This window comes from Paenibacillus sp. GYB003 (assembly GCF_036577625.1).
Lineage (GTDB): Bacteria > Bacillota > Bacilli > Paenibacillales > NBRC-103111 > Paenibacillus_AB.
Genome location: NZ_JARBDC010000055.1, coordinates 1 through 57,671, shown reverse-complemented (window position 1 = coordinate 57,671; position 57,671 = coordinate 1). Strand labels below are relative to the sequence as shown.

General features: G+C 55.2%; 51 protein-coding genes and 1 riboswitch (1 of these 52 running past the window's edge). All 51 genes read right to left on the bottom strand.

Annotated elements, in window-relative coordinates; translation table 11 throughout:
• On the bottom strand, positions 1 to 1,644 hold the 5' portion of the coding sequence (locus PV407_RS18520) for a hypothetical protein (protein ID WP_332091435.1). 546 nt of this gene lie to the left of the window's left edge; 1,644 of the gene's 2,190 nt are visible here — the first part of the coding sequence; its start codon is at positions 1,642 to 1,644; its stop codon lies off the left edge, out of view.
• Between the two features lie 163 nt (positions 1,645 to 1,807).
• Positions 1,808 to 4,822, bottom strand: coding sequence for an S-layer homology domain-containing protein (locus PV407_RS18515; protein ID WP_332091434.1), 3,015 nt, complete (start codon positions 4,820 to 4,822; stop codon positions 1,808 to 1,810).
• 457 nt (positions 4,823 to 5,279) lie between these two features.
• Positions 5,280 to 10,667, bottom strand: a complete 5,388-nt coding sequence (locus PV407_RS18510) for an S-layer homology domain-containing protein (protein ID WP_332091433.1) — start codon at positions 10,665 to 10,667, stop codon at positions 5,280 to 5,282.
• Between the two features lie 242 nt (positions 10,668 to 10,909).
• Positions 10,910 to 11,995 carry an MraY family glycosyltransferase gene (locus PV407_RS18505; protein ID WP_332091432.1) on the bottom strand — a complete coding sequence of 362 codons (1,086 nt, stop codon included), beginning with the start codon at positions 11,993 to 11,995 and terminating at the stop codon, positions 10,910 to 10,912.
• A gap of 230 nt (positions 11,996 to 12,225) precedes the next feature.
• Complete coding sequence (gene csaB, locus PV407_RS18500) at positions 12,226 to 13,332, bottom strand: polysaccharide pyruvyl transferase CsaB (RefSeq protein ID WP_332091431.1); 1,107 nt, start codon at positions 13,330 to 13,332, stop codon at positions 12,226 to 12,228.
• On the bottom strand, positions 13,317 to 15,353 hold the full coding sequence (locus PV407_RS18495) for a DUF5693 family protein (protein ID WP_332091430.1): 2,037 nt from the start codon (positions 15,351 to 15,353) through the stop codon (positions 13,317 to 13,319). Before PV407_RS18495 ends, csaB begins: the two co-directional genes overlap by 16 nt.
• A 115-nt stretch (positions 15,354 to 15,468) precedes the next feature.
• Positions 15,469 to 17,181 carry a phospho-sugar mutase gene (locus PV407_RS18490; protein WP_332091429.1) on the bottom strand — a complete coding sequence of 571 codons (1,713 nt, stop codon included), beginning with the start codon at positions 17,179 to 17,181 and terminating at the stop codon, positions 15,469 to 15,471.
• A 49-nt stretch (positions 17,182 to 17,230) separates the two neighbouring features.
• Positions 17,231 to 17,656, bottom strand: coding sequence for a 3-hydroxyacyl-ACP dehydratase FabZ (fabZ, locus tag PV407_RS18485; RefSeq protein ID WP_332091428.1), 426 nt, complete (start codon positions 17,654 to 17,656; stop codon positions 17,231 to 17,233).
• A gap of 154 nt (positions 17,657 to 17,810) precedes the next feature.
• Positions 17,811 to 18,341: a CDP-alcohol phosphatidyltransferase family protein gene (locus PV407_RS18480; protein ID WP_332091427.1), complete on the bottom strand. Its 531-nt coding sequence runs from the start codon at positions 18,339 to 18,341 to the stop codon at positions 17,811 to 17,813.
• A 177-nt stretch (positions 18,342 to 18,518) separates the two neighbouring features.
• Complete coding sequence (locus tag PV407_RS18475; RefSeq protein WP_332091426.1) at positions 18,519 to 18,797, bottom strand: DNA-directed RNA polymerase subunit beta; 279 nt, start codon at positions 18,795 to 18,797, stop codon at positions 18,519 to 18,521.
• Between the two features lie 24 nt (positions 18,798 to 18,821).
• Positions 18,822 to 19,694 carry a flagellar hook-basal body protein gene (locus tag PV407_RS18470; RefSeq protein WP_332091425.1) on the bottom strand — a complete coding sequence of 291 codons (873 nt, stop codon included), beginning with the start codon at positions 19,692 to 19,694 and terminating at the stop codon, positions 18,822 to 18,824.
• A gap of 11 nt (positions 19,695 to 19,705) precedes the next feature.
• On the bottom strand, positions 19,706 to 20,602 hold the full coding sequence (locus PV407_RS18465) for a flagellar hook-basal body protein (protein WP_332091424.1): 897 nt from the start codon (positions 20,600 to 20,602) through the stop codon (positions 19,706 to 19,708).
• Between the two features lie 70 nt (positions 20,603 to 20,672).
• Positions 20,673 to 21,674 carry a rod shape-determining protein gene (locus tag PV407_RS18460; protein ID WP_332091423.1) on the bottom strand — a complete coding sequence of 334 codons (1,002 nt, stop codon included), beginning with the start codon at positions 21,672 to 21,674 and terminating at the stop codon, positions 20,673 to 20,675.
• Between the two features lie 245 nt (positions 21,675 to 21,919).
• Entirely contained in the window at positions 21,920 to 22,207 is a 288-nt protein-coding gene (gene spoIIID, locus PV407_RS18455; RefSeq protein WP_120749516.1) for a sporulation transcriptional regulator SpoIIID, read from the bottom strand.
• Between the two features lie 243 nt (positions 22,208 to 22,450).
• A complete protein-coding gene (locus PV407_RS18450; RefSeq protein WP_332091422.1) occupies positions 22,451 to 23,176 on the bottom strand; it encodes a M23 family metallopeptidase in 726 nt (241 codons plus the stop codon).
• 112 nt (positions 23,177 to 23,288) lie between these two features.
• Complete coding sequence (gene spoIID / locus PV407_RS18445) at positions 23,289 to 24,320, bottom strand: stage II sporulation protein D (protein WP_332091421.1); 1,032 nt, start codon at positions 24,318 to 24,320, stop codon at positions 23,289 to 23,291.
• Positions 24,321 to 24,486: 166 nt separating this feature from the next.
• Positions 24,487 to 25,812 (bottom strand): UDP-N-acetylglucosamine 1-carboxyvinyltransferase, encoded by a 1,326-nt coding sequence (gene murA, locus PV407_RS18440; RefSeq protein ID WP_332091420.1) that lies wholly within the window; start codon positions 25,810 to 25,812, stop codon positions 24,487 to 24,489.
• Between the two features lie 387 nt (positions 25,813 to 26,199).
• The gene (locus PV407_RS18435) at positions 26,200 to 26,451 is read right to left on the bottom strand and encodes a DUF1146 family protein (RefSeq protein ID WP_332091419.1); all 252 of its coding nucleotides are present in this window, start codon (positions 26,449 to 26,451) and stop codon (positions 26,200 to 26,202) included.
• Positions 26,452 to 26,495: 44 nt separating this feature from the next.
• Positions 26,496 to 29,273 (bottom strand): S8 family serine peptidase, encoded by a 2,778-nt coding sequence (locus tag PV407_RS18430; RefSeq protein WP_332091418.1) that lies wholly within the window; start codon positions 29,271 to 29,273, stop codon positions 26,496 to 26,498.
• Positions 29,274 to 29,476: 203 nt separating this feature from the next.
• Positions 29,477 to 31,018 (bottom strand): NADH-quinone oxidoreductase subunit N, encoded by a 1,542-nt coding sequence (locus PV407_RS18425; RefSeq protein WP_332091417.1) that lies wholly within the window; start codon positions 31,016 to 31,018, stop codon positions 29,477 to 29,479.
• A 4-nt stretch (positions 31,019 to 31,022) separates the two neighbouring features.
• Positions 31,023 to 32,657: a complex I subunit 4 family protein gene (locus tag PV407_RS18420; protein WP_332091416.1), complete on the bottom strand. Its 1,635-nt coding sequence runs from the start codon at positions 32,655 to 32,657 to the stop codon at positions 31,023 to 31,025.
• Positions 32,647 to 34,530 (bottom strand): NADH-quinone oxidoreductase subunit L, encoded by a 1,884-nt coding sequence (gene nuoL / locus PV407_RS18415; protein WP_332091415.1) that lies wholly within the window; start codon positions 34,528 to 34,530, stop codon positions 32,647 to 32,649. The genes PV407_RS18420 and nuoL overlap by 11 nt, the downstream gene beginning before the upstream one ends.
• Positions 34,531 to 34,545: 15 nt before the next feature.
• Positions 34,546 to 34,857 (bottom strand): NADH-quinone oxidoreductase subunit NuoK, encoded by a 312-nt coding sequence (nuoK, locus tag PV407_RS18410; protein ID WP_332091414.1) that lies wholly within the window; start codon positions 34,855 to 34,857, stop codon positions 34,546 to 34,548.
• A gap of 1 nt (position 34,858) precedes the next feature.
• Positions 34,859 to 35,383: an NADH-quinone oxidoreductase subunit J gene (locus PV407_RS18405; RefSeq protein WP_332091413.1), complete on the bottom strand. Its 525-nt coding sequence runs from the start codon at positions 35,381 to 35,383 to the stop codon at positions 34,859 to 34,861.
• On the bottom strand, positions 35,373 to 35,831 hold the full coding sequence (gene nuoI, locus PV407_RS18400; protein WP_332091412.1) for an NADH-quinone oxidoreductase subunit NuoI: 459 nt from the start codon (positions 35,829 to 35,831) through the stop codon (positions 35,373 to 35,375). Before nuoI ends, PV407_RS18405 begins: the two co-directional genes overlap by 11 nt.
• A 27-nt stretch (positions 35,832 to 35,858) precedes the next feature.
• Positions 35,859 to 36,866 (bottom strand): NADH-quinone oxidoreductase subunit NuoH, encoded by a 1,008-nt coding sequence (nuoH, locus tag PV407_RS18395; protein ID WP_332091411.1) that lies wholly within the window; start codon positions 36,864 to 36,866, stop codon positions 35,859 to 35,861.
• Positions 36,866 to 37,966: an NADH-quinone oxidoreductase subunit D gene (locus PV407_RS18390; RefSeq protein ID WP_332091410.1), complete on the bottom strand. Its 1,101-nt coding sequence runs from the start codon at positions 37,964 to 37,966 to the stop codon at positions 36,866 to 36,868. Before PV407_RS18390 ends, nuoH begins: the two co-directional genes overlap by 1 nt.
• 3 nt (positions 37,967 to 37,969) lie before the next feature.
• Positions 37,970 to 38,866, bottom strand: coding sequence for an NADH-quinone oxidoreductase subunit C (locus tag PV407_RS18385; RefSeq protein ID WP_332091409.1), 897 nt, complete (start codon positions 38,864 to 38,866; stop codon positions 37,970 to 37,972).
• A complete protein-coding gene (locus PV407_RS18380; RefSeq protein WP_332091408.1) occupies positions 38,863 to 39,381 on the bottom strand; it encodes a NuoB/complex I 20 kDa subunit family protein in 519 nt (172 codons plus the stop codon). The genes PV407_RS18385 and PV407_RS18380 overlap by 4 nt, the downstream gene beginning before the upstream one ends.
• Positions 39,366 to 39,737, bottom strand: a complete 372-nt coding sequence (locus PV407_RS18375; protein WP_332091407.1) for an NADH-quinone oxidoreductase subunit A — start codon at positions 39,735 to 39,737, stop codon at positions 39,366 to 39,368. Before PV407_RS18375 ends, PV407_RS18380 begins: the two co-directional genes overlap by 16 nt.
• A 359-nt stretch (positions 39,738 to 40,096) precedes the next feature.
• Positions 40,097 to 40,498 (bottom strand): F0F1 ATP synthase subunit epsilon, encoded by a 402-nt coding sequence (locus PV407_RS18370; protein ID WP_332091406.1) that lies wholly within the window; start codon positions 40,496 to 40,498, stop codon positions 40,097 to 40,099.
• 144 nt (positions 40,499 to 40,642) lie between these two features.
• Positions 40,643 to 42,052: a F0F1 ATP synthase subunit beta gene (atpD, locus tag PV407_RS18365; RefSeq protein WP_332091405.1), complete on the bottom strand. Its 1,410-nt coding sequence runs from the start codon at positions 42,050 to 42,052 to the stop codon at positions 40,643 to 40,645.
• Between the two features lie 130 nt (positions 42,053 to 42,182).
• Positions 42,183 to 43,040 carry an ATP synthase F1 subunit gamma gene (gene atpG, locus PV407_RS18360; protein ID WP_332091404.1) on the bottom strand — a complete coding sequence of 286 codons (858 nt, stop codon included), beginning with the start codon at positions 43,038 to 43,040 and terminating at the stop codon, positions 42,183 to 42,185.
• A gap of 185 nt (positions 43,041 to 43,225) precedes the next feature.
• Positions 43,226 to 44,740: a F0F1 ATP synthase subunit alpha gene (gene atpA / locus PV407_RS18355; protein WP_332091403.1), complete on the bottom strand. Its 1,515-nt coding sequence runs from the start codon at positions 44,738 to 44,740 to the stop codon at positions 43,226 to 43,228.
• A 24-nt stretch (positions 44,741 to 44,764) separates the two neighbouring features.
• Positions 44,765 to 45,307 carry a F0F1 ATP synthase subunit delta gene (locus PV407_RS18350; protein WP_332091402.1) on the bottom strand — a complete coding sequence of 181 codons (543 nt, stop codon included), beginning with the start codon at positions 45,305 to 45,307 and terminating at the stop codon, positions 44,765 to 44,767.
• A complete protein-coding gene (gene atpF / locus PV407_RS18345; protein WP_332091401.1) occupies positions 45,304 to 45,789 on the bottom strand; it encodes a F0F1 ATP synthase subunit B in 486 nt (161 codons plus the stop codon). The genes PV407_RS18350 and atpF overlap by 4 nt, the downstream gene beginning before the upstream one ends.
• Positions 45,790 to 45,896: 107 nt before the next feature.
• Complete coding sequence (gene atpE / locus PV407_RS18340) at positions 45,897 to 46,112, bottom strand: F0F1 ATP synthase subunit C (protein ID WP_139603779.1); 216 nt, start codon at positions 46,110 to 46,112, stop codon at positions 45,897 to 45,899.
• 104 nt (positions 46,113 to 46,216) lie between these two features.
• Positions 46,217 to 46,951 carry a F0F1 ATP synthase subunit A gene (atpB, locus tag PV407_RS18335; RefSeq protein ID WP_332091400.1) on the bottom strand — a complete coding sequence of 245 codons (735 nt, stop codon included), beginning with the start codon at positions 46,949 to 46,951 and terminating at the stop codon, positions 46,217 to 46,219.
• A 35-nt stretch (positions 46,952 to 46,986) separates the two neighbouring features.
• Positions 46,987 to 47,325, bottom strand: a complete 339-nt coding sequence (locus tag PV407_RS18330; protein WP_332091398.1) for an ATP synthase subunit I — start codon at positions 47,323 to 47,325, stop codon at positions 46,987 to 46,989.
• 35 nt (positions 47,326 to 47,360) lie between these two features.
• Positions 47,361 to 47,591, bottom strand: coding sequence for an AtpZ/AtpI family protein (locus PV407_RS18325; RefSeq protein ID WP_332091396.1), 231 nt, complete (start codon positions 47,589 to 47,591; stop codon positions 47,361 to 47,363).
• A 180-nt stretch (positions 47,592 to 47,771) separates the two neighbouring features.
• Complete coding sequence (wecB, locus tag PV407_RS18320; protein WP_332091394.1) at positions 47,772 to 48,914, bottom strand: non-hydrolyzing UDP-N-acetylglucosamine 2-epimerase; 1,143 nt, start codon at positions 48,912 to 48,914, stop codon at positions 47,772 to 47,774.
• 32 nt (positions 48,915 to 48,946) lie between these two features.
• Positions 48,947 to 49,576 (bottom strand): uracil phosphoribosyltransferase, encoded by a 630-nt coding sequence (gene upp, locus PV407_RS18315; protein ID WP_332091393.1) that lies wholly within the window; start codon positions 49,574 to 49,576, stop codon positions 48,947 to 48,949.
• A 200-nt stretch (positions 49,577 to 49,776) separates the two neighbouring features.
• Positions 49,777 to 51,024: a serine hydroxymethyltransferase gene (gene glyA / locus PV407_RS18310; protein WP_332091392.1), complete on the bottom strand. Its 1,248-nt coding sequence runs from the start codon at positions 51,022 to 51,024 to the stop codon at positions 49,777 to 49,779.
• 102 nt (positions 51,025 to 51,126) lie between these two features.
• The gene (locus tag PV407_RS18305) at positions 51,127 to 51,810 is read right to left on the bottom strand and encodes a TIGR01440 family protein (protein WP_332091391.1); all 684 of its coding nucleotides are present in this window, start codon (positions 51,808 to 51,810) and stop codon (positions 51,127 to 51,129) included.
• A 47-nt stretch (positions 51,811 to 51,857) separates the two neighbouring features.
• On the bottom strand, positions 51,858 to 52,316 hold the full coding sequence (rpiB, locus tag PV407_RS18300; protein WP_332091390.1) for a ribose 5-phosphate isomerase B: 459 nt from the start codon (positions 52,314 to 52,316) through the stop codon (positions 51,858 to 51,860).
• A gap of 93 nt (positions 52,317 to 52,409) precedes the next feature.
• Positions 52,410 to 52,490, bottom strand: a riboswitch (ZMP/ZTP riboswitch).
• 78 nt (positions 52,491 to 52,568) lie between these two features.
• On the bottom strand, positions 52,569 to 53,159 hold the full coding sequence (locus PV407_RS18295) for a low molecular weight protein arginine phosphatase (RefSeq protein WP_332091389.1): 591 nt from the start codon (positions 53,157 to 53,159) through the stop codon (positions 52,569 to 52,571).
• Between the two features lie 101 nt (positions 53,160 to 53,260).
• Positions 53,261 to 53,821: a manganese efflux pump MntP gene (locus PV407_RS18290; RefSeq protein WP_332091388.1), complete on the bottom strand. Its 561-nt coding sequence runs from the start codon at positions 53,819 to 53,821 to the stop codon at positions 53,261 to 53,263.
• A gap of 73 nt (positions 53,822 to 53,894) precedes the next feature.
• Positions 53,895 to 54,968 (bottom strand): L-threonylcarbamoyladenylate synthase, encoded by a 1,074-nt coding sequence (locus PV407_RS18285; protein ID WP_442951679.1) that lies wholly within the window; start codon positions 54,966 to 54,968, stop codon positions 53,895 to 53,897.
• Positions 54,969 to 55,149: 181 nt separating this feature from the next.
• The gene (gene spoIIR, locus PV407_RS18280) at positions 55,150 to 55,818 is read right to left on the bottom strand and encodes a stage II sporulation protein R (RefSeq protein WP_332091386.1); all 669 of its coding nucleotides are present in this window, start codon (positions 55,816 to 55,818) and stop codon (positions 55,150 to 55,152) included.
• Between the two features lie 74 nt (positions 55,819 to 55,892).
• The gene (gene prmC, locus PV407_RS18275; protein ID WP_332091475.1) at positions 55,893 to 56,759 is read right to left on the bottom strand and encodes a peptide chain release factor N(5)-glutamine methyltransferase; all 867 of its coding nucleotides are present in this window, start codon (positions 56,757 to 56,759) and stop codon (positions 55,893 to 55,895) included.
• A gap of 128 nt (positions 56,760 to 56,887) precedes the next feature.
• A partial coding sequence (gene prfA / locus PV407_RS18270) for a peptide chain release factor 1 (RefSeq protein WP_332091385.1) occupies positions 56,888 to 57,671 on the bottom strand: 784 nt, incomplete at its 5' end.

Below are 57,671 nucleotides of genomic sequence, written 5' to 3'. Positions count from 1 at the left end.
ATTCGATCTTACTTTAGGCAAAGTGGCATATAAGTTCAAAAGTGCTTTCCCGGAAGGACTGATTTTTTTCTTAATTTCGGAAATCGTAGCCGGATAAACATTGCCGTCGGACGCCTTAAATTGAGCGACTAATTTTGAAATATCGTTTGAGCGTTTCTCCAAATTGGTTAATTCAACTTGCGCAACAAGTAAGTCAGAGCTTTTCCCTGAAAATTGATGAATGGAATGAATCTTATAGTCCCCTGAACGTCCGATACCTCCAATTTGAAAGTGATCTCCAGCTGCAACTAATGGTATGCTATCCACATCTGCATTTACCTTGAAAGCTACGAGATCCGTCACTGTGTTGTTTGTACTTCCGCTATTGTTGTTTCCACTGCCACTTTCGGAAGATGCCGGTTTTTCCTGTAATACGATTTTCATATTGGAATATTCGTACGTGTAAGGGATACGCGCAAGCAATTGCAAACGAACTTCGCTTTCGGGTTGAAGTCCGATTACATTGTCAGATCGAATCACTTTAAAATCGATCTTTACGGATTCATCCAATTCAATGTAGCCTATAAGATTCGGAATCGGCAACGCTTTAGATTCTTTGGAACTTAATGCAACTGTTGCAGACATTAGATCTTCGTTTTCCCACGGGACCCTTTGAATAGTTTCCAATTTCGCTATGTAAGTTCCGTCTTCGTTCGAGAATGACTGTTCTTTCTCAGTTGATGAGAGGTCTTCCGTTGCATTTGGAATCTTTAATTCCGCCACGGCAGTATTAACTGAAGTCGATTCGCCGGTAGTTGTATTTTCCGTTATTACCAGTTCCCAATTTTGATCCGAAATGGAACGCGGCAGTTTACCCGTCAGTTTGATTTCTTTCGTCATAAGCGGATCGATTGTCGTCGTATTCGTTATGCCATTTGCAGTAAGTGGATAAAGCAAACCATCTGAAGTACGAATCATGTAATTCATAGTCGGAAGCTTTAAGCTGCGACTATCCGTATTTTGCAATTCAAGCGTAATTGTCGGTAAAAAGTTTTCTTCGTTGCTGCTAATAGTCGACTTTTTAATATAGCTTTGTACCGAAGTTTTTGCGATTTTGATGTTGGCTTTTGAGCCAACCGGAGCCACTGTACTGTAGTCGGCTGGAATTTGTAAAGTACCTAGCGTTTTCTGATAATCGGCCGATGAAAAGTCCCACTTAATGATTTTGAATTGAAGATCACTTAGCTGAACCGAAGAAGTCACGTTTGCATAAAACTTGATTTCTTGCGTTCCGCCTGCGGGAATAACGTTCTTATCTTTATCCTGCGGCATTACATTGATTGTAAAATTAGCCCCGGACGTCGACTGCATCCGAACCCAATAATCGATAAATTGGAGGTCGCCCGATCCGCCATTGACTATTTTAACGGTAAATGTCACCGTATTCGTTTCGGCCCCGACGGATAATCTCGCATCCTTGAGTTCAAAATAACTTTTGTCGTTTACCCATACGGAACCAACCGACGGAATATCAAATACGGAAACGGCGGAAGCGCTTTGCGAACTGTCGGCATATGCTGTATGTAATGGAACGGTGCCGGCCATCAAAGAAAAAAGCATAACCGATTGAACGGATAGTTTCTTGAATTTCGATTTTTTTGCCATGAACATCCTCCTCTGAGAATCTCTATAGTAATAGACGCTGGAAAACAGATTTTGTTTCAGCGAACTTTAGATTTCTTGGAGGTAGTTTAGCATTGTTTTGTGACGTTTATGTGAAAATAAAAAGAAAGCCCGAAGGCTTTCTTTTTATTTGCTACCGTGCAGATTAGCGAATACGTACGAAAGTCGACTTCACTTGACCAGCGGCATAAGCTTTAAGCGTAAACGTATCACCGGCAACCAAAGGACTGCTGAACGTCAGTGCCCCGGTATTACCATTCACACTTACTTTACTATTGCCTTCAACCTCGTAGTATACACCTGTTACATTGGAATAATTGTTGATATTGGTAGTTGCATACTCAATACCGTATTGATCGAACAATTTCAGGTTCATGAACTGATAAGCATTAACATAGCCATTTGCAGTAGTAGCAGTAGGCGTTGCGATGCTATCGTTGGTTACTCGTTGGATAGCAGGAGCATCCGCTTTGACTTCAGCGTCAAAAGATGCTGTTTGAAGCTCACCCTTCATATCCTTGTAAACTACGTTAATCTTGGATGTTCCTGGTTTGTTACCAAGGATATATCCTGTGCTTCCGCTCATACCCCACTGAACTACATTGTATACGCTGGACGATACACTTACGATACGGTCGTCCGGAAGCTTAACTACGTTTCCTGCCGAGTCTTTTGCAGTAACAGCAATTTTCTTCTTCATCACGCTAGTCGTCGGATTTTTTTGATCTGCCGACAAGATGGAGCTATCGATAGCAGCAAACAAGTTGGTCGGGTTGCTTACGGAATAGGAAAGAGTTTCGTTATCTTTGTCGATAAAGCTATACGATTTAGTCAAGCTGGAAATCGTAGTCCACTTGCCTTCATTATTAAGTTTTTGCAAGGACAATTTGAGATCGATTTTTTGTCCAGCAGCACCACCGCCACCCAAGAACGTCATCGTTTGATTGAAGTCTCTGATGTTAGCGCCCGAAATCGTAAAGTTTTGACCAACGCCGTAATCGACAGCAGTTACTCCGTCAGTTTTTGCCCTTACTTTCATGCCGCCGCTACCAGTAACTTCAGCATAAACTTGATAGTTCACCGAATTTTCAGCAGTCATTTGATCAAGCTGATCGCCATTTTGATCAACTACGACAACCTTCAAATCCGAATTGCCGCCGAGGGTCTTCGGTGCGCTGTCAGTTACGACTTTGAATTTGTCCGGAATACGCGACTTGGTAATTGGTTGATTCAAAGTGATGTAACTATTGTTTCCTGTCGTCGAATCCAGGTAAGCGGTCAAGTATGCATAGCTTCCGGCTTTTCCGGTAACTTCCCAGATATGAATTTGACCTTTGTGGTCTCCAGTCGTATCGATAGAAGCTCTGGAAAGGTCTGCACCCTTAGCATCCTTAACATTCGTACCTTGAATATTGATTCGCGGCAAGTTTTGGCTGTCCACGATGTCGTCTGCGCTCAGTTGGTTTCCGTCTGCGTCATAAGCGATGATCGGAACATAAATGTCCTTGAGATCTCCCTCTGCAAATTGAGAGGACGGAGTACCAAATTGAATCTTCGTCGCCAACTTGGCAGATGTAATGCTGATTTTGGTCGTAGCGTTTGCTCCGCCGATTTGAGCCGTGATCGTGTAGTCCTCAGACTTCTCGACACGCTTCACAAGAGCAATTTTGAGTTCACCGAAACCAGTGTTAGAAAAGTCTCCAAATTCAGGTGTACCCAGGCTTTGCGTATATGGCGTCGAGAACACGTTTTGGTTGTAGTTATTAGTGCTATCGTAAGCAAGCGGGTTGCCATATTGATCGAATAATGTTACAGGAATGGTAACAAAGTCACCAATAGCGGACAAGCTCTTCTTGCCGGACGGATATTTTACTTCGCCCAATTCCATCTTAGTTACGAAAGGTTCCGAACCCAGTTTAAAGTTTTGTTGAATCGATACACGGGAATCGTTCTCGTAAATGTATACCGGCACAACAGTCAATCCAGGTTGCGGAGTACCGCCGCTCATGGTCGTTGTATCGATGGTTACGACAAAAGTCCCGGTGTTATCTTTTGTTACAGAGCTAGAGAAGCCTGGCGTGTTAACCGTGAAATTGCCTGCGTTCAAGGATGCATTTTCGCCATATTGGTTAACAGCTTTGAATTGAACTCGAGCTTTGCTGTGTTTGGCAATCGTATCGCTAGCTGTAGAGAATTCAAGTTTTTTAACAACTTCCTTCTCTGCCGTAAAGGTGCCAGTTGCCGTACCGATTTCATCAGCAGCAAGGCCGCCAAGGGTAACTGTGTATTCACCCTCGATAAGCTTAACATCTTTCAATGTCAAAGTCGCTGTTTTCTTGTCGTCGGACCACTTTGTTGCAGACGCGTCAAGCGCAATGTCCTGTGTTCCGCGTTTCAAAGAGAAAGTCGCCTTGGTTGTATCTACATCGCGGTCGAGCGTAACTTCAACCTTTTGTACGCCGGCAGCTTTAGCGGATTTAATCGAAGCTTTAGCCGGTTTGTTTTGCTCGTCGAGGACGCCTTTAGCGGCATAAGTAGCTTCTACCAGCTCGGAGCGGATAGCAGGCTTCGTGAAGTCCGCTTTTTCGCCGAGGAGGCCGTTAGCGATAGCCGTTGCAACATAGCCTTTAGCCCAATCCGAAACGTTACCATTAACGGTACCGCTGTTGTTAGGTTGCAGGCCGAGTGCGCGAACAGCTACGGTAGCCAGTTGCTCGAGAGTAACATCGCCGGCCGGATTGAATACGCCGTCGGCTACGCCGTCCATCAACATCGGAGTAGCTTTCGTCACCGCTTGAATGAATCCAGCGGACCAACGGTCGGAAGCGACGTCCGTATAGCTCGTTCCGGATACTTCTTTCAGGTCTTTCAATTTCGCGAGGATTTTGGCCAATTGCTCGCGGGACATGTTAGCATCGAGTTCGGATCCGTTACCAGTTCCGTCTTTATCGAAAATGCCGGCTGCGATCAGCGCGTCCAATTTTTGTTGGGTCGTCAGGTTGGCGTCAGCTGCGAAAGCAACGGATGCGAAAACGGACGACACCATAGCTGTTGCTACGAGTACAGACAAGCTTTTCTTCATAACCTTTGTTTCTCCTCCTCGATTATCATCATACGATGTTTGAGTGTGTAATTTAGATGGCAGGCCCTTGTTACTCATCGGCCAATTCACCTCCTTTCCAGAGTTTGAGCGCCACTTCCTATTTGGACTCTGCAACGTTTGTCACAGAAACTAGTAAACTGTCGAAGTAGAAAACTAGCCACTTTAACATTATACAATGGTACTTTCGCAGCGTAAAGAATAATTTGTGAAAAAGTACCACTGCAGGCTTCGTTTCCTTATGTTCTTGGAATGCGTCGTTTGCGGATTCACCTAATTAAACGCACTGTTTCGAAAAAAGTTGCGACATTTCGAAAAAAGTTTTCTATGTCTGTTGGCGGCACTCTGTAGGAGGTCTCAACACCCTCGTGTAGCAAGTCCGTATATCGTTTTGCCACAAACTCAGTATACCTGCATCTATCATTTTCGTCATTACGCAGTATTTTCCATGTCCGATCGGTTCGTTCTGAAAAAAAACAGCTGCCGGACGCGGCCGGCAGCTGTTTCGGTCGAAACGTTATTTTGGAATCTTTTTCTGGTTTTTCAAAACGCGGATGGCCACTGCCGCCGCCTCGGCGCGGGTAAACGTCTCGAGCGGGTCGAAGCGAACCGTCGGTTTCGTTTGCCCTTGCAGCAGGACGTTTTCTTTGCCCTCGATCAATCCCGCCTTCGTAACGGCTTCGACGGCCGTTCTGGCGTAAATGTCGATGCTGTCGGCATCGGTAAACGATTTTTGCAAACCGGCCAACACTTTATCCATGTTCGAGTCGGACGAAAGCTTCAGATCGGCGGCTCTGGCGATCATAATCGCCGCATCCTGTCTCGTTATATCGTTGTCCGGCATAAACCGTCCGCCTGCAGCTCCCCGAACGATGCCGGCCTTGGCGGCCGTTTCGATGTACTTATAGTCATACAACCTTGTCAGCAAATTGACGCGCTGTACGTCGGTAAACGTCGGAACTTCGGTATAATTGAGCGGCAAATCGAAAATTTTGACGAGCATCGTCGCAAACTCGCCGCGCTTGATCGATTCGTTCGGCACGAAGCTCGAGCTTTCTTTGTTCAGCATATATCCTTTGGAGTACAGGATGTCGAGATCGTTACGCGCCCACGGGTGCCCGGTGACGTCGTCGAAGCTCTTGTCCATGTATACGACCTGGTAATAGCCGAACGTATCGAACGGAACGGTAATCGTATTTTTGCCCGTATCGACTACGCCGCCGAGGTTTCTCCATCTGCCTTGGACGATGCCCGTATAATCTTCGTAAATATCGAAGTGATAGACGCTTAAATATTTCCATGCATCGTCCCGGATGCTGGAGTCGTACTTCAAAGTAAGCGTTCCGCGCTCGGTCGGGACGACCATGTCTTCCCTCGTCCGCAAATAGAACTCTTCTTTGTCGTAAGGCAGGCGACCGCTGCCGCTCAGCGCTTTGATCATATCGGTCTCGTTTTTCTTGATCGTTCCCGCATCGATCCAGAACAAATTGCTCGCCGGACGGAAACGACCCGTCGTTTCGGCCAGCATCAGCTTTCCGACACCGTCGATAACCGGATTCGGATTGCCGATTTGGCCGTCGGATGCCGACGGATGCTTGATTTTGTCGACCCGCCCGTCCGTACGATTGGCAATGCCGTATAAAATTTTACGATCCGAAGTCAAATACTGGTTGATGGCTCCCGGCTCGTTTCGCATAAAGTTGGTCCCTTTCGGGAACTTGAGCGATAACTGTCCGTCAAACACGGTCGTTGTGGACTGAAGCGGAGCTTTGTATTGCGCGCCCTCGATCGCGGTATCCGTATTGTACAGGATGAACGAGCCGTTTGTTTTTTGCGTGCCGCGGACTACCGTAAATTTCACCGTATTTTTGCCGGCCTTCAGGCCGGTCACTTCGTGGAAGAAATGATTTTTCTTTACGCCGTTTTCCGTCACTTCGCGAACGATCGCTTCGTCTTTGCCGAATAATACGGAGGAGGCGTTCTCGGCCTCGATCTCGATCTCGACATAGTTGCTGTTAATGTTCGCCTGATCCTCGTTCTTCTCGTTCTTGACCAGCTTCGGCGATTTGATGATATACGGCAGCGGCTCCCGATTGATCGTAATCACTTTCGTGACCGTTATGCCGGACGCGTTTGCAATCGAAAACTCGAATATCGTATCGCCGCTCGCTAGAAGCGGTATCGAATTCGTTCTAAACTGGCCCGAGCTGATGGAATTGAAATAACTCGGGTTGTTGCTTTGCGGATCCAAGTTTCCGAAATTGCCGCCGTAACGGCGATCGTATTTGACGACCGGCACGCCGTTCGCGTCTTTCGTGCGGACGGTCAGCTTAATTTCGGACGCATTGGCGAATTGTCCGGAAAACGCCACGGACGTTTCGCTCGTTGCATACGTATCCGGCTTCGTTGCAGGTATAAATTTTTTCGCGTCCGAAGTTTCGACCGGAGTCACCGAAATAAATTCGGGGGCGTCGGTGCTGAACACAAATATTTCGTACGATGCGGTCGTGACCAAAATCGAATTAATATAAATTTTAAAAACGAGCGTATTTTTCCCTTCGCGCAAATCGGATACGAGCAGCGTAAAGGTTTTGTCCTCGGCGATCAGCATGGAATTGTTCGCGATGCCGTTGAGGGTTACTTCGACCCGATCCGGCTGGTTCGCGTCCGTGCTGACGTTCGGCACGTTGACGACGCGCCCGGATACGCAACTTCCGGTCGGTCCTCCCCGATCGCATGTAATTTGCGTTCCCGGCGTTTTGACGACCATTCCGTTGTAAATGTTATTGACGATCAAATACGGCGTATTGGAGATGAGCAGGTCGTACTGCTTTTTCCCCGAGAAGTTTTCGCCTGTTTTTGTTTTGTCCTCGTGATTGGTGTCGGAGCTCGGGACAACGGTCATTTTAGTTAGTCCGTTCAGTACATTGGCCGGAAGCGTAAAGGTGAAAACGCGATACGTTGTTCCGTTGCTTGTTTCAACGCTGGATCCATCATACACGGAAGTCAAGTAAATCTCCGAATTGCTCGTAAAATCGCCCAGATAAACGTTCAGCTTCTCGGTCTTGCTGCTGGCAAGCACGCGGAACGTTCTCGGAAGCTCCGTAATGTTGTTGACCATCGATTCGGACAAATGGTCGACGCTTTCCACATAAGGCAGATCGGGATTTACGTAATTGAACGTGAATGCCGTTACCGGGATATCGTCGGAAATCGAATTGTAAAACTTGAATTGTACGAGCTGCGTCCGATCCGACGGAATATCCAGGTCTGCGGAGAAGTTAAATACTTTATACTTTCCGGGCTGAGACCATTCGCCGACTTCGTTCAGCTGCGACGCCGCCGCGTTGACGCTGTAAACGAAAGAGTTTCCGACGATCGTATCGTTATAGAGCAAATTGACAGTGTAGCTGCCGTGCGACAAATCGGCCGGTTTGTTGAACGTCACCGTACGGCCCGAAATAATTTGAGTAGCCATCGCTTCGATAATATAAGAGCTGTTATCGTCGGAAACGAATCTCAGCTTTAATTTGGAAACATCGCGGCCGAAATTGTTCCCGTTCATGCTGATCGTCGAACCTGACGTCGTGAACCCGGTCGGACTCGGATCCGCAATCGTAAACGGGTATTGCCCCAAAACTACATTGTTGTAAGCGATCCTCAGGAAGTAATTCCCGGCGGCAATGCCGGCGATGGTAGAGAAATCGGCCATCACTGTAGTTCCGTCCGGCGAAACCGATGCGATTCTGGCGCTGCGCTGGTTGCTGCCATCCTCGTTCATTACGATTGCGGAAATTTTCGTCGAGTCGGTAAAGCCGTGTCCTTGAATCGATACGGACGCGGTGCTGACTTCCGCCAACGTAACTTGCGGAATCGTTACCGAGTTGATCGCCGCGCTGCTTGTTGCCGTAGATACATAAACGCCGTTCGTTACGGTGCCCGCCGATATAACGGGCGAGATACCGGCCGCGGTTCCGTCCGGGTATCGGAGCTGCTTCTTGAATTCAAGCTTGTAGGTCGCACCGGCCGTTAAATTGGTTTGGCCGAGTACGGGATTCGTCGGATCCGAATTGTTCGCAATCGGCTGCAGCAGCAGCGCGTTATCCCGCGCTTCGAATACTTTAAGCGGGATGATGTCGGCCGGATTGGACAAATTGACAAGATTGGCGTCTTGAATGTCGTTGACGTTCGTTCCCAGATTCGTGCCGGATACATAAAGGGTCGTTGGCGATGCCGTCTTGGTCGTTCCGACCAGCCCGCCGAATACGACAGTCGGCAAATCGGGATCTTTTCTGTCGATTACAATTTCTTTTTCCGCCAGCGGTATGCTCTTGTAAGAAATTTTATACTTGTAGATGCCGTCTGCCGTTACGGTCGGACCGGCAAAGCCAAGCGTAATGTCGGACGCGGTGCTCGACACTCTGGAGGCCGCCGATTGACCGGCCGGTCTACCGCTTAAATCGGTATAGCTGATTGAAAAATCCGCTTCGTTCAAGCCTGCCCCGCTGACCGTAAATTGAGGCTGCGGCCATGGAGTTTGCGCCACTTTGGCAAACGAGGTCGGATAATCCGGTATCGTATCGTTGGAAACCGTAGGAAGCGGATCGGACGGTTTGTTTACCGTAATCGTATACGGCTCGGCGTTCAAGGCCGGTCCCCCCGTCCCGTTTCGCAGCGTCACCTTGTAAGGACCGCCGTCTTTTGCGAACGTTCCGGCAGGGATGTTGTAGATGGCTGCGGTTTGCGCCGCATTGACCGCTATCGGCGCCTTGTCCTTCAACAGCTCGGCGCCAACCGTTACGTCCGCGCCGACATTGTTGGTCAGCGTCAGCAGCACCGAGTTGCTGAGCGCCTGACCGGTTACGAACAGTCTCATCGGGCTATGCCCTTCGTAAACGATATTCGGGTATACCGATGCCGTTCTCGGAGCGGCCGTAGCGCCCGACAAATTATACGGCCCGAATTTTTGCCCGCCCACAAGCACGTCGACGAAATTGTATTGCAAATCGCCGAGCGTCGTCAGATCGTCTTTGAGCAGAGCGGAGATGTTGACTTTGGACGTCGTCACCGTCGGATTTTTAATCAGATCCATAGCCGGTCCCGGCGTACCCGAGGCGGGGATCTCTTTGATTTTCGCGTTAAAAGCGAACGGCAGGCCGTTGTTGTAAATCAAGTTTTTGCTGATTTGATACGTCTTCGTATTGTTGACGGCCATGATCGTCATCGGGTTATCCCCGGCGCGCAGGCGCAAATTGGCCGTCGATTGCGTATTGTTGACGTCGTCCGCCACGAAGAAAAATTCGCCGTTGTTCAAATAAGCGTTGATCGGATTCGGATTGCCTACCGTATAAGCTTTTACTTCCGTCGCGTTCGGGGCCGTTCCGGAAATGTTGAGCACGGTCGATTGGCCCGGGTTTTCCGGGTACATTTTGCCATCCTGGAACGGCTGCCCGTTAATATTGATCGTCGTGAGCGTCGTCGTTGGCGTAAAATAAACCCAGCCCGGCGCCGATGAAATGACGCTCGTATCGCCGAGCTTGATGACGATTTTGTTCAAGCCTTCGGTCAGCAGCACGTTTTTGAACGTAATATCGAATTGCCCCGTCTTCTGCGCCTTGTTCGTCTTCTCGACGACCGGCGTTTTCGTCGTGGTCATGTTCGTAATTTCGTAGTACAGCTCGGACACTTGGGAATCGCTGATGTTTTCGATCGTCGCCGATATATTGACCGGGTTGCTCGTCACCCTCGTGATGAGCGAATCGTCGCTCGGCTGCGTATCGGACGTATACAGCTCTTTTATCGTGATCCTTGCGGTGGCCGCATATGCCGACATAGCCGGAAGCAGGCTGATCAGCATTGCCAGAACGAGGGCCATACTGATCCATTTCCGATAAGTCTTCCTCAAAGCGGTTTCCTCCTTCATCGATGTTGAAACGGTGTGTTGCCGGTCTCCCAAAAACGTTTCTCTCCATGCTCCTTTCTCTATAGGTGCTCATTTCCTGTGGAGGCGGTCGGGATCGCCCCGAAAAAAGAGTCTCGTAGTTTTGTTATCGGTCAAAACAAGCCGAAATTTAATAGATTTCCTAAGGAAAAGAAGGCAACAAAAAAATCCCGCGATCGCGGGATTCGGCTTTTGGGTCTTTCGTATTATTTCGTTACGTTTTTGGACCGGGCTCGCAAAAACAAGTTCAGAACCGGACGCTTGCTTTTGCCGACGATGCCGATCGCTTCCGCCCCGACTTGCAGTACGATTAAAATGACCGCGATCAAGACGAGCGTCACCCATTGCGACGTTTGCGAAAGCAAAATGGCGCAAAGCCCGAAAAAGACGGAGACGCCGTAAATGACGAGCACCGTATTGCGATGGCCCAATCCCATCTGCAGCAAGCAATGGTGCAAATGGTTTTTGTCCGCAACCGAAATCGGCATTTTATTCAGCTTGCGTCGTACGATGGCGAAAAACGTATCCGACAGAGGAACGCCGAGGATAAGAACCGGTACGATAAACGAGACGAGCGTCGCTTGCTTGAAGCCGAGCACCGACAAAGTAGCCAGGCAAAAGCCGAGAAACAGAGCGCCCGAATCGCCCATAAAAATTTTGGCGGGATGAAAGTTGTAAAACAGAAAGCCGACGATGCTGCCGAGCAGCAGTGCGCTAAACAAAATAACGGTAACGTTGCCCATCATAATCGCCATCACGAGCATCGTCGCGTTGGCAATCCCGGATACGCCGGCCGCAAGGCCGTCCAATCCGTCGATCAAATTGACCGCATTCGTTACGCCGACGATCCAGAAAATCGTGAGCGGCGCGCTGAGCCATTTCGTCTCGAACGCATCGCCGAACGGCAAGTTGACCAAATCGATCTGAATATCTCCGTAAAACACGATGACAAGCGCCGCAACAAGCTCCACAAGCAGCTTTGTCTTCGGCGACAGGTCGAATCTATCGTCCAGCGCCCCGACCAATACGATGAGCGAGCTCCCGATCAGCAGGGCGGTCGCGACTTTCCAATTGAGCGCATCCGCCATCGGCGCGATGACGAAAAAAGCTCCGACGAATGCCAAAAATACGGCCAAGCCGCCCAATCGCGGCATAATGCGCGTATGTACTTTGCGCTGGTTCGGCTTATCGACCGCCCCTGCAAAGAAGGCAAACTTTTTTACCGCAGGTGTCAGGATGACGGCTAAAACGCATGCTGCCAAAAAACCGATGCCGTAGTATACAAACTCCATCCGACTTTCCCCACCCCCATCTCTGTATGCCGATCCCTTACGGTTACACACAAGAGACCAACGGACCCATTATACTCCGAATCGCAAGGAAACTCCACAGCGAAAATCATGCAAAAAAAGCGGTTAATAGGCTGATTTCATGGAAGTATTCGAACTAATGGGACATTCTCACGGGGCCGAATGCCGCTAGCTCGGCGTATCTTCGCTGGGCTAGCGTTTGCCTCTGTCGTTTAGTATGCGCAGGTCGAGACGATTTGTTGCGCCGGCTGACGGGCTTGTTTTTGGAGGCGGCCGATCGCGTTATTAGTCTCTTGCCTCCAGCCTTCGGGGTCGTCCAAATAATGCAGTGCTTCGCGCGCCACGACGTCCGGGTCGAATCGTTCCGTCGATGCCGCCACGGTAAGGCCGAGCCGATGGAGAAACTGGTCGATCTTCGGATCGTAAGAGATGCCGATTAGCGGCACATGGCGGGTAGCCGCGTAAATAAGCGAATGAAGGCGCATGCCGATAAGCAAATCGCAATCGTTCACTTCCGCCAGCATTTGCTGCGGATGGACGGCCTCTTCTTTTATTCCTATGTCCGACCCGCCCGGCAAAGAACCGACTCGATCGATCACGTACCGGGAAGCGTCGGTGTCGTCGGGCAAATGAAACGGAAGCAGCCGGATCGAAACCGGCCGCTGTTCGGCGATCAAGCGAAGCGATGCGGCAATGCCGTCCAGCTCCGACCGATCCTTATTCCAGAAGCGGACCGATACGCCGACGACGGGGCGCGAACGATTGCTGCGAAACGTCCCTTCCTTTAAGTCGAGCCCCATTACCGGATCGGGCACGACTTCGATCCGACTGCGGTCGATACCCATTCGGGAAAGGAGAGCGGCCGACTCGTCGTCCCGCACCGATATATAGCGGCACTTATTAAATATCGTTCGTATGAACGGGTAAAATAGAGGGCGCCGAACCGGACCGATTCCTTGCGCATATATAAATGTAGGTTTTCGATAAAACTGCGCCATCGCCAAAACGGCCAAATAATACGGAATCGTCTTGATCCCCGTCGCATCCTGCAGCAAGCTGCCGCCGCCGCTGATCAAGCCGTCGCATTCGCGCAAAGCCCTCGACACCTCGGCGAAACGCATCCGGTGCGCCGTCTCTACACCGTACATTGCCGCCGTCTGTTCCGGGCGTATCGAGAGAACGACCGGCTCCACTTTCACGCCCTGCCGCTCTCCCTCTTCCCGAAGCGCGATCAAAATCGACTGCAGCACCGCTTCGTCTCCGCTGTTGCCGAAACCGTAATAGCCGGACAATACGATCCGTTTTACTTCGGTGCCCATCTTCGCCATCCCTTCGCAAGCAGCTCCCAAACGGCAACATAGATCAGGCTGATGACGATGCCGAAGGCAATGCCAAGGCCGATCCGGATTAACGAAATGTAAAGCGGCGTATGCAGATGCGCAAACGTATCGATGATCGACAGCTGTCCCATGACGGCGCCGACGAACAAATAGATCGCGTTCTTATACCGCATGAACAAATAAGCGGCCAATATAAACAACGGATGTGCGAACACGAACTCTTTGAACCGGGGGCGAACGCCAAGTCCGTTTTCCAAATAAGTCCGGATCAGCTTCTCCATCTGCGAGGCTTGTCCTTCGTTGCCCGTACGCGTCAAATAATAATAGATGACTCCGCCGAAGACGGCGGCGAGAACGACCCAAACGACGGTAATTTTGGCGAACAAAATGGATCGCAGCCGGGCGATTATGTCGGCCGGTTTATGCGATTCCGCAAACAACAGCGCGTACACCCCGACCAGCGCGATCGGAAGCAGATGCAGCAGCGCTACTCCGCGGAACTGTTCGAGCACCAAATAGTACGAAATTCCGCTAAGCAAGGCGACTACGTAAACCACGCCCGCAACCGTCAGCAGCGATGTGCCGAGGAACACGGCCGTCGCGCGTACCCAGCCGTTTCCGTTCGCAAGTCCTCGGCGCTCGCGAAGGTAACGGATCGCCAATACCGTGGATAAGGTCGGCGCGCATACGCCGACGAAAAACGCCATCGCCTGCAGCGAAATGGAGCTGTTCAGAACGTACAGTCCGAGCGCTCCGACCGCACCGACGACGAACGCGATCGTGGTGAGCGCCGGAACGAACAATCCGATCGCCAGCGCAACCAATGCCGTGGCGGCTACGAGCAAAATCGGCTTCAACCAGTCGAGCGTTTCCCCGTATGCGACAAACGCATGCGCCTCGCCAAGATCATACCCAAGACGTTCGATTCGCGAAATCGCGCCTTCGGAGCCGTCCTCCTCCGAACCGGTCAAGCTTTTCACGATATTGTCCAAGTAATCGTTGACGAACCCTTTGTCCAGGTCTTTGGCCGCTTTCGTGTTCAGAAACAGCATGCGCAAATTGCGGTCCTTGACGGCGAGAACGAGCTTGTCTTCGATAAGCTCCGGTTTCAAATTCACTTCGGTATCGTAAAGCGGGAACAGCCGGACGATATTGTATTCGAGCCGCTCCGCAAACGAGACGGTGAACCCTTTCTGCGGCGCCTTCAATCGGTCGATAACGGCGGTGCCCATTTTGTACTTCTTCAACAAATCGGCCGTTTCGCGAACATGATTTTTGGCCGGATCTTCGTCATAGCCGGTGACCGCATTTCCGTCGAAAACGATGCGCTTGATGTTGCGCGAGCTGAGTTTTTTCAGCAGTCCTTCCAGCTCTTCTTCGGTATACGGCTGCATCCGGTTCGACAGCCGCGCGACGAGACGGAAGCCCTGGTCCTGCAGCATGTCCATCGTTATCGGGTCCGGCTCCATCGGCTTCGTGTTCGCCTCTTCGTAAGGCAGGTTGATGATAAGCCCCGGCCGATTGTTGTACGACCAGGAACTGACGTTCGCCTTCAGCCGGTCCCGGTACGTTTTCTCGATAATCGGTTGAAGCTTGTCCCGCGACTCCGTCGACGTAAACAGCAAATACGTATAGTTTTCCCCCGGCGTCAGCGGCTTGCCGGTCAAAAGCGAATATTCCTGCGGCGTATAGACTTGAATGCGCCGGCTGTTTTTCAGCTCTTCCAACGAGCTTTCGTACACCGACATGGTGCCGACCCCGGCATCTTTCAACATTTTCAGCTTTTCCTGCACGTAGGCTTCGGGATTCGGCCGATAAGCCGAAGCTTCGAGCAAATCGCGATAATCGAACACGATTTCGACGTTTTTCGTGGACCGTTCCGTCTCGCCCCGTTTGTAAACAAGCGGCAAAGAAACGATCAAACCGAGCACCACGAGCCACCAAAGCCATTTCCTTGCCTTGTCGTTCACCGATAAATACCGCTGAAGCAAACCATTCACTCCTTACTTCCATGTCGTGTCGGGCGATGCGAGCAAACCCGGAAAACCTCTTCGAAGCGGCGCGCCGGGTCCGTGCGGAGCGGGCGCACCGTTCGAAGAGGCGTCTCCTTCGATTTTATTGAAATTGATCGACTCTGGACATGACCGCGGCGCGAAGCCGGTCGAGTCGGGCTCCCGCTTCTTCTTCCGAAGAGCCGCGGACGGCGAAATACATTTTGATTTTCGGCTCGGTCCCGGACGGACGGAGGCAAAACCAGGAATCGTCCGCGAGCGTATATTTGAGCACGTTTTCCGCCGGAAGCCCGTCGATGCCGTGCAAATAATCCTGCACGCGAACGACCGGGACGTCCGCAACGGCAGCCGGAGGATTGCTGCGCCAATCTTCCATAATGCCGCCGATTTTTTCGAGCCCGTCCTTGCCCTTCATCGTGCGGGACTCCAACTGCTCTCGGAAGTAGCCGTAGGTGCGGTACAACTCCTGCAAAACGTCGTACAGCGTCTTGCCTTCGTTTTTGTAATAGGCGGCCGCTTCGCAAATAAGCATCGATGCGAGAACCGCGTCCTTATCCCGGCAATACGTGCCGGCCAAATAGCCGTAGCTTTCCTCGTAGCCGAACAAAAAGCGGTATTGTCCCGTTTGCTCGAATTCGGTCATTTTTTCGCCGATATATTTAAAGCCGGTGAGCGTATTCATAACGCGGACGCCGAAGCTTTCCGCGATCACCGCGCCCATCTCGCTCGTGACGATCGTTTTGACGAGCACGCCGTTATCCGGGAGCTCTCCGCGTCGCTTCAAGCCGTCCAGCACGTAATAGGCCATGATCGCGCCCGACTGATTGCCGTTCAGCACGACGAATTCGCCCGTATCGTTCTGTACGACGGCGCCCATCCGGTCGCAATCGGGATCGGTGCCGATAATGATGTCGGCGTTCGTCTGCCGGGCCATCGACAACGCGATCGTAAACGCTTCGCGCTCTTCCGGATTCGGCGATTTTACCGTCGAAAACTGCGGATCCGGCTGCTCCTGCTCGGGAACGACGTGGACGTTGCCAAAACCGATCCGCTCCAACACGGCGCGTACCGAACGATTGCCCGCGCCGTGAAGCGGCGTATATAAAATATGAAACCGGTCGCTGACCTTTTTTACGACGTCCGGATGCAGGCTGACGCCCGACACCGCTTGAACGAAGGCTTCGTCGATATCCGCGCCGATCCACTGGAGCAGCCCGGACGCTTCCGCCTCCTCTCGGCTGACCCGGCGCACTTGCGCGAGCGAAGCGACCGTACCGATTTCCGCAAGCACTTGCTCGGCGTCGCGGGGGACGAGCTGTCCGCCGTCTTTGCCGTACACTTTATATCCGTTATATTCCGGCGGATTATGGCTGGCGGTTATGACGATGCCGCCGGAGGAGCCGAGATGGCGGACCGCAAAAGAAAGCTCGGGCGTCGGCCGCAGCGATTCGAACACGTAAGCTTTGACCCCGTTGCCGGCCAGCACCAGGGCGGCTTCAAGGGCGAACTCCGGCGACTGGTTCCGCGAATCGTAAGCGATCGCGACCGACGGCCGGCGGCCATCGGCCTGTTTGCTCACGAACTGCGCGAGCCCTTGCGTCGCTTTGGCTACCGTATACCGGTTCATCCGATTCGTTCCGGCGCCGATGACGCCGCGCAAGCCGCCCGTCCCGAACTCGAGGTCCCGGTAAAACCGGTCCTCCAGCTCTTTCTCATTGCCTTGCAGCGATAAAAGCTCGCTCTTCGTCTGCTCGTCGATCAGCGGATCGTTCAACCACAGCTTATATTGGGTCAGCGCATGCTCAAGACTCAACATTCATCTCTCCCGATCTCAAAATGTAATGGCCCCCGATTGGCGGGGTTTCTTACGGATTGGCCAGAGCAAACATCAATTCGCCTTCGGCAACGATTTTCTCGCCGACTTTCGCAACGCCGCGGCCTTTGCCGATCGTCCCTTTCATTCGCGTAATTTCCATTTCCAATAGAAGCGTATCGCCCGGCTTCACCTGATCCCGGAAGCGGAACCCGTCGATTCCGGCAAGCAAGCCGATCTTGCCGCGGTTGCCTTCCGAGCTGAGCATCGCGACGGCGGCCACCTGGGCGAGCGCTTCCGCGATCAATACGCCCGGCATAACCGGATACCCGGGAAAATGGCCGTTAAAAAACGGCTCGTTGATCGTCACGTTTTTCAAGCCGACGGCCCGAACCCCTTCTTGTATGTCCAAAATGCGATCCACGAGCAAAAACGGATAGCGATGAGGTATCGTTTCTTGAATTTGCGTAATGTCCATAACAAATTCGGCCCCTTTCCGCGCCAATTGTATAAAATGATTGCGGTTAACTTAGACTAGTAAATGTCCCTTCGCGACCTGCAGTAGCGGAGGTTGATATAAGGGGGCATAGGCGCACGGACCCCGAATGTCGTCCAGGCGCTTATGCTCCTTTTTACGATTTGGAATCGACCGAACGTTCTTTCCGGTTCAAGCCGAGAAACAAAACGATATAAATGATCGAAGTGACGAACGAGACGCCGACGACGAACCACAAATATGGAATCGCAAACGAAAAATCAAAAAAAATAAATAAAAAGGCAAAATAATACAGGACGGTCGTCAGCTTGCCCATACTGTTGGCGGGCACGGTTTGCTTGCCGCGAAAATGAAAAAAGGCGGACCCGACGATCATGCCGGCATCGCGGATAAACATGGCAACCGCCACCAGCCAGGGAATCATGCCGGAAACGAGCAGCGAGATGATGACCGTAAGCATCATGCATTTGTCGGCAAGCGGATCGAGCATCACGCCCACCTGCGTAATTTGTCCCCGCGTCCGGGCCAAATAGCCGTCCAATATATCGGTCGCTCCTGCCAAAACGACGATCAAAAATGCCGTCTTGAGATGATTCGTGGCGAAAAAGACGACGTATATCGGGATCAACCCAAATCGACATAACGTCAAAAGATTTGGCAAATTCACCCGTTTCTCTCCCCCGGATCGTACTTCCACACCTAACCATTATACCGTTGTTAAGGTAAAAATAAAACTCCCCGATCGGGGAGCTGCGGACGGCGCCCGATCAGCGGTGGAACGGGCGTTTTTTTTATTGGAACGAATACCGGGAAAACGAAGCTTGACACATTTGACTTGGGCGGTTCAGCTTCCGAAGACGAGATCGAATAAATGCTGCCAAGTCGCCCATTGCCAAATGTCACCGACTTCCCGGTGACCTAAATACACGTACCCGAAGCATAAACCGACGAGCAGCGCGGCGACGCATAAAGCCGGAACGAGCAAGGCTCGAAGGATTCGAAACAAAATGTTGACCCATCGTCTCCTGGGCTTCCGCTTCGGCTTCTCTTTCGTTTGCGGCTTCGCCTGCTTCTCGGCCTCAGCTTTCACTTGCGGAACTACACGGGTGTCTTGATCGAGCACGGGGCAGGCCACCTCCACATCAAATTAGCCTCGAAGAGAATTGGCCAGAGACATCATCGTATCGGCCGAGGCGAGCGCTTTGGCGTTCAACTGAAACGCCCGCTGCGTCATCATCAGCTCCGTCATTTCTTCCGTCATGTTAACGTTCGATTGCTCCAAAAAGCCTTGCTGCACTTTGACTTTGGCGGCTTCGGGATTGGCCGCGTCGAAAGCGACGACGCGCAGCACGTCGCCGAGCGCGGGATCGATCGTTTCCGGCAGCGAATATAAGTTATCGCCCCGATTTTGCAGCAATTGCGGGCGTACGACTTGAACGAGCTTCAAGGCTCCGACCGTGACGGGAGGCTGCGTCGGATCGAGTTCGCTATATGCGGTTATGGCGCCGTTCGTTTCGACTTTAATCCGCGAATGGTTCGGCACTCTGATCGGCAAATCGTCCGTTCCGAGGACGAGATGCCCTTCCTGCGTCGTCAAATAGACGTTGTCCGGATCGTCCGGCTGCGCTTTAAGCGAAAACGCCCCGTCACGCGTCCATGCGGTTTGCTGAACGGGCTGTCCGGCGCCGTCCACGGAAGGGACGATCACTTCGAACAGGGCGTCGCCTTCGATCGCCAAATCGGTCGGCCGGTCCGTTTGCTTCAGCGATCCTTGCGCCAGGATCGTCTGAATTTGGCTCAGCTTGGCTCCCCAGCCTTGCGTCAGCCCGAGCGGCGACAATCGGCCGACCTGCTCGAAGGTTCCGGGCTGGCGCATCGTCGTCGTCAGTACATCGTGAAAAGACGCGTCTTTCCGTTTGTAGCCGGTCGTGTTCAGGTTCGCCATATTATTCGCGACGATATCCAGCTTTTGCTGAAGCCCTTGCATGGAAACGAGCGAATTGATCATCGAATGGTTCATGGGTTACCTCTCTACACTCTGCCGATTTCGTTCACGGCTTTTTCCATGCTTTTGTCGTAAGCCTGGATCACTTTTTGATTCGCCTCGTACATGCGGGAGGCGGACATCAAATCGACCATCGCTTGCGTCGGATCGACATTGGACGTTTCCACGAATCCTTGCTTCACTTCGACCCGATCCGTGGCGGCGATCGGCTGAACCAGCCCTTCGTCGCCGTCGCCGAGACGGAATAAGCCCATCCCTTCCGGAATCATCCGCATCGGATTGTCGATGCGGGAAATCAGCATGCGGATCGGATTGCCCCCCGCGTCCAGCAAGGCTTGTCCGTTCAAGGAGTCGAGCAGCTGCCCGTTTTTGCTTACCGTTACGTTCGTAATCGGAATTTGCGTAGCCGGGTCGAGCAGCACGATCGGCTGCCGGTTTTCCCCGAGCACGCGGAACCCTTCGGCGGTCACCAGCTCGCCCTGCTCCGTTACGCTGAATTTGCCGTTGCGCGTAAACCGCTCGTCGCCGGCTTCGTTCGCGACCGTAAAAAACGCCTGCGGCTGAAAAATACGCTGTCCGTCCGCCGTTATCGTTTTGCCTCCGTCGAATACGAGTCCGGGCACTTGAATGTCGGAAACGACGGCGAAATCGAACGGATTGTTCGTCTCGCGAAGCTCGCCCTGCACGTTGATCGTCAGCGCCTCTTCCGCCAATACGCCCGTGTTCAACCGGCCGGTGTTCGGCACCTCCATCCCGGGCTTGCCCTCGAGAAGCCCGATGAGCATTTCCGGGAAAGAACGGGAAACCGCGCGGCTTTGCTTGAAGCCGGGCGTGTTGATGTTGGCGATATTGTTCGTGATGGTGTCGTGCTTGCGCTGCTGCGACAGCATGCCGGCGGTGGCGGTGTATAGTCCTCTGAGCATGGGGACCTCCTGAGAGCTTTTTTCGAAGAAAAAAGCCGGCTTCGTCAGTCTTACATCTATGTAGAAACGGTTACCCGAATTTTTGCTTCGTCACTTTATCCAAATTGTCCAGCATAATGCCGGTCCCGCGAACGACGCAGCTCATCGGATGGTCGGCGATAAGCACCGGTACCCGGAGCTCGTCCGCCAGCAGCTGGTCGATGCCGTGCAGCAGCGCCCCGCCGCCGGTCAAAATAACGCCGCGGTCGATAATATCGGCCGACAATTCCGGAGGCGTACGCTCCAGGACGACTTTCGCCGCCTGCACGATCGAGGAGACCGTTTCCCAGAGCGCTTCCTTCACTTCGTCGGAACGGATCGTCACCGTAAGCGGCAAACCGGACACCATGTCTCGGCCGCGAATGTCCATTTCTTCCTTGCGCAAGTCGGAATAGACGGTTCCGATCTTGATTTTAATATCTTCCGAAGTCCGCTCCCCGATCAGCAGCTTGTACTTCGACTTGATATATTTCATGATCGCGGCGTCGAACTTGTCCCCCGCGACTTTAATGGAAGAGGAGGTTACGATGTCGCCCATGGATAACACGGCTACATCCGTAGTGCCTCCGCCGATGTCGACAACCATATTGCCGCTAGGCTGGAATATGTCCATTCCAGCCCCGATCGCCGCTGCCTTCGGTTCTTCTTCCAAATACACTTCTCTGGCGCCGCTGCGTTCCGCCGCTTCGCGAATCGCCTTTTGCTCCACGGAAGTAATGTTGGCTGGGGCGCAAATGAGGATTCGCGGGTGCGAGTACCAACGTTTGCCGCCGATTTTCATAATGAAATGCTTGAGCATCAGCTCGGTAATTTCAAAATCGGCAATAACTCCATCCTTCAAAGGGCGAATGGCCACAATATTGCCGGGTGTGCGGCCGACCATCCGATGCGCTTCTTCGCCGACGGCGAGAACCCGTTTGGTCTCGCTTTCAATCGCCACGACTGACGGCTCATCCAGAACGACACCCCGCCCTTTGACGTGAATGAGAACATTGGCCGTACCCAAATCGATTCCTATGTCTTTGCTAAACATCCTACATCCTCCCGGGAGCATAACGGAACAATGCCTGCCGCGCCGAACGAAGTGCTCCATCCGCGGGCGTACGATCCGTTCTATACCTTCATACACATAAGTATACTTAATTCGACAACTTTTTCAAAATCCCTTTTTTCAAAATATGGCGGATTGCGCGATATTTCGTAAAAGCGCTCGACAAAGCTTGCCGAGCGGGCACGCCTCTTGGAGAGGGGCGATTCGCATGGCTGAATCGACCGCCGCTATCGCGCGGTCACAAGATGGTCGGCCGGTTTTTGCTGGCGGGTACGCTTATATTTGACTTTGGTCGCTTCTCCTCCCCTTAAATGACGGATCGACTTATGATATTCCAAAATCAGTTTCACCTGGTTCGCCAATTCCGGGTTGATCTCGGGCAGTCGCTCCGTCAAATCTTTATGAACCGTACTTTTCGATACTCCGAATTCCTTGGCAATCGTGCGGACCGTTTGTCTCGTTTCCACAAGACTGCGACCAATCTTGATCGTACGCTCTTTGATGTAATCGTGCACGCCCCTCGCCTCCCTACTCGAGTTGGTTTGGTACAGTATATGAGGGGCAGGGCCATATATTCTTTGTTTCCAAGCCTGACAAGCTTGCCTGTTCAATTATTTTTGCAAAAGAAGGCCAAATAACCCCGAAACACGAAGCCGCTCCGCCGCGAACGCGAACGCCCGCTTCAAAGCGGCTCCGGCACAAAGAAAAAGCAGAAGGATTCCCTTCTGCTTCGGTACGCTTGCGTTCTTTATGCAGCTTTACTTTTTGCCGATGAGCGATTCCGGATTGACCGGCGCGCCGTTTTGGCGAATTTCGAAATGAACGTGGGTGCCCAAATCTTTCTCCAATTCGTTGCGGCCGGCGGTCGCGATCACGTCGCCTTTTTTCACTTGCACGTCTTTCGCCACTTTAACGTCGGCGAGACTTTGGTAAATCGTGACGGTGCCGTCGCTGTGCGTAATTTCGAGCAGCTGGCCGACGACCGGATCCGTTTCGACTCGCGTGACTTTACCGCTCATCGCGGCTACGACGTCGAACGGTTTGTCGTCCTCGCGGGCGAAGTCAACGCCCACGTGCGGCGTCAACGTGTCGCCGTACTCGATCATCGCGGCTTGGCGCACTTCGCTCGAAGCGTTGCTGTCGAAGTAGTGCAGCACCATTTCCGCTTCGTCCTGATCTTTGACCGGCCATTGCATCGTTTCGGCAGTTCCTTGAACGGCTAGCGCATCCGGTTTGTTCGTGGCGTCGGTGACGGTCTGCGTCTTGTCAGAACCGGTCTCGGTTTCGGACAAGTTTTTCACGCCCGAGTCCGTGTAGACCCACATTAACGTTAGGATAATTGCCGCTGCTGCCATGTAGGTCGCCGGAAACACCCATTTTTTTGCGAGCAGTCTTTTCCAGCCGGAAGTCGTTTTGGCTCCATCGGTCGATTTTGGAGCGTTTTCTCCCGTCTGCAACTCTTTTTCTTGGTTTTGATCATTCATAGTTATATCACCTCAGTCACCATTGTTGCCAGTTCGATAGGTTTTATACGTGAGGTGATAGAATTTAAAAGCGGCATCCGCACGTCGCTTCCGCCGTCTTTCGGAACCTGCTCTATACTTTCGGTTTGACGATCGCCGATACGTCTTCCAATGAAACTCCCTGATAGTAATATTTGATAATATCGGCCGCCGACTTGCCTTCCTTCGCCATGCCGTTCGCTCCCCATTGGCTCATGCCGACGCCGTGTCCGTAGCCGTACGTCGTCAGTTCGATCGTCGAGCCGCTAATCTTCCACGTAAACTGCGAGGAGTTCAGCTCCAGCTTTTCTCTGACTTCGCGCCCGGTAAACGTTTTGCCGGCGATCGAGATCGTCTTGATGCGATGGCCTTCCGTCGTCGCCTGCACTTGGATGGCCCCGTTCTTCGTCAGGGCCGATGCGGAAGCGATGCCGAGGCGGCTCGCGAACTGCTGCAGCGTGAACGTCGCTTTGGCCGTATATTTCGGAGACAGCTGCTTATCCCACGGACTCGGCACGCTGCGCAAGTACGGGACGAAATCCCGCCAGTAGTCCTCCGCGTTTTCGGTATACCCGTTGCTGGTGGAAAAAAAAGACGCTTGAATCGGCTTATGCCCGTATGTGGCGACGACGCCGGCCGTTTCGTTCACCGCCCGGTTCAGCTTGTCCAGACGCGCGGCGTATTCGGCGTCCCCCCAATTGCGCTTCATCTGTTCCTCCGTCACGTAAGCTTGATGCGCGACCGTATCGGTCACGAGCGCCCCCTCGACGGGCACTTGCGACGAATCGCCCTCCATCCATCGTTTCACGATATACGTCCTGGAGGCGATCGCTTGCGCCTTCAGCGCTTCCAGCTCGAACTGCGCGGGCATTTCCGCCGCGACGACGTTGCGGACGTACGTTTCTAGCGGCACCTGCTCCACCTTCTGCTCCCGGGTCAAGTAGACCGGGATCAGCAGCGTCTTGGCCTGCTGCGCCGCTTCGGCTCCGGACGGCTCGGGAGACCGGACGGCGTCGGTTCCCATCCGTTTTACTAGAATGCCGGGGATGAGCAAAGTGACCGCCAGTATGGCGGCAAGTACGGCGGCGGCGGGCATCCAGGGCTGTGCGAATGTGCGGTTTCTCATCGGTCCCTCCATCTGTGATAGAGCGCGGAGCGTCTCTAGCGGATCTTACTTTCATCCTATGAGAAGGAAAGAGAGTCTAGAACGCGAAAGCCGGGCCGAAACAAAGAAAACCGGACTCGCTTTTTTGCAAGCGAATCCGGTTATGCGCTGGATGTCTGTAGGTCCGTTATGCCCATGTCGGCTGTACCGTAAAAATTTTCATTTCGTGGTTCACCGCCGGTTCGACTTCCTCGGCCGGTTCGACGCGGCGAATATCCGCTCCGAGCTCGCGAAGCTTTCGCTCGATGTCGACATAGCCCCGATCGATATGGTGAACGCCGGTAATTTCCGTTTCGCCGTCGGCGGCAAGCGCCGCGAGAATCAAGGCGGCTCCGGCACGCAAGTCGGTGGCGCACACTTTCGCCCCGCGCAGCTTCGCATTGCCGCTGACGACGGCGGTACGTCCGTCCACTTTAATTTGCGCCTGCATTTGGCAAAACTGCTCGACGTGCATAAACCGGTTTTCGAACACCGTTTCCGTTACGATGCCCGTACCGTCCGATACGGTCAGCAGCGCCATCATTTGCGATTGCATATCGGTCGGAAAGCCCGGATAAGGCAGCGTCTTCACGTCGACGGCGCGGAGCGGACGGTCCATCGAAACGTGAAGACCGTTTTCGTCCTCATCGATCGTGACGCCCATTTCCTGCATTTTCGAAATGACCGGCCTTAAATGGTCTGCAATCGCTCCTTCGATGAATAGCGAGCTTCCCGAAATGGCCGCCGCGATCATGAACGTCCCGGCTTCGATCCGGTCCGGTATTACCGTATGTACTGTCCCGCGCAGACTTTCGACCCCGTCGATCCGGATGACGCCCGTTCCGGCTCCGCGAATGCGGGCTCCCATCGCGTTCAAATAGTTGGCCAAATCGACGATTTCCGGCTCGCGCGCCGCATTCTCGATCAAAGTCGTCCCGCTGGCCAAGGTGGCGGCCATCATAATGTTTTCGGTCGCGCCCACGCTGGCTACGTCCAAATAAATTTTGGCGCCCTTCAGCTTCCCTTTGACCCGGGCCTCGATATAGCCTTGACCGAGCTCGATGTCCGCGCCCATCGCCTCGAAGCCTTTCAAATGCTGGTCGATCGGACGCGTTCCGATCGCGCAGCCGCCGGGCAACGAAATGCGCGAATAGCCTTGACGGGCGAGCAGCGGTCCCATGACGAGGAACGACGCCCTCATTTTGCGGACCCATTCGTACGGGGCTTCGCACGTTGAGATATGCTCCGCGTTTACTCGAATCGTCTCATTATGGTACTGTACGCGTACGCCCAATGACTTGAGCACGTGACTGATCGTCATGACATCGTCCAAAGGAGGCGCGTCGTGGATGACGCTTTCTCCTTCCGAAGCCAGCAGCGATGCCGCTATGATCGGCAATACGGCGTTTTTGGCTCCGCTGATTTTGACTCTTCCCGACAATCGTTTGCCACCGCGGACGATTATTTTGCTCATCTTGTTCCCCCTCCGCGTTTGTGAAGCGGTATGCGACGCCGTAGCATGGGAAAAGCCTCGAACGCCCAGCGTTCAGTGTAGCATCAGGGCTATCGGCATGACAACTGTTAAATCGTGGTTGCCCAGGCGCGCTCCAGCTATAGGTTTCGTAGCCGCTTCTCGTTTTCGGAATCATTTTCGGATATTCGCGAAAATTCATCGTTTTCCCGGATGATTTTTTCGATATATTACCGAACATTCATCCCCGGATGATTTTTCGATATAACACCGAACATTCATCCCCGATGATTTTTCGGAAACCATCATTCGTATTACCATTGTTGACAACATCCGACAATGTTATTCCCGGGCAACTCTTTTCGATCGGATCGGAGCCGCCCGCTTCCGCTAAAACATCCCTTTCAGCAGCTGCGACCAATTGAAATAATCGAGCACGAAGCGCGCTACCTGGTAACCGAGCACGACGGACAGCAGCACCTGCAGCATTTTCGCCGGCGCGCTTTTCGGCTGCTTCAGAAACAGATCGAAACGAAATTGCTGCAGCGCCCACCAGGACAATGCGATGCTGAGCAGAACGACCAAAATCGATACGAGACCCGTAAGGCCGAGCGAATATTCCATTGCGTCGGAAGCGTCCATCTCTTCATCCTCCTACGATTTCAACCATCGCGAATTCGTTTCGATCACCGATCCAAAACCTGGCGCAGCAAAACGGCGAATTCGGCGCGGGTCGTAGGCCGATCCGGCCGGAACGTACCGTCGTCGTAGCCGGTTAACCATCCTTCCGCGCTCATCTGCTTCAAAATGGGAAGCGCCCAATAATCCGAATCGATGTCGGCGAACGGAATGTCGCCGCGCAATTTGCCGTTTATGCCGAGCGCCTTGGCGAATAACGACGCCATTTCGACACGGCTGAGCGAACCGTCCGGGCCGAACGTTCCGTTCGGATAGCCTTGGACGATCCCGGCTTGAACGGCCTTCGATACGGCCTCATACGACCAATGATCGGCGGGAACGTCCGGGAACGTCACGTTCCGTTTTTTCACGTATCCGAACGCTTTCACGATCAACGTTACCGCCTCGGCTCGGGATATCGTGCGGTCCGGCTCGAACCGGAAATTCCCGTAACCTGCCACGATGCCCCGATCGGACAGCTCCCCGATCGCATCCTGCGCCCAATGGCCGGCGATATCGATATAATCCCCGACCATGACGTCGGCATGGACGAGCAGCTTGTACATGCGGTCTTGAAAAGGTTGATCCGCTTCCAAACGGATCGTATAGGAGCCCGGGTCCAGCGGAACCGTCAAGTCGACGCGGCTTGCTCCCGGCACGTTCAACGTTTTGGCGACTTCGCCCGTGCCGCCGCTTTGGATCGTCGCGCTGACGTTGCGGCCTTCCGGTATATCGGTCACCGCCAATCGGACGACGCTGCGCTCGGCCAACGTAAATTTAAAATTATCGACGTCCCCGGGGCGATCGAATACGCCCTCGTACGTCGTATCGAAGCTGACGACCGTTGCCTGGTACGGCTTGTCGTTCGGCTCGTTCGGGTCGATATATTGGGGCTCGTAACGGAGCTCGAGCGCATATTCGCCGATGGTCGGATCGGCAAGCAGCTTGCTGGCTTTTATATAATACGTTCCCGGAAAAGCCTCGAACGTATACGTCTCGAGTTCGCCGTCATTGTTCGCGTCGATCGTGTTCGCCTTTTCGCCCTTCTTCTGTACCGTAAGGACCGGATCGATTCGCTTCGTATCGGGCGTCATTTTGACCGTAACGAGGCCGGACTGCTCGAACGTGACGGAGTACCAATCCTCGTCCGCTTCATGGTCGAACGTCCCGACGATCGTCTGGCTTCGGGCGGGAAGCTTAAACGCTTTATATTGCCGGTCGTTGTCTTCGAACGGATCCCGGTAAACGGTGAACGAGTTCGACAGCCGGTACGTCCAACTCCGGGTTTCGCCGCTTTGCTCGAACTGCAGCGCGATCCGGTTCGTCCCTTTGCGAACGTTCAGCTCAAGCGGCGTTCCGGGGACGAACGGGTAGGCGAAAACACCGAGACTGCCGGCGTGCGTAAGTCTCACCGGCGACGGCTCCGCCTGATCCGAAGCGAGGTGCAAGGTCAGCGTTCCGTCGTAAGGCGCCTCGATCGAGAACCAATCGATATCGGAGCCGCCCGTCAGCTCGGCCGATATCATTCGGCTGATCGAGTACGGCTTCGCTTCCGCCCTGCTGTTGTTCGGCTCGTACATGTCGGAGCGGTACGTCTCGCCGAGCGCCCGATCGACCCGCAACAAGCCGTAGCCCGTTCGCTCGTCCCAGCCCGGCTCGGCAATGTCTTCGGCCGTTTGCCGCAGCAAATTCCGGACTTCGTACGCCTTCATGTCCGGATATTTCGACCAGATCATCGCCGCGGCGGCAGCTACTTGCGGCGCCGCCATCGACGTGCCTTCGCGATATTCGTACTTTCCCGACACCGCCGTGGTAAATACCGACCACGGAGCGACAAGATCGAGCTCGGGACCGTAATTGGCCCGCTCTTCGATCCCATTGTCCTCTTTGACCCCGCCAACGGCCAAAACGCTCGGATACGCGGCGGGATAACGGATGACGCGCCCTTCGTCGTTGCCGCTGGCGGCGATCAGCAGCACGTTGTGATCTTCCGCGTATTGGACGACCTCCTGCAAATAGGCGTCGTTTCGCAGCAGACCGACCGACAGAACAACGATTTTGGCTCCTTGATCGACGGCGTATCGAATGCCGGCGCCAAGCTTGTCCTCGTCTCCCCGGCCGCTTTGCTCCAGCGCTTTGATCGGCATAATGCCCGCCTTCCACAGCATTCCGGCAACCCCTTTGCCGTTATTGCCGATCCCCGCGATGACGCCGGCCACGTTCGTGCCGTGTCCGTTATCGTCGCTTGGCGGCTGTTTCGGCTGTACGAGATTGACGCCGGGTACGAGATTCGCTTTCAGGTCGGGATGCTCGAGATCGACGCCGGTATCGACGATCGCAATGACGATGGAGTCGTTCCGGTTGACTTGGTTCCACGCCTCGATCGTGCGCGTTTGCTGCAAATACGTCTGCTTGCTTAAAAACGGATCGTTAGCCGTTGCGGCTGCGATTCCCACTTTGCGATTCGGCACGATGTAGCCTACTTGCGGAGAACGTTCCCACTGCGCCAGCCATGCGTCCGTTCTCCGTCCCGCAGCCGGTCTGGCTACGACCGTTCCGGACGAATCGTAAGGCCGGACGATTTCGCTGGAAGCGATAAATTCGGGCGAAGGCTCGCCGTTCCATTTCACGATCCACGACAAATCCGCCTCTTTCGGGGCCGCGCCTCCGTAGCCCGCAGAGAAGCTTTCCGCAAAAGACGTTTCGTTTCCGATGTGTATATTCAACGCAGTCAGCCATATCGCGACGAGTGCGACCCACGCGTACAGCTTCCGTTCGTTTCGCATGATACGTTCCTCTTGCTTCCTATCGATTTAACCCGAACTTATAATGTTCGGCACATGTTCCGGCTTTCCTTTCCATTGTATCAAAATAGGTTCCAAAGGCCCACCCGTCGAAACGGTGAACTCTCCCGGGAAATAAAGCCAAAAAACAAAAAAAGCCTTTCCGATCCGGAAAGGCTGGGAGACTTCGCGATTTGCCGACCGCGTCAATGCATGAACAGATCGATCGGCACGCTGAACATCGTTTCGATATAACGGAGCACCACATGCGGGAAGAATCCGGTAAGCAGCGTGGCCGCCGCGCAAATCCATATCGTAATGCCGCTCGTAAGCGAGGCTTTGACGGGCGCATCGTTCGCGCCTTGACGCATAAACATTTGCCGGATGATGCCGAAATAGTAGTAGAACGAAACGACGCTCGTTCCGATAATGACGGCGGCGAGCCAATAGCTGTGCATTTGCAGCGTGCCGAGCATGATGTACAGCTTCCCGAAAAAACCGCCCGTCACGGGCAGCCCGGCAAGCGACAGCAGCAGGATGACCATCGCTATGGCCAATCCCGGAGCGCGGTAGTACAAGCCGGCGAACGAGCTTACCGTTTCGTCCTTCGACGATTCGCTTACGACCGCGAACACCGCGATAGCGCCGATATTCATGAACAAGTACGCGATCAGGTAAAAGAACATCTCCGAAAAATTCGAATAATGAACCATGCCGAAATGCGTGCTGATCGGGACGAGCAAGTAACCGCTGTTCGCGATACCCGAGTATGCGAGCAGCCGCTTCATATTCGTTTGGCGCAGTGCGACGAAGTTGCCCACGATCATTGCAGCCGCCGCGACGATAGCGATCGCGGCAAACGCGTCCGCGTGGATAGGCTGCTCCAGCAATCGGCCTTGACCGAACAAGCTATAAATGACGCGAAACGAGATGGCGAACCCGGCCGCTTTGGACACGACCGCCAAATACGCGGTCACCTGCGTCGGAGCGCCTTCGTATACGTCCGGCGCCCACATATGAAACGGCGCCGCCGCGATTTTAAAGCCGAACCCGGCGATCAGCAAAAACAGGGTGGCATACATTAACGGCTCGAACGATGCGTAATTGTCCGCCAAGGCCTCGTTGATTTTGGACAAATTCGTCGATCCGGACATGCCGTACAGAAACGACATCCCGTACAAAATCACGGCTGACGAAATGCCGCCCGTCACGACATATTTGAACGCGCCTTCGTTCGAGGCGTAACGCTTTTTGCGCATGCCGACCAGGACATACGAAGTAATGCTGAGTAATTCCAGGCCGACGAACAGCGTGATCAGGTCGCCCGAGGACGCCATCACCATCGCGCCGACCGTAGCCGGAAGGAACATATAGTAAAACTCGCCGGTATGCGGAATTTCGTCTTCTTTGACGTTGCCGACGCTCATGAACAGAATCAGTGCCGTTCCCGCCAGGAATAGCAGCTTGAACAAGTTCGCGAAATCGTCGATTCGCCAGCTGTCGCCGAGCAGCGTGACCGGCGTTACCGGCTTCTCCGCCCCCGAAACGTTCAGAGCGGATATATCGCCGATGACGAAGGCGGCCGACACGGCCGTTCCGACGATCGCCAGCCAGCCGAGAAGCGTACGGTTGACCGAACGCGGCATGAGCAGATCGAGCAGCGACAGGACGACCGCTGTAATGACCAAGGACAGTTCCGGCGCCAGATGGGCGATATCGCCGGCCGTCAAACGCTCCAGTTGATCCATGGCTTTATCCCCCCGCCTTCCCGATGTTGTGGATCCATTGGTCGATTCCGCTCACCGTTTGCTGCATCGGCTCGCTCAGCACCGCCGGATAGACGCCGATCAAGATGATGAACGCGCCCAGCGCGATCATCGGCACCGCCTCGATCAAACGGGCGTCGCGAACGCCCCGATACGCTTCGTCCATCGGTCCGTAGCTGACCCGCATCACCCCGCGCAGCACGTACACCGCGGTAAAAATAATGCCCAGCGCGCCGATGACGGCGACGGCCGGCATCCGCTCGAACAAGCCGAGGAAAGCCAAAAATTCGCTAATAAACCCGGACAGCAGCGGCAGCCCGAGCGACGCCATCCCGGCCAGCATCAGAAACCCGCACAGAAACGGGAGCGATGCGGCGAGACCGCCCAGCTTGCGGATATCCGTCGTCTCCGTCCGCTCGTACAAGCTCCCGACCAAGAGGAACATAAGCGCGGAGATCAGCCCGTGCGAGACGAGCTGGAAAATCGCGCCCTTCAGGCCGATTTCGTTGAATGCCGCCAGTCCGAGCAGCACGATCCCCATATGGCTGATGCTGGAGTACGCCAAAATGAGCTTGAATTCGGTTTGGCGAAACGCGAGAATCGCGCCGTACAAAATGTTGATGACGCCGAGTATCGCCAAGGCGAGAGCCGCCGCCTTTGCCTGCTCCGGAAACAGCATAATTCCGAAGCTGAGCAAGCCGTACGCCCCCATCTTGAGCAGGATGCCCGAGTGAATCATGACGACCGCCGGATTCGCTTCCGTATGAACGCCGAGCATCCAAGTATGGAACGGGAAGATCGGCAGCTTGATGCCGAAGGCGATCAGCAGCATCAGGAACAGCGTCCACTTCATCCCCGCGCCCATATAGAACGGATTGCCGGGAAACGCGTCCGAACCGGCGTGAACGAACGCCGATGCGTCCTGGAACAAATTTTTCGTAATCACTTCGAGATTGCCGCTGTATAAAAACGATGTAACGTCGCCGTTCGTCTGCGTCGTGAAGCCCGCCGTATTGACGATGATGAAGAAGGCGAGCAGCATGATCGCCGAACCGATGCCGTTGTAAATCAAAAACTTGTTCGCCGCCTTCTCCCTGTCGGTATAACCCCATATGCCGATAAGGAAAAACATCGGAATCAGCGTCAGCTCGAAGAACAAGAAGAACAAGAATAAATCCCGTGCCATAAACACGCCGAACATGCCGATTTCCAGCAGCAAAAACCAGATGTAGAACGACTTCCACCGCTTCTTCACGTGCACCGACGCCAATGCGGCCATCGCGGTCACGAGAGCGGTCAAAAAGACGAGCGGCAGCGACAATCCGTCGATCGCCATCGTATAGTCGAACTCGTAATAAAACGCCTTCGCTTCGTTAATTTGGCTGACTTCCTTATTGAGCGGAACCTGAATCCAGGTTACGTCCTCTTTGTACTGCATGTCCGCGGTATCGTGCTGAAAGTCGGCGTACAGAAGCGCCGCGAGAACGAGCGGAATGAACGTCGCGACAATCGCCGTCGTTTTCAGGGCGCGGCCTTTATGCTTCGGGATAAACAGCAGCGCGACGATGCCGAGCAGCGGAGAAAAAGCGATTGTCGACAGGATGGGCCAACTACCAAACATTCCATAACCTCCTCCCGACAAACACCAAGGTTAACGCCACGAGGCAGAGCAGCATGACGAGGCCGTACGTTTGCACTTGCCCGTTCTGCATGCGCGATCCGAGCCGCCCCAATCCGGTGACGGCTTCCGCGCACAACCGCACGATTCCGTCCACCACGTTGCGATCGAATGCGGTCAAGGCGGAGCCCAGCGCTTTGAGCGGCTTGACGAAAACGACGTCGTACAGCTCGTCGATGTAATATTTGCGGTTGACGAGCCGGTACAACCAGGACCCGCCGCCGGCCGAAACGGCGCCGGCCGCCCGGCTGCCGCCGTACATCCGGTACCCGAGTCCGATTCCGAGCAAACCGACGACCGTCGACAGCACCATGACGAGGCTCGCGCTATGCTCCTCCGGCGCATGTCCGGTCAGCCATTCGCCGAACCAGCCGTTGAACGGAGTCATCGCAAAGCCGGATACGACCGCAAGAACGGCCAAAATAAGCAGCGGTACGGTCATAACGGGCGGAGATTCGTGCGCGTGTCCGTGATGCTCGCCCCGCGGCTTGCCCGTGAAGACGAGGAAAAACAAGCGGGACATGTAAAACGCCGTAAAGAAAGCGGCGATCAGCCCCACGACGAACAAAACGATATGACCGCCGGCGTAAGCTTCCGACAAAATCGCGTCTTTGGACCAAAAGCCCGAAAACGGCGGAATGCCCGACAGCGCCAGCGCTCCGATCGCGAACGTCCATGTCGTGATTTTCATTTTCGACGACAGGCCGCCCATTTCGCGGATGTTTTGCGTATGTACGGCGTGAATGACACTGCCGGCCGCAAGGAACAGCAGCGCTTTGAAGAAAGCGTGGGTGAACAAATGGAACATGCCCGCCGACACGGTGGCGCTCACGCCGAGCGCCATCATCATATAGCCGAGCTGGCTCACCGTCGAATAAGCGAGAATCCGTTTGATGTCGTTTTGCGCAACCCCGATCGTCGCCGCGAAAATAGCCGTGAAGGCGCCGACATAAGCAACCGTATCGAGCGCCGCCGGAGACGCTTGGAAAATATCGAACGTCCGCGCCACCAGGTAAACCCCGGCCGCGACCATCGTCGCCGCGTGAATGAGCGCGCTGATCGGCGTCGGGCCTTCCATCGCGTCGGGGAGCCACGTATGGAGCGGAAATTGGCCGGATTTGCCGACCGCTCCGACGAAGATGAGCAGCGCGATCAGCGTGGCCGTGCCGCCGGATATTTTGCCTTCGGCGAACGCGTTGTGAATGTTCGTGAAATCGAGCGAATGGCCCGGCATATGCCAAAACAACAGCAGAATGGCCAAAAACAAGCCGACGTCGCCGATTCTCGTAATCACGAACGCTTTTTTGGCGGCGGCCTTCGCCTCCGGCTTATAATACCAGAAGCCGATCAGCAGAAACGAACCGAGCCCGACCAATTCCCAAAAAATATAAAGCTGCAGCAAATTTTCGGACATGACGACGCCCAGCATCGCGAACGTAAACAGCGCCACGTAGCCGTAATAGACGGAAATCCGTTCGTCGCCCTTCATATATTCTTTGGAGTATATATTGACCAGCAAGCTGACGAGCGACACGACGATCAACATCAGCGCGTTCAAATTGTTGATCTCGTACCCCATCGCAAGCGAATAGTTCCCGAGCTTGATCCATTCCAGCGAGTTCCACGTATAATCCTGCGCACCTCTTCCGAGCCGCTCCGCGAACACGAGCACCGATACGATGAACGACGCGAACGTTGCCAAAATGCCGACGTAAGGACCGACATTTTTCCCCCCGCGGCCTGCGGCGAGCGAAGCGAGGAACGCGATCAACGGAAACAGCGGAATGAGCCAAGCGATTTGTGCGAACGCCTCCATCTTCTTCCCTCCCGTTTACTTCCTCAATTCGTTCATGTCGTCCACATTCGACGTCCCTTTGTTCCGGTACAGCGCGATCAGGATCGCGATGCCGATCGCCACCTCCGCCGCGGCCACCGTCATGTTGAACAGCGAGAAAATTTGGCCCTTCAGCGACGGAACGACGCCGAATTTGGAAAATGCGACCAAATTCAAATTCGCCGCATTCAGCATCAGCTCAATCGACAGCAGCACGATTACCGCGTTTTTCTTGGTCAACGCGCCGTACAAGCCCACGCAAAACAAAATCGCCCCGAGCGTCAAGTAAGGCAGAATCGTATTGCTCATCCTATTCTTCCTCCCTCTTCGCGAGCACGATCGCCCCGATAAACGCTACGGTGAGCAGCAGCGACATCAGCTCGAACGGTATGACGTGTGCGCTGAACAGCAGCTTGCCGATCTCGAGCGTATTGTCTTCCGGCGCCTTAAATTCGGCCTGCGGGAACGACGTTTGTTGGAATACGTAGAACAAGATGCCGAACAGTCCCAATATGCCGATCCAGAGCAGCGCCGATTGCCACGGACGTCTCATATCCTGCTCCTCGCTATCGTGCCGGGTCATCATAATGCCGAATATCATCAGGATCGAGATGCCGCCCGCGTAAATGAGCACTTGCGACATGGCCAGAAATTCCGCTTCCAGCAGCACGTAAAGACCGGCCAGGCTCAGAAACGTGACGGCCACCGAGACGACCATGGAGACGACTTTCGTGAAGCTGATCATAAAGATCGCCCCGCCGATCGCGAACAAGGCGAATACGAAAAAGATCAGGTTGGCGCCGCTCGAGAAAAAGTCCGCGATATTAGCCAGCATCTTTTTTGGCTCCTCCCTTGGGCGCAGCCAAATTATTTTCTTTGCGCACGTTCGTGTTGTTTTCGTGCAGCCATTGCAAATTTTTGAATAAATCGTCCCGGCTGTATGTGCTCAGCTCGAAATTGTTCGTCATGACGATCGCTTCCGTCGGGCAAACTTCGGTGCAGAAGTCGCACAGGATGCATATTTCGAAATTAATATCGAACGTGTCGATGACGAGCTTCATTTTGCTTTCCGGATCGGGATTTTTTTTCCCGGTCAAGGTGATGCAGTCGGTCGGGCAAATTCTCGCGCATTGATTGCAGACGATGCACTTTTCCGGATCGAAATGCTGAATGCCGCGAAACCGGTCGGGCATCTCGAGCGGAACGTCCGGGTATGCGTAGGTGACCTTTTTTTGCAGCATCGTTTTAAACGTGAGCCCGAGTCCTTTCACAATCCCTTTCATATGGCTTCCCTCCATTCCCGCCGGTATTCAGCGTAAAAGCTCCTTCACGATCGCCGTCAGGAAAATGTTGACGAGCGCAAGCGGCAGCAGCACTTTCCAGCCGATGCCCATCAGCTGATCGACGCGTACGCGCGGCAAAGTCGCCCGCAGCCAAAACATGAAGAAGACACAAATCGACATTTTGATCAAAAACCAAAGGATGCCCGGTATGAAATCCAGGAACGGAAACGGTGCATGCCAGCCGCCCAGAAAGAGCACCGTCGTCAACGCCGCGATCGCGAACGTGTACACGTATTCCGCCAGCATGAAGAAGGCGAACCGGAATCCGCTGTATTCGACGTGATAGCCGGCTACGAGCTCCGATTCCGCCTCGGGAAGGTCGAACGGCGTCCGGTTCAGCTCGGATACGGCGGCGATGACGAACACGACGAACCCGATAATTTGCGGAACGAAGTTCCATTCCCAAAACCAGTTCCCTTGAGCCTCCACGATTTTGCGCAAATTGAGGCTCCCGGAGAGCAAAATAACGCCTACCATCGACATGACAAGCGGAATTTCGTAGCTGATCATTTGGGCCGCGGACCGCATCCCGCCGAGCAGCGAATATTTGTTGTTCGATGCCCACCCGCCCAGCACGATGCCGATGGTGGAGATGCTCGACAAGGCGGCGTAGTAGAGCAGCCCGACGTTCAAATCGGCGAACTGCCACGTTTTCGTAAACGGAAACGTGGCCAGCACCGCGAACGCCGGCACGAACGTAATGGCCGGAGCCAAAATGAACAGTTCGCGGTCCGCTTTTTTCGGTATCGTATCTTCCTTGATGAGCAGCTTCAAAACGTCGGCCACCGTTTGCAGCAATCCGAGCGGACCGGTGCGCGTCGGGCCGTGACGGAACTGCATCCAGCCGAGCACTTTGCGCTCGAAATAGATCGCATACGTCACATAGCCGAGGATCAGCAGCAGGAACAACACCGCCACGGCGAACATGATGCCGAAATTCGCCCATGTGAGCTGTTTGGACAATAAATCGAGCATCAGCAGTCCACCTCCCCGAGCACGATGTCGATGCCCCCGAGTATCGTAATCATGTTGGCCATCGGCTGCCCGACGAGCAGCTTGGGCAATATTTGCAGATTGACGAACGACGGGCGGCGGAATTTGAGCCGATACGGTTTATCTTTGCCTTTCGATACGATATGGCAGCCGATTTCTCCGCGCGGCGATTCGATGCGCACGTATACTTCCCCTTCCGGCGGCCGCACGACGCGAGGCACTTTGCCCATAATGTCGCCGCCCTCGGGAAACTGCTCGACCGCCTGTTCGATAATGCGCAGCGATTGGCGCAGCTCCTCGAGCCGTACCAAATACCGGTCGTAGCAATCGCCGTTTTGTCCGACCGGCACGTCGAAGTCGAACCGGTCGTAGATGCCGTACGGCTGATCTTTGCGCAAATCCCATTTGACGCCCGTACAGCGCAAATTGGCGCCGCTCAAGCCGTAATTGATCGCTTCCTCGGCCGTATATTTGCCGATTCCTTTGATGCGGGCGAGAAAGATTTCGTTGCCGCTGACGAGATCGTCGTACACCTTCAACTGCTCGCGCATATGCGGCACGAAATCGCGGACCTTCTGGATCCAGCCCTCCGGCGCGTCCCATTTCACTCCGCCGACCCGCATATAATTGTATGTCAGCCGCGCCCCGCACAATTCGTTAAACAGATTGATTATGATTTCACGGTCTTTGAACGCGAACAAAAATGGACTGAGCGCCCCGATGTCGAGCAAATACGTTCCCCACCAGACAAGATGGCTGGCAACCCGCTGCAGCTCCATGGCGATCACCCGCAAATATTGGGCGCGCTCCGGTATTTCCAGCTGCAGCATCGTCTCGACGGCGTGGCACAGCACGTAATTGTTCGTCATCGCGGAAACGTAGTCCATCCGGTCGGTATAAGGAATGATTTGCATATAGCTCAAATCTTCCGCCAGCTTCTCCGTCCCCCGGTGCAAATAGCCGATGACGGGCCGGGCTTCGGTGATGACTTCGCCGTCGAGCTTGACGATGACGCGAAATACGCCATGCGTGCTCGGATGCTGCGGTCCGACGTTGAGCAGCAGTTCTTCGGTCCGAATCAAAGGTTACACCTCCGGATCAATCGGTTCGTAATCTTTGCGAAGCGGATGACCGACCCAGTCGTCCGGCATCATGATGCGCCGTAAATCCGGATGGCCCGGGAAATCGATGCCGAGCAGGTCGTACACTTCCCGCTCGTTCCAATTCGCCGTCGCCCATACGGGAGTTACCGACGGAACCTGCGGCGCCTCCCGGTTCGTCTTTACTTTGAAGCAGTAATAGTGCTTCTTGTTCAGCGAGCCGATATAGTAGTCGGTTTCCATGTACGTTTCGTAATCGACGCCGCTCAAGTTGCTCAAGTAATTCAAGTCGAGCTCTTCGTTCGTTTTGACGAAACGGGCTACTTCCAGCCACCGTTCGTTTTTTATCGTCAGCGTAGGCAAGTGCCGGTCTCTCTCGTTAATGACCGCATCCTCCACGGCGTCGGCGGACACGTTATCTTTAATCAGCTGGACGATCCGGTCCAGCTTAGGCTGATTCGGGGACGGTTCCTTCGGCGCGGCTTCGGCGCCGCCTTCCCCTTCCTCGCTTTTTTGCGCTCGCGCGGCCGCCCGAGCCGCTCTCGCCTCCGCCGCCGCTTTTGCCTTCGCTTCCTTGTCCGCATCGGTCGTGCCCGGGGCTGCTCCGTCCGGGGATTCGGCTGCGCGTGCCGCCGCCCGGGCCGCTCTCGCTTCGGCCGCAGCCTTTATTTTCGCTTCCCTTTCCGTGTCGACGGCACCCGCTGCGGTCCCTTCCGGGGATGGCGCTGCAGCCTTTTCCGTCGCGGGCGCAGACGGGCTCGCAGACGGCTCCGGATTGCCGCTTGCAGGCGTTTCGCTACCCGATAAGTTCTCCTTCTTTAACACGCCAGAAGTGGGAGTGGTTACGCTTTCTTGTTTCGGATCGCGATTGTCTTCGCTCAAGAGTTGGTCACCCTCTTCCCGGTCTTGGCCTCGTAGCGAATTTTTTCTTGCAGCTTGTTAATTCCGTATATTAGCGCAGCCGGATTGGGCGGACATCCGGGTATATAAATATCGACAGGCACGATCTGGTCGACGCCTTTGACGACCGCATACGATTTGATATACGGCCCTCCGGCCGTGGCGCACGAACCCATGGCGACCACCCATTTCGGCTCCGGCATTTGCTCGTACAAACGGCGCAGCAGCGGCGCCATTTTTTTCGTTACGGTGCCGGCTACGATCATGACGTCGGACTGTCTCGGCGACGTGCGGAAAATGACGCCGAACCGGTCGAAGTCGTAATGCGCTCCGCCTGTCCCCATCATCTCGATGGCGCAGCAAGCGAGGCCGAATGTCAGCGGCCACAGCGAGCTGCTGCGCGCCCACGCCTTGATCTGATCCAGCGACGTCGTGAAAACGTTGCGCTCCAGTTCCTGCCGCTGTTCCGGCGAGATCGTTTCTAAATTGAGCTCCATTGCAGCACCTTCTTCTTCCAGGCGTAAAGTAGTCCGACGACGAGCAGAGCGACGAAAATCAGCATCTCGACGAGCGCGAACAGTCCCAGAAAATCGTACGCGACCGCCCAAGGATAAAGGAAAACGGTTTCCACGTCGAAAATGACGAACATCAAAGCAAACAAATAGTAGCGGATATTGAACCGGACATGGCTTTCTCCGACCGCTTCGTTACCGCTTTCATAAGTCGTTTGCTTCTCTTCCGTCGGTTTGCTCGGACGCAGCCATTTCCCGAGCGTCAACGCCACTATGGGCAACAAGATCCCCAGTGCAATAAAAATGGCTACGAATACGTAATTGTTGCTGTACAGCGCCATTCCATCGCCTCCCGCCTTCACCATGGAATTATGATTTTTCCTAATGGAACTGGAAATTTACCTGATATTGCCCACATCATTATAACAAAAACAATTATATTATTGTAGTCTATTCAAAGTTTAACGGAAGTTTTTGTTGGCAGGCAAAAATACCCGATCGTTAATCGAAGCATCGTCGAACTTGAATTTGCCGGTGCGTTCCGTCTTTTTGCGTCTATCCACGGGCGATTCGAGAGCCATGTAAATGGTAACAAATGCCGCGGCAATCGTCCATGAGATAAAATGGACTTTAATCGATTTTTCGTTCGGCTCCGAAATAAACAAAAAAGCAAAGGAAACGGTTCCTCTGCTTGCTCAAGTTATTTTTTCGATGCGGTTTCGATCCGGTTCATGGCGCGCTGCAGCGCGAGCTCGGCCCGACGGAAATCGACCTCGTCCCGCTTTGCGCTCAGCCGCTTCTCGGCGCGTTCCTTTGCCGCGCGCGCCCGTTCGACATCGATGTCGCCCGGGAATTCGGCGGATTCGGCGAGAATGACGACTTTGTCTTTGCGCACTTCCATGAAACCGCCGTTAACGGCGATGTACTCCGTTGCATTGCCTTTTTTGATCGTAACCGGCGCGATTTTAAGCGGAGTGACGAGCGGAATGTGATTCGGAAGAATCCCGAGCTCGCCGGCTACGCCTTTTACGACGATCATATTTACATCCTGAGCGTAGACTTTCCGCTCGGGAGTAACGACTTCCAATAGAAAAGTACTCACGCAAATTCCTCCTGAGAGCTTTCGATCCCGAAAGCTTCATCGTGTGCCGCTGCCGACGCCCGCCGCTTTGCGAAAATCGCGTTCGTTCATGCGGCGGAGACCGCACGTAACGCCGCAGGCGTCAGCCTAGCACGGTCATCCGGCTTATTGCATCGATTTCGCTTTTTCGACCGCTTCCTCGATGGTGCCGACGAACAGGAACGCGGCTTCCGGAAGGTCGTCGTGCTTGCCTTCCAAAATTTCTTTAAAGCTGCGGACCGTATCTTTAACCGGCACGTATTGTCCAGGGAAGCCGTTGAACTGCTCGGCCACGTGGAACGCTTGGGACAGGAAACGTTCGATTTTGCGCGCGCGCATGACGATCACTTTATCGTCATCGGACAGTTCGTCCATCCCGAGGATCGCGATAATATCTTGAAGCTCTTTGTAGCGCTGCAAAATTTTCTTAACGCCTTGAGCGACATTGTAATGCTCTTCGCCTACAATATCCGGCTGCAAAATCCGCGAGCTGGAAGCAAGCGGGTCAACCGCAGGGTAGATCCCTTTTTCGGAAATTTTACGCTCCAAGTTCGTCGTTGCGTCCAAGTGGGCGAACGTCGTGGCAGGAGCCGGGTCGGTGTAGTCGTCCGCGGGAACGTAGATCGCTTGGATCGACGTAACGGAACCTTTTTTCGTCGACGTAATCCGTTCCTGCAGCTGGCCCATTTCCGTGGCGAGCGTCGGTTGGTAACCGACCGCGGAAGGCATCCGGCCGAGAAGAGCCGAAACTTCGGAACCCGCTTGGGTAAAGCGGAAAATGTTGTCGACGAACAGAAGAACGTCCTTGCCTTCGTTGTCGCGGAAATATTCGGCCATCGTCAAACCGGTGAGCGCAACGCGCAAACGAGCGCCAGGCGGTTCGTTCATTTGTCCGAATACCATCGCCGTTTTGGAAATAACGCCGGAGTCTTTCATTTCGTGGTACAAGTCGTTGCCTTCGCGCGTTCTTTCGCCGACGCCGGCGAAGACGGAAATACCGCCGTGTTCCTGCGCGATGTTGTTGATCAGCTCTTGAATCAAGACCGTCTTGCCTACGCCCGCGCCGCCGAACAGACCGATTTTGCCGCCCTTGGCGTACGGAGCGAGCAGGTCGACGACTTTAATGCCCGTTTCGAGAACTTCCGCTTGCACGGACAGCTCTTCGAACGCCGGAGCTTGCCGATGGATCGGGTCTTTTTGCTCGGCGTTTACTTCGCCGGCATTGTCGATCGCATCGCCGAGCACGTTAAATACGCGACCGAGCGTTGCGCTGCCTACCGGTACGCTGATCGGGGAACCGGTATCGACCGCTTCCATGCCCCGGACGAGACCGTCCGTGGAAGACATCGCGACGCAGCGTGCAACTTTATCGCCCAAGTGAACGGCAACCTCAACCGTCAGGTTGATCTCGGGCTCGTTCGCATTTTGCGGTTTGTTTTGAATTTTGACGGCATTCAAAATTTCAGGAAGGTTCCCTTTTTCGAACTCGATGTCGACGACAGGTCCCATTACCTGCAATACGCGTCCTGTGTTCATTCATTTCCCTCCTAAAGAGTTTTCCGTGCGGAAAACTCACTTCGTAAGCAATCTTGCCAATATCATCTATATCCGTAATCCGTTTATACAGCTTGCCTGACCGGTGCGGAGCACCGATGGCGGAGCGATATCAGCTTTGCGCGTTCGCGCCCGCGACGATCTCGGTTATTTCCTGGGTAATGGATGCCTGGCGCGCCCGGTTGTATACAATCGTCAAACGATTGATAAATTCGGTAGCGTTGCGCGTCGCATTGCCCATCGCGTTCATCCGAGCTCCGAACTCGCCCGCCTTCGATTCGAGCAAAGCGCTGTAAATCAGCGTTTCGGCGTATTTCGGAAGAAGCACGTCAAGGACTTCTTCCGCAGACGGCTCGTATTCGTAGTTGGCGACCGCTTTGCCGCCCGTAACGTCCAACGGCAGTATGCGGTTCATGACCGGTTCTTGGGAGATCGCGTTGTTGAACTTGTTGTACACCAGGTACAGCTCGTCATAGTTGCCGTCCACATAGTTTTGCACCGCTTGGGAAGCCAAAACTTTGATGTCCGCAAACGTCGGGGAATCGGAAAGTCCGGTCACTTCGCCCATTACCGGGAAATGGCGCTTTTTCAGAAAATCGCGCCCTTTGCGGCCGACTACGAAGATCGTGTACTCGTCCTGCGATTTATGCTTCGACCGAATCGTTTGAATCATCGTCCGAAGGAGGTTGGCGTTGAAGCCGCCGGCCAATCCGCGGTCCGTCGTAATAACCAAGTAGCCGGTTTTCTTGATGTCGCGAGCCAGCAGGATCGGGTTTTTGATCCCTTTCGTACCGGCGGCGATGCTGGATACGACCTCTTGGATTTTCTCGGAATACGGACGTGCGGCTTGTGCCGCTTCCTGGGCTCTTCTAAGCTTGGAAGCCGCGACCATTTCCATTGCCTTGGTGATTTGCTTCATGTTTTGCGTGCTTTTGATTTGCCGCTTGATCTCGCGCATTCCTTTTGCCATGCTTTCACCACCTTAGAGCTTTCCAGAGGGAAAGCTAACTTCGTAAGCACAACCTGAACTTTCCCGGAGGGAAAGGGAACTTCGTAAGCCTACCCCGAGCTTTTGCCGGGCAAAAGCCGACGGTCCTTTTTATAAAGCCGCTTGGAGCGGCCCTGCGGGTCGTCCAAGCGATTGATCGTCTGAATTTACGCCGATACGGCAAACCCTTTTTTGAATTTCTCGATCGCTTCGACGAGCGTTTTCTCGTTGTCGGCGGTCAAGTCCTTCGTTTCGCGAATGCTGGCGTATACTTGGCTGTAGTTCGCGTCGACATAAGCCAAAAACTCGCTGTCGAAACGAAGCACGTCTTGAACCGGAATATCGTCGAGGAACCCTTTAACCGCCGTATAGATCGAAACGACTTGCTTTTCGACCGGCAGCGGTTGGTTGTTGCTTTGCTTCAAAATTTCCAGCGTGCGCTGACCGCGGTTCAAACGGGCGAGCGTGCTTTTGTCGAGGTCGGAACCGAACTGCGCGAACGCGGCGAGCTCCCGGTATTGGGCCAAGTCCAGCTTCAAGGAAGAAGCGACTTTTTTCATCGCCTTGATCTGCGCGGAACCGCCTACGCGGGAAACCGAGATACCGACGTTGATGGCAGGACGTTGGCCTGCGTTGAACAAGTCGGACTCGAGGAAAATTTGTCCGTCCGTAATCGAGATGACGTTCGTCGGAATGTACGCGGAAACGTCGCTCGCTTGCGTTTCGATAAACGGCAATGCCGTCAAAGAGCCGCCGCCCAAAGCGTCGCTCAGCTTGGCCGCGCGTTCCAGCAAACGGGAGTGCAGATAGAATACGTCGCCCGGATACGCCTCGCGGCCCGGCGGACGACGAAGGAGCAGCGAAAGCTCGCGGTAAGCGGCAGCCTGTTTCGACAAGTCGTCGTAAACGATGAGCGCGTGCTTGCCTTTGAACATAAAGTATTCGCCCATCGCAACGCCTGCGTACGGAGCCAGGAACAAGAGCGGGGAAGGCTCGGATGCGCCGGCGGTGACGACGATCGTATAATCGAGGGCGCCATTGCGGCGGAGCGTTTCCACAACGTTCGCAACGGTCGATTGTTTTTGTCCGATAGCAACGTAAATACAAAGTACGCCGTTGCCTTTTTGGTTGATGATCGTATCGATCGCGATCGAGGTTTTACCCGTTTGACGGTCGCCGATAATCAGCTCGCGCTGTCCGCGGCCGATCGGAACCATCGCGTCGATCGCTTTGATGCCGGTTTGCATCGGCTCGTGAACCGACTTCCGGTCGATGACGCCCGGAGCCGGCGATTCGACCGGACGGAATTCCGTCGTCTCGATCGGCCCTTTGCCGTCTACCGGTTGACCGAGCGGGTTGACGACGCGGCCGAGAAGCGCTTCGCCTACCGGCACTTGCATGATTTTGCCGGTCCGTTTCACTTGGTCGCCTTCGCGAATTTCGGTATACGGTCCCATAATAACGATACCTACATTGTCTTCCTCCAGGTTGAGCGCCATGCCCATTACACCGTTGGAAAACTCGAGAAGCTCGCCCGCCATGACGTTTTGCAGCCCATGCGCACGGGCGATACCGTCACCGATGTAAATAACCGTACCGACATCGTATACTTCGATATCCGATTTGAACTGTTCGATTTGCTGCTTCAGCAGCGTGCTGATTTCTTCAGGTTTGATACTCAACGAAGCTCACCCCTAACATTGGCTTTATGCTTGATTCAACGATTTTTCGATTCTTTTCAGCTTGCCGGACAAGCTGCCGTCATACAACCGGTCGCCGATCCGCACTTGCAGCCCGCCGAGCAAACTCCGGTCGACGATGTTCTCGACGCGGATCCGTTTGCCGGTAACTTGGCCGAAAGCGACCGCAATTCGGGTAGACTCCGCATCCGAAAGCGGAAGCGGCGTATATACTTTCGCTTGGGCTTGCCCCAACGCGTCATTCGCGATTTGTGAATACCCCGTAACGAGCTCGCGCAGAATCGACTCTCTGCCTCGCTTAACGAGCAGTTGAAGCGTGTTCAATACCTCTTCGGATACGTTCGCTCCAAACGCCTGTTGCAGCATGGCCGATTTTTTCGAAGCGCTTATGTTCGGGTGCTCGAGCAGCTTGACGTAATCCGGATTCGCGTTCAGAGCCGCGGCGATCGCCCCGAGTTCTTGCTCCACTTCGGCAACTTTGCCGCGTTCCCGGGCAACCTCGAACAGCGCTCTGGCGTACCGCTTCGCTAAGATCGTCTCCTTGCTCATGCTTTGCCCCCTACCTCATTCAGGTAATGGTTGATCAGCTCTTCCTGAGACTTCTCATCCAGCTGCTTTTCGATAATTTTGGAGGCGATCATGACCGACATGGCGCTGACTTGGCTGCGCAGAGCGGCGATCGCTTTGTTTTTCTCGCTCTCGATATCTTTGAGCGCCTCGTCTTTCAGGCGGTTCGATTCTTCCTTCGCCTGGCGTACGATTTCTTCCGCTTGTCTGGCGCTTGTTACTTTAGCTTGCTCGATCATATCGTAAGCTTCCTTGCGGGCGTCCTGAATCGCCTTCTTCTGTTCCTCCAGAAGACGAGCCGCCTCCGCACGGCTTTGCTCCGCCGACTTCATCTGATCCAGAACCTGCTCCCTGCGCTTCTCCATAATGCCGAAAAGCGGTCCGAACGCATATTTGTTCAGCAGGAGATACAGGACAAGGAATGCGACAATCGCAAACACGAATGACTCCCAATGCCATTCCATAAACAAGTCACTCCCTTCTAAAAACTGCCTTGCGTAATCGTGTAGACGCTTGACAAAACGAAGGCGCGGACGGCATAGGGCCTTCCCCGCCTAACCCAATGTATTCCTTACGCGCCAAAATAAAGCAAGAAGCCCAATACGACGCCGATGATCGGCACAACCTCTACGATACCTACGCCGATAAACATCGTCGTTTGCAGCGTACCTCTGAGCTCCGGCTGACGAGCGATCCCTTCAACCGTCTTGCTGACGATCAAACCGTTACCGATACCGGCGCCCAATGCGCCCAAACCGATTGCCAATGCTGCTGCCAAAAAAGTCATTGTAAAATCCTCCTTAAAATTGGTCCTGAATATAGTTTGTCTGTTCTTGTTTCATATATCCTAACCCTTATTGAGAACAGGGGCCGAATACTAGGTTTCGAGCATTAATGCTCCTCGTGCACCGTTGCCTGGGAAATATACACCATCGTAAGAATCGTAAACAGGAACGCTTGGATCGCCCCGACGAAAATACTGAAACCTTGCCATGCGAGAAGCAGTGGAGTCCCCCAAACGCCGGCCATCAAAATCGTGGCGATCAGCACCTCGCCCGCAAAAATATTCGCGAAAAGACGAAGAGCGAGCGTAAGAGGCTTCGATAATTCCTTGATGATGTTCAGCGGCAAGAAAAACCAGAACGGCTCGAAATAATGCTTCAAGTAGTGTTTCGTATTTTGCGTCAAGCCGAGGTAATGCACCAAAACGAAAACAATGACAGCGAGACCGCTAGTTACGGACAAATCCGCCGTCGGCGATTTCCACCAAGCGAATTCGTGTCCTTCGATCTTGTACCCGAACAAGGACAAACCGTGCTCGTGATGGGTAACGATCCCGAACGGCAAGCCGAGAAGGTTGGCGACGAAAATGAACATGATAATCGTCATGCCTAGCGAAACGTACCTTTTCGCCTTGCTGAGCGGCATAGCGCTCGCTGTCAAATTGTGTACGAACTCGATGACCCATTCCATAAAGTTTTGCATCTTGGAAGGGTTGTCAACCGACAAGTTCCGGACGGCCAAACGCGCCATTACGAAGACGATCACAAACGTCACGATAATCGCCAGAAATGTCGATATGTCGATATTCAGCGGTCCAATCTCTAACACGGGAAAATCATGCATCGAATGTTTTCACCCCTTTCCGGTAGTTTTTCCAGCTAGGAAGACTTCTTGAAAAAACCCGCCGCCGCCGCGGCGAACAAAGCCGCGTGTCCGTAAAACAAGCCGATAATCGTGGTAACCAGTTCGACTTGGTCGGATTTGAACGCGAACATGACCGCCAATACGGCCAGCGATGCCCTGGTCAGAAAACCGGGGTTAAATCGCTTTCTCACACCCTGTACGACAAGATCGGACATTTGCCGAGTTTTTAAGCCCAAGTACGACACATTCACATAGCTGACCAGCATGCCAAGCAGCAGGCCGGCCGTATAGGAACGGTACGACGGCCAAATCCCGAGCAGCACCAATCCGACCGCAAACAAAACTACGGACATTTTCGTTATCGTTCTCAGAATGCTTGAGAGATCGTTCATTTGGAATCCTTTACATAATATCGAATCAACATGACCACGCTGAAAATCCCGACAAACAATCCGGCGAGAGCCCCGATCGCGATGTAGATCGACTGGTTGTCCATCCGGGCGCTAACCCATTTGCCGCCGAAATAACCAAGCATGATACAGACGGCCAAGTCAACCGCTGCGGCGCCGGCCAAGCCTGCCGCTCTCCAAGGATTATTCTCGGAATTGCGTTTCTGCATACATGATCTCCTGTTAATCCTCAATAATTGTAACGAAGCAGCGTCTTGTTTGTCAATTCATATAATATCAAACATTGTGTGAACACAATCGCGAGAGGCCTTGTGCTTCAAGGGCTCCCGGTTTTTTCAAACCAGACACCGTACAGTGACGCTGTCTGGTTTTGCAAACCGGTTTCGACATTAGGCGCGAAACGGCTCCGGCGGGTTGTCGAGAAGGCCGAAGCGGTGCAAAATGGCGTCGACGATCCGCTCCGACGAACGGCCGTCGCCGTACGGATTGGCCGCCTTGCTCATCTTCTCGTAAGCGGCCTTGTCCGTCAGCAGCGTTCGGGCACGCTCGTAGATCAGCTGTTCGTCGGTGCCGACCAGCTCGAGCACGCCCGACTCGACGCCTTCCGGCCGCTCGGTCGTATCGCGCAGCACGAGCGCCGGCACGCCGAACGAAGGCGCTTCCTCCTGAATGCCTCCGGAATCGGTCAAAATCAAGTGCGTATGCGGGTAAAAGTTGTACAGATCGGTCACGTCCAGCGGATCGATCAGGCGGATCCGTTCGTGCCCGCCCAATATTTCGCGCGCGGGCTCCTGTACGGCCGGATTCAAATGGACCGGGTACACGACGGCGATATCGTCGAACTCGTCGGCGATTCGCTTGACGGCCCGGAAGATGCGGCGGTGCGGCTCCCCGATCGATTCGGAACGGTGCGCCGTCATCAGCACGAGACGGCGGCCCTTCGCCCAGTCCAGCATCGGATGGGTGTAGTCGTCCTTGACGAGATGCTGCATGACGTCGGTAATCGTATTGCCGGTTACATAGATGGAGTCGTCCGGCTTGTTTTCCCGACGCAAATTGCCCGCCGACCAATCGGTCGGAGCGAAATGCATGTCGGCCAGCACGCCGGTCAGCTGCCGGTTCATCTCCTCCGGATACGGCGACAGTTTGTTCCACGTGCGCAGCCCCGCTTCGACGTGGCCGACGGCGATTTTTTGCATGAACGCCGCGAAGCTGGCCAGGAACGTCGTGATCGTATCCCCGTGAACGAGCACGATATCCGGCTTCGCTTCCTTCAGAACCGGCTCGAGTCCTTGCAGCACGCGAATCGAAATTTCGTTCAGCGTCTGCCTTTGCTTCATGACGTTCAGATCATAGTCGGGCTTGATCCCGAAAATGTGCAGCACCGAATCGAGCATTTCCCGATGCTGCGCGGTCACGCATACGAGCGATTCGATCTGCTCCCCGCGCTTGTTCAGCTCCAGTACGAGCGGCGCCATCTTGATCGCTTCCGGTCTCGTGCCGAAAATGGTCATTACCCGAATACGACTCATCGGTCAGTCTCCTTCTCGAACGTTGATCTTCGTCATTTCGTGCCGAACAGCCGGTCGCCCGCGTCGCCCAGCCCGGGGACGATATAGCCGTGATCGTTCAAATATTCGTCGATCGCCGCCACGTAAATATCGACGTCCGGATGCGCCTCCTGCACGGCGCGCACCCCTTCGGGCGCGGCGATCAGGCACATCAGCTTGATTTGCGTGCAATCCCGCTTCTTGAGCACATCGATCGCGGCGTTGGCCGATCCGCCGGTAGCGAGCATCGGATCGATGACGATCAGCTCGCGTTCCTGTACGTCGGTCGGCAGCTTCACGTAATATTCGACCGGCTGCAGCGTTTCCGGATCCCGGTACAGCCCGACATGTCCGACTTTCGCGGCGGGCAGCAGCTTCAGGATGCCGTCCACCATGCCGAGTCCGGCGCGCAAAATCGGAATGAGGCCGAGCATGCGCCCGGAAATGATTTTGCTTTCCGCCCGCTGGACGGGCGTCTCGACTTCGACGCTTTCCAGCGGAATATCGCGCGTAATTTCGTATGCCATCAACGTGGCCACTTCGTCGACCAGTTCCCGAAAGTCTTTCGTCGTCGTGTTTTTATCCCGAATGTAAGTCAGCTTGTGTTGGATCAGCGGATGATCGCACACGAAAACCTTGCTCATACACGTTCCTCCCAGGTAACGTCCGCCGGGTTACGTACCGGCGAAAGCTCCTTGCATGCGGATAACGCCTTCGGAAGGCGAACCCCGTCTATTATATCATTGTCCGAATCGCGTTGCACGAATGTTTTTCAAGCAAAAAAAAGCAAAAAGCCGGCCGCCCTCCGAAGGGAGGACAACCGGCTCCGAGCGCGCGGATCGAATCAATAAACGAGCCCCGGATAAAGCGGGAATTGCGCGGTCAGCTGCTTCACCAGGTCGCGCGCTTCGTTGTGAGCCGACTCGCTGGTCGGATTTTTGAGCGTGAGCGCGATAATTTTGGCGATCGTCTTCATCGCCGCCTCGTCCATGCCGCGGGACGTCGCCGCAGGCGTTCCCAGACGGATGCCGCTCGTAAGCATCGGCTTGTTCGGATCGAACGGGATGGCGTTCTTGTTGCACGTGATGCCGACCTCGTCCAGCAAATGCTCGGCGTCTTTGCCGGTCAGGTTGATGCTGCGCAGATCGACCAGCATCAAATGGTTATCCGTGCCGCCGGAAACAAGATCGAGCCCTTCGGCGAGCAAACCTTCGGCGAGCGCCTTCGCATTATTTACTACTTTTTGCGCGTACGTCTTGAATTCCGGCTGCAGCGCTTCTCCGAACGAAACCGCTTTGGCCGCGATAATATGCATGAGCGGACCGCCTTGCGTGCCCGGGAATACCGCTTTGTCGATCGCCGCCGCCCAAGATTTGCGGGTCAAAATCATGCCGCCGCGCGGACCGCGCAGCGTCTTGTGCGTCGTCGTCGTTACGAAGTGGGCGTGAGGCACCGGATTCGGATGCAGTCCGGCCGCCACCAATCCGGCGATATGCGCCATATCGACCATGAACAAGGCGCCTACGTCGTTCGCGATCGCGGCAAGCGCTTCGAAGTCGATCAAGCGCGGATAGGCGCTGGCTCCGGCCACGATCATCCGCGGACGATGCTTGAACGCCGCTTTGCGCACTTCGTCGTAATCGATGCGCGAATCGGTTTCGCTGACCCCGTAAGCGACGAAGTTGTACAAAATGCCGGAAGCGTTGACCGGGCTGCCGTGCGTCAAATGTCCGCCGTGCGCCAGGTTCATGCCGAGCACCGTATCGCCCGGCTTCAGAGCGGCGAGATAGACCGCCAGGTTCGCCTGCGCGCCGGAGTGCGGCTGCACGTTCACGTGCTCGGCGCCGAACAGCTGCTTCGCCCGGTCGCGGGCGATATCCTCGACGATGTCGACGTATTCGCAGCCGCCGTAATACCGTTTGCCCGGATACCCTTCGGCGTATTTATTCGTTAGGACGGTGCCCATCGCTTCCAGCACCGCTTGGCTGACGAAGTTTTCGGACGCGATCAGCTCGATTTTGTCGCGTTGGCGGTTCAGCTCCAAGCCGAGAGCCTCCACCAATTTCGGATCGGATTTACGCAAATGTTCCATAAGATTCGGTTCCTCCCGCTCGTTTTATCATTTCGCAAACTGCATTTCCCTCGCATCGCCGAAGGGGGCAAATACACGTTCCCCTTGCCCCGGCTTTGCCGTTCAATCGCAAGAGCCCTCCGCTTCGGCCGCTTCCTTCGCGTAAACGGCCCTGGCGCCGCCGATCAGCTTCGGGCGCGTATACGCCATATTGACGTGCGCCCGGCCGATCGTTCGCACCGACGGCCTGGCCGGCACGGCGACCCGCCGCAAGTGCATGCCGATCAGCGTGTCCCCGATATCGAGTCCGGCGTGGGCGGCGATCGATTCGACGACGCAAGCGTCCGGCAAATGCCGGTAGGCGTAAGCGGCCATCGAACCGCCCGCTTTGCGGACCGGGACGACGGATACTTCCTCCAACAGCGGATAGCGGCCGAGCAGCTCCCGTTCGACGACAAGCGCCCGATTTAAATGCTCGCAGCATTGAAACGCCGGAAAAAATCCGACCTGTTCGCGAACGTCGTTCACCGCCTGAAAAATGCGCGCGGCCACCTGTTCCGTTCCCGCCGTGCCGATATGCCGGCCGATTACCTCGCTGGTGCTTGTCCCGATGACGATAATGTGGCCGGGCGCCACTTTGCCGATATCGACCAGCTCGCGCAGCACCTTCCGCACGTCGGCGCCGATCCGGTCCAGGTCGGGCGTATCCGGTTCGGGTATGGCGTACGCTTCGTTAAGGGCATTGCCGCCTTCGAGGCCGCCCGTATCGCGGCCGCCGCCGCCGCGGCCTAACGTATCGTTGTCCATGCCGGACCGCTCCTTTCGCGATCGCCGTTACGTTCGCAACCTCTTCATCAAGGATGAATGGCGTATTTGTCTTCCAGCCGCTTGATTTTGTCGATCCGGTTTTGGTGCCGCGGCCCTTGCGAAAATTCCGTCTCGATCCATACTTTGGCGATTTCCAGCGCGAGCCCGGGGCCGATGACGCGTTCGCCCATGGCCAGCACGTTCGTGTCGTTATGCTCGCGCGTCGCCTTCGCCGAAAATAAGTCGTGCACGAGCGCGCAGCGGATGCCCGGTATTTTGTTCGCGGCGATCGACATGCCGATCCCGGTGCCGCATATGAGAATGCCCCGATCCGCTTCGCCGGACGCCACCTTCTCGCATACCGGAATCGCATAGTCGGGGTAATCGATGGAATCGGCGCAATTGCAGCCGAAATCCTCCACCTCGTGTCCCGCGGCGCGCAGCGCCTCCGCGATGTCGTCCTTCAGCCGAAAGCCTGCATGGTCCGCCCCGATGGCGATTTTCATAGAGTTCCCCTCCGCTTCCGAATGAGCTTAGTATACCCGCCTTGAAACGAAAAAAGAGCATGGCGCGCGTCTTTCGATTCGAAAAACGCTGCTGCTCTTTGCCCAGGCGACCGGCCGTATGCCTCGATGCTCCATTGTGGTTACGCCCACTTGTCGCCAGTTACATCGAGTCGTTATTGATAATCTCATCATAACGCATTCGATTTGCGCTGTAAAGACGATACCCGCAAACCGGGCCCGCGCATTCTCCGCCTACTCGGCCGGCGGCGTTCTAAGCTTGCGGATCAGCTTGCGCACGTACGTTTCGATCTCGTCGGCGCTTTTTTCGTACGATCGGCGGTCGCCTCCGAACGGATCGGCGATGTCGAAGCCCGGAAGAGCGGCGTCCGCTTGCCGCGCCCGCTCCTGCTCCGCCTCGGTGATCGGCTCGCCGAGCGCCCGCTTGATTTGCAGCTCCGAATGGAGCTTATGCCGCAGCGCGATCATATCGGCGATGGCCGGATCGTCCTCGGCGAACTCTTTAAGCGTATAGATCGTATCGATAGCGTCCGGGAATCGCCGGATCAGCAGTTCTTTATGTCCCATCGTCATCGTCAAAATCAGGTCGGCCCACTCGACCGTCTCTTTCGTGACCGAGCTGGACGTCCGCTTGTCGGTAATGCCCTTCGCCTGCAAAATGTCCGCCGAATGCTTCGAAATCGGCGAACCGTCCCAGGCGGAGACGCCCGCCGACCGGGCGGTCGCGTTCAACCCTTCCTGCGCCGCCAGTTGGCGAAATATGCCTTCCGCCATCGGACTGCGGCACGTGTTTCCCGTACATACGAATAAAATGCGTTCGTACATCCGAACCTCCCGTAAATCGAGAATGTGAGTCGGATTGCCGGCCGGCATGCCAGTCGCAGCGCCGTCCGCCTTTATGGTTCTATTGTACCTCAACGACGGTTTTATATCAAAAAGCGAATGCCGAACGCAAGCAAAATGACGCCCCCGACCGCTTCGCCGTATTCGCCGACCCACGATCCGGCTCTGCGGCCGAGCAGCAGGCCGCCCACGGACATGAGGCCGCCGGCCCCTCCGAACATCAGGACCGTAAACGCCAAATCGGTCGAAAACATGCCGAGCGAGACGCCGACCGACATCGAATCGACGCTGACGCTAAGGGCGAAAAACAAAAGCCCCCAAAGCGTGCGATGGTCGAACGGCCGCATTTCCGGCCCTTTCAAGGAGCTGAAAATCATATGCGCGCCGAGCAGAACGAGCAGCGCGCCGCCCGTAATCGTCGCTACGTTGCCGAGCAGCGTACCGACGTAATGGCCCATAAACATGCCGATCAGCGGCATAAGGATATGAAACAATCCGATGACGAAACTGATCTTGAGTATATCGAGCAGCCGAATGCCTCTCAGTCCGATGCCGATTCCGAGCGAAAAAGCATCCATCCCGAGCGCGATGGCCATGACGACAATCGTAATCAGTTGCCCCGTCTCAGCCGAAGCTGCTGCCATTCGATCTCCCCCATGTCCGCTTGTTCTTAACCAACATATGCGGACAATCCCGGAAACATTCAACAATCGAACGTCAGCGCACTCGGACGATCCGATGCCCCGCCGCTTTGTTCAGCCTGTTCATGACGGCGAGTCCGATCCCTTCCGTCGATTCGTACCCTTCCGCCAAAATATGCGTAATGCCCGCTTCGTCGAAACGGCGCAGCGCCGCATAAAGGTCGCGGGCCGCCTCGCGCATATTGCCGGCGCTGCCGCAGCCGACGACGAGGTCGGCCTCGAACAGCCCGATTCGTTCCCGCACCGTCAGAACACCCGTTCGCTCTCCCGCCCGCTTCGCTTCGGCGAGCGAAGCGCGCACCCATGCGGCGCGTTTTTCCGCGTCGCCCTGGACGATCTCAAGCCGGCCGCGCGGCGCGTAATGCGCATATTTCATCCCCGGCGAGCGCGGAGCCTCCGCTTCTTCCGCCGCCGTCTCCGCCGTCACGTCGACGTCCGGCGCCGCCCGGCGCAAGTCCGCCACCGTCACGCCGCCCGGCCGCAGCACGCGGATCAGCCGCCCTCCGGCTTCGACGGCGACGACCGTCGACTCCACGCCGACGCCTGTCGGTCCGCCATCGACGATGCCGTCGATGCGCCCGCCCAGGTCGCCGAGCACGTGCTCGGCCAGCGTCGGGCTCGGGCGGCCGGACCGGTTGGCGCTGGGCGCGGCGACCGGGCAGCCCGCGGCGCGAAGAAGCGCGAGCGCGACCGGGTGATCGGGCATGCGCACCGCGACCGTCGGCAGCCCCGCCGTCACGCGCGGGGAGACGGAGCCGGTCCGCACCGGCAGCACGACCGTGAGCGGCCCGGGCCAGAAAGCGTCCATCAGCCGCCGCGATACGGCGTCCGGCTCATGAACCAAGTCGGCGAGCTGCGCGATATCGGCGATATGGACGATCAGCGGATTGTCGGACGGGCGACCTTTGGCGGCGAATATCGCCTCGACCGCCGCCGTATTGCCCGCATCGGCGCCGAGCCCGTACACCGTCTCCGTCGGAAAGGCGACGGTCCCGCCCCGCGCCAGCAGCCCGCCGGCTTCCGCCAGCTCCCGTTCCGCCGCCTCCGCGCGTCCCGGATCCACGTACCATCGTTTCGTCATAACGTTCATCCTTTGCTTTTTGCTATTCGACATTTGCCGGGAACCGTTCCCGTCTCGTCGCGTTTCGTTTGCCATTATAGCTCGGGAAGCCTGAAGCTGTCACGCCTCTTCCCCGCACCGAATCGGCGGCCGCCCATACGAAAGGGACGCGCCTCGGCGCATCCCCGCATAATGTCCATGTAAGATTGGATTAGTGCAGCAAGCTTTTTATCGTTTCGACCACTTTCACGATCAGTTCCCACAAGAAAAATTTCATTTCCACCTGCTGGCCGTCCGCCGCCGCAACCGGCGCATCCGCAGGGGCCGCGCCAGCGGCCGCAGCTTTGGCGGGTTCGGCGCCCTTCTTCGCTACGGCCAGTCCCGCATTGCCGTCCACAAAGCAGAGCGGCGGAAACAGAACGCACCACCAATTTTGCCCTTGCCCGCTGCCGATCGTAATGCGCAGCGCCTCGTAATCGCCCGCCGGATACACTTTGGTGCCGTATATTTTCGTCGGAAACGGAACTTGTCCGAGCTCGACCTTGTAATCGTAATCGTAACCGTTCTGCGCGAGCACTTCGCCTACGAGCTTTTCGAGATCGGCCATATGATCGTTTACGGCCGCGCGGGCCGCTTCGATTCCGTCCGGCTCGGTAACCCATTCGCTCATTTGCCGGATGACTTCGTCGCGCAGCTGCCGTTTGACCCATTGATCCTCCGGCGCGTCCGAATTGGCCAATATGCGAAGCCGTATCGACTGCTCCGGGATGCCCGGATCGAGAACGGCGGCGAGCGTGCGGTTCGATTCCCAGCAAGTTATCATGACGATAATGGCAAAGGCGACAAGCCAATAAGTCCGTATCGGTAACCGTCTGACCATAGTCGAAAACCCCTCTTTCGTCTTCCTGGTACCCAGTATGGGCAGACGGGAGGGGCGTTAAACCTATCAATCTATTAATTTTTCCGCAAACCTATCACGTGGCGCGCTATGCCCGCCAAATCCGGAACGATGCCGATTTCGTCCCAATGCCCCGCGGCTCGGATCAGCTCCGCGACGAAATCCGCCTGGCCTTGGCCGACCTCGAAGCCGACAAGCGCCGGGGGCGCGGGCAGCAGGTCGACCTGCTCCACGATCCGCCGGTAAAACCGCAATCCGTCCGGGCCCCCGTCGAGCGCCAGCACGGGCTCGTGAAGCCGCACCTCCGGCTGCAGCCCCGGAATGTCGCCGGTTTCGATATAGGGCGGATTGGAAACCAAAATATCGATCGGCATCCGCTCCCGAACGTATACCTCCAGCAAATCCCCGTGAAACAGCTTAAGCCGCTCGCCAACGCCGTTCCGAACGGCGTTTTCGCGGGCGACGTCCAGGGCGTCCCGCGATATGTCGGTCGCCGTTATGTTCCACGAGGAACACGCCGCGGCCAACGCGACCGAAATCGCCCCGCTCCCGCAGCCGATGTCCGCCACCAGCGGACTGCCGCCCGGCCACCGCTTGCTGCCGAGCTCGACGATCCGCTCCACGAGCAGCTCCGTCTCCGGGCGGGGGATCAGCACGTCCGGCGTCACCCGGAACGTCAGGCCGTAAAACGGCTGCTCCCCGGTAATGTACTGCACCGGCTCGCCGGCCGCCCTCCGTTCCAGCATTGCCCGCCACCTGTCGCGCAGCTCCCCGGGGAACGGCTCGCCCCAACGCATGAACAGCTCGCTGCGGGTACAGCCGAGCACATGCTCGAGCAGCCATTCGGCGGACGAAGCGTCGTCTTCGACCCCGGCGGCGCGCAAAAAAGAAGAAGCCTGCATACAGGCTTCGCGAATCGTCATCCCTGCGGTCCGGTCCGCGCCCGCGCCGATGACCGGCCGGCGTTCCGGGAAGGCGGCGGAGCCGAGCTTCCCGTCTTCCCGTCCGGGCGTCCCGCCCCCGGCTCCGTGCTTCCCGTCGTTCACCCCGGTTACTCTCCTTTTTCCAGCAGTTCGGATTGCGCCTCGAGCGTCAGCGCGGAAATGATTTCTTCCAGATCGCCGTTCAGCACCTGGTCGAGCTTGTGCAGCGTCAGCCCGATCCGGTGGTCGGTAATGCGGCTTTGCGGAAAATTGTAAGTCCGGATCCGCTCGCTCCGGTCGCCGGTCCCGACTTTGCTTTTCCGCTCGCCCGCGTATTTCGCGTCCTCTTCCTGCTTCAGCTTGTCGTAAATGCGCGCGCGCAGCACCTGCATCGCTTTGTCCTTGTTCGAGTTTTGCGATTTGCCGTCCTGACACGAAACGACGATGCCCGTCGGCAAATGGGTGATGCGCACCGCCGATTTCGTCGTATTGACCGATTGGCCGCCCGGTCCGCTGGAGCAAAACGTATCGATGCGGATATCGTTTTCGTTGATCTCCACCTCGATCTCTTCCGCCTCCGGCATGACCGCCACCGTCGACGTCGACGTATGGATGCGCCCGCCCGACTCCGTCGTCGGGATGCGCTGCACCCGGTGCGCGCCGCTCTCGTACTTCAGCTTGCTGTAAGCGCCGCTGCCGCTGATCATAAAGACGATCTCCTTGAAGCCGCCGAGATCGCTGTAGCTCGTGTCGAGCACCTCCGTCCGCCAGCCTTGGGCGTCGGCGTACCGGCTGTACATCCGGTACAAGTCTCCCGCGAACAAAGCCGCCTCCTCGCCGCCGGCCGCGCCGCGGATTTCGACGATGACGTTTTTGTCGTCGTTCGGATCTTTCGGCAGCAGCAGCACCTGG

Excerpts from the sequence above, each read along its gene's own strand:
- PV407_RS18515 (WP_332091434.1), bottom strand. The coding sequence starts at position 4,822 with ATGAGTAACAAGGGCCTGCCATCTAAATTACACACTCAAACATCGTAT.
- PV407_RS18505 (WP_332091432.1), bottom strand. The coding sequence starts at position 11,995 with ATGGAGTTTGTATACTACGGCATCGGTTTTTTGGCAGCATGCGTTTTA.
- csaB (WP_332091431.1), bottom strand. The coding sequence starts at position 13,332 with ATGGGCACCGAAGTAAAACGGATCGTATTGTCCGGCTATTACGGTTTC.
- PV407_RS18490 (WP_332091429.1), bottom strand. The coding sequence starts at position 17,181 with ATGTTGAGTCTTGAGCATGCGCTGACCCAATATAAGCTGTGGTTGAAC.
- fabZ (WP_332091428.1), bottom strand. The coding sequence starts at position 17,656 with ATGGACATTACGCAAATTCAAGAAACGATACCTCATCGCTATCCGTTT.
- PV407_RS18470 (WP_332091425.1), bottom strand. The coding sequence starts at position 19,694 with ATGAACCATTCGATGATCAATTCGCTCGTTTCCATGCAAGGGCTTCAG.
- PV407_RS18465 (WP_332091424.1), bottom strand. The coding sequence starts at position 20,602 with ATGCTCAGAGGACTATACACCGCCACCGCCGGCATGCTGTCGCAGCAG.
- PV407_RS18460 (WP_332091423.1), bottom strand. The coding sequence starts at position 21,674 with ATGTTTAGCAAAGACATAGGAATCGATTTGGGTACGGCCAATGTTCTC.
- PV407_RS18450 (WP_332091422.1), bottom strand. The coding sequence starts at position 23,176 with ATGAATGATCAAAACCAAGAAAAAGAGTTGCAGACGGGAGAAAACGCT.
- spoIID (WP_332091421.1), bottom strand. The coding sequence starts at position 24,320 with ATGAGAAACCGCACATTCGCACAGCCCTGGATGCCCGCCGCCGCCGTA.
- murA (WP_332091420.1), bottom strand. The coding sequence starts at position 25,812 with ATGAGCAAAATAATCGTCCGCGGTGGCAAACGATTGTCGGGAAGAGTC.
- PV407_RS18435 (WP_332091419.1), bottom strand. The coding sequence starts at position 26,451 with ATGGACGCTTCCGACGCAATGGAATATTCGCTCGGCCTTACGGGTCTC.
- PV407_RS18430 (WP_332091418.1), bottom strand. The coding sequence starts at position 29,273 with ATGCGAAACGAACGGAAGCTGTACGCGTGGGTCGCACTCGTCGCGATA.
- PV407_RS18425 (WP_332091417.1), bottom strand. The coding sequence starts at position 31,018 with ATGGATCAACTGGAGCGTTTGACGGCCGGCGATATCGCCCATCTGGCG.
- PV407_RS18420 (WP_332091416.1), bottom strand. The coding sequence starts at position 32,657 with ATGTTTGGTAGTTGGCCCATCCTGTCGACAATCGCTTTTTCTCCGCTG.
- nuoL (WP_332091415.1), bottom strand. The coding sequence starts at position 34,530 with ATGGAGGCGTTCGCACAAATCGCTTGGCTCATTCCGCTGTTTCCGTTG.
- nuoK (WP_332091414.1), bottom strand. The coding sequence starts at position 34,857 with ATGAGCAATACGATTCTGCCTTACTTGACGCTCGGGGCGATTTTGTTT.
- PV407_RS18405 (WP_332091413.1), bottom strand. The coding sequence starts at position 35,383 with ATGCTGGCTAATATCGCGGACTTTTTCTCGAGCGGCGCCAACCTGATC.
- nuoI (WP_332091412.1), bottom strand. The coding sequence starts at position 35,831 with ATGAAAGGGATTGTGAAAGGACTCGGGCTCACGTTTAAAACGATGCTG.
- nuoH (WP_332091411.1), bottom strand. The coding sequence starts at position 36,866 with ATGCTCGATTTATTGTCCAAACAGCTCACATGGGCGAATTTCGGCATC.
- PV407_RS18380 (WP_332091408.1), bottom strand. The coding sequence starts at position 39,381 with ATGGAGCTCAATTTAGAAACGATCTCGCCGGAACAGCGGCAGGAACTG.
- PV407_RS18375 (WP_332091407.1), bottom strand. The coding sequence starts at position 39,737 with ATGGCGCTGTACAGCAACAATTACGTATTCGTAGCCATTTTTATTGCA.
- atpD (WP_332091405.1), bottom strand. The coding sequence starts at position 42,052 with ATGAACACAGGACGCGTATTGCAGGTAATGGGACCTGTCGTCGACATC.
- atpG (WP_332091404.1), bottom strand. The coding sequence starts at position 43,040 with ATGGCAAAAGGAATGCGCGAGATCAAGCGGCAAATCAAAAGCACGCAA.
- PV407_RS18350 (WP_332091402.1), bottom strand. The coding sequence starts at position 45,307 with ATGAGCAAGGAGACGATCTTAGCGAAGCGGTACGCCAGAGCGCTGTTC.
- atpF (WP_332091401.1), bottom strand. The coding sequence starts at position 45,789 with ATGGAATGGCATTGGGAGTCATTCGTGTTTGCGATTGTCGCATTCCTT.
- atpE (WP_139603779.1), bottom strand. The coding sequence starts at position 46,112 with ATGACTTTTTTGGCAGCAGCATTGGCAATCGGTTTGGGCGCATTGGGC.
- atpB (WP_332091400.1), bottom strand. The coding sequence starts at position 46,951 with ATGCATGATTTTCCCGTGTTAGAGATTGGACCGCTGAATATCGACATA.
- PV407_RS18330 (WP_332091398.1), bottom strand. The coding sequence starts at position 47,325 with ATGTCCGTAGTTTTGTTTGCGGTCGGATTGGTGCTGCTCGGGATTTGG.
- PV407_RS18325 (WP_332091396.1), bottom strand. The coding sequence starts at position 47,591 with ATGCAGAAACGCAATTCCGAGAATAATCCTTGGAGAGCGGCAGGCTTG.
- wecB (WP_332091394.1), bottom strand. The coding sequence starts at position 48,914 with ATGAGTCGTATTCGGGTAATGACCATTTTCGGCACGAGACCGGAAGCG.
- upp (WP_332091393.1), bottom strand. The coding sequence starts at position 49,576 with ATGAGCAAGGTTTTCGTGTGCGATCATCCGCTGATCCAACACAAGCTG.
- glyA (WP_332091392.1), bottom strand. The coding sequence starts at position 51,024 with ATGGAACATTTGCGTAAATCCGATCCGAAATTGGTGGAGGCTCTCGGC.
- PV407_RS18305 (WP_332091391.1), bottom strand. The coding sequence starts at position 51,810 with ATGGACAACGATACGTTAGGCCGCGGCGGCGGCGGCCGCGATACGGGC.
- rpiB (WP_332091390.1), bottom strand. The coding sequence starts at position 52,316 with ATGAAAATCGCCATCGGGGCGGACCATGCAGGCTTTCGGCTGAAGGAC.
- PV407_RS18295 (WP_332091389.1), bottom strand. The coding sequence starts at position 53,159 with ATGTACGAACGCATTTTATTCGTATGTACGGGAAACACGTGCCGCAGT.
- PV407_RS18290 (WP_332091388.1), bottom strand. The coding sequence starts at position 53,821 with ATGGCAGCAGCTTCGGCTGAGACGGGGCAACTGATTACGATTGTCGTC.
- PV407_RS18285 (WP_442951679.1), bottom strand. The coding sequence starts at position 54,968 with ATGAACGTTATGACGAAACGATGGTACGTGGATCCGGGACGCGCGGAG.
- spoIIR (WP_332091386.1), bottom strand. The coding sequence starts at position 55,818 with ATGGTCAGACGGTTACCGATACGGACTTATTGGCTTGTCGCCTTTGCC.
- prmC (WP_332091475.1), bottom strand. The coding sequence starts at position 56,759 with ATGACGATTCGCGAAGCCTGTATGCAGGCTTCTTCTTTTTTGCGCGCC.